The sequence below is a fragment of the Paraconexibacter sp. genome, from assembly GCF_059438195.1.
The window spans coordinates 1-56071 of record NZ_JBLKKY010000013.1 but is presented as its reverse complement, the minus strand read 5'-3'; the positions used below and the strand labels follow the sequence as shown (position 1 = coordinate 56071).

General features: G+C 73.9%; 53 protein-coding genes and 1 pseudogene (1 of these 54 cut by a window edge). 42 read left to right on the top strand and 12 right to left on the bottom strand.

Going from position 1 to position 56071, the window contains the following annotated elements; all coding sequences use genetic code 11:
• The 15 genes from thrS to dnaE all read left to right on the top strand — a co-directional run.
• Nucleotides 1–799: the 3' end of a threonine--tRNA ligase gene (gene thrS / locus ACME2J_RS06875; RefSeq protein ID WP_495544146.1), read on the top strand. It extends 1124 nt beyond the left edge of the window; 799 of the gene's 1923 nt are visible here — the last part of the coding sequence; its start codon lies beyond the left edge, outside the window; the stop codon is at nt 797–799.
• Between the two features lie 184 nt (nt 800–983).
• Entirely contained in the window at nt 984–1556 is a 573-nt protein-coding gene (gene infC / locus ACME2J_RS06870) for a translation initiation factor IF-3 (protein WP_495544145.1), read from the top strand.
• A gap of 73 nt (nt 1557–1629) precedes the next feature.
• Nucleotides 1630–1833, top strand: coding sequence for a 50S ribosomal protein L35 (gene rpmI, locus ACME2J_RS06865; protein WP_495544144.1), 204 nt, complete (start codon nt 1630–1632; stop codon nt 1831–1833).
• The gene (gene rplT / locus ACME2J_RS06860) at nt 1830–2192 is read left to right on the top strand and encodes a 50S ribosomal protein L20 (RefSeq protein ID WP_495544143.1); all 363 of its coding nucleotides are present in this window, start codon (nt 1830–1832) and stop codon (nt 2190–2192) included. The genes rpmI and rplT overlap by 4 nt, the downstream gene beginning before the upstream one ends.
• A 75-nt stretch (nt 2193–2267) precedes the next feature.
• A complete protein-coding gene (locus tag ACME2J_RS06855; protein WP_495544142.1) occupies nt 2268–3023 on the top strand; it encodes a TrmH family RNA methyltransferase in 756 nt (251 codons plus the stop codon).
• Between the two features lie 5 nt (nt 3024–3028).
• Complete coding sequence (gene pheS / locus ACME2J_RS06850; RefSeq protein ID WP_495544168.1) at nt 3029–4126, top strand: phenylalanine--tRNA ligase subunit alpha; 1098 nt, start codon at nt 3029–3031, stop codon at nt 4124–4126.
• The gene (pheT, locus tag ACME2J_RS06845; RefSeq protein ID WP_495544141.1) at nt 4126–6627 is read left to right on the top strand and encodes a phenylalanine--tRNA ligase subunit beta; all 2502 of its coding nucleotides are present in this window, start codon (nt 4126–4128) and stop codon (nt 6625–6627) included. Before pheS ends, pheT begins: the two co-directional genes overlap by 1 nt.
• Nucleotides 6620–7630: an N-acetyl-gamma-glutamyl-phosphate reductase gene (argC, locus tag ACME2J_RS06840; RefSeq protein ID WP_495544140.1), complete on the top strand. Its 1011-nt coding sequence runs from the start codon at nt 6620–6622 to the stop codon at nt 7628–7630. Before pheT ends, argC begins: the two co-directional genes overlap by 8 nt.
• Nucleotides 7627–8865: a bifunctional glutamate N-acetyltransferase/amino-acid acetyltransferase ArgJ gene (gene argJ, locus ACME2J_RS06835; RefSeq protein ID WP_495544139.1), complete on the top strand. Its 1239-nt coding sequence runs from the start codon at nt 7627–7629 to the stop codon at nt 8863–8865. The genes argC and argJ overlap by 4 nt, the downstream gene beginning before the upstream one ends.
• Nucleotides 8862–9740, top strand: coding sequence for an acetylglutamate kinase (argB, locus tag ACME2J_RS06830; RefSeq protein WP_495544138.1), 879 nt, complete (start codon nt 8862–8864; stop codon nt 9738–9740). Before argJ ends, argB begins: the two co-directional genes overlap by 4 nt.
• Nucleotides 9737–10891: an acetylornithine transaminase gene (locus tag ACME2J_RS06825; RefSeq protein ID WP_495544137.1), complete on the top strand. Its 1155-nt coding sequence runs from the start codon at nt 9737–9739 to the stop codon at nt 10889–10891. Before argB ends, ACME2J_RS06825 begins: the two co-directional genes overlap by 4 nt.
• Nucleotides 10892–10914: 23 nt before the next feature.
• Nucleotides 10915–12183, top strand: a complete 1269-nt coding sequence (locus tag ACME2J_RS06820) for an argininosuccinate synthase (protein ID WP_495544136.1) — start codon at nt 10915–10917, stop codon at nt 12181–12183.
• A gap of 103 nt (nt 12184–12286) precedes the next feature.
• Nucleotides 12287–12457, top strand: a complete 171-nt coding sequence (locus tag ACME2J_RS06815) for a hypothetical protein (protein ID WP_495544135.1) — start codon at nt 12287–12289, stop codon at nt 12455–12457.
• An 81-nt stretch (nt 12458–12538) separates the two neighbouring features.
• Complete coding sequence (locus ACME2J_RS06810) at nt 12539–14755, top strand: coiled-coil domain-containing protein (protein WP_495544134.1); 2217 nt, start codon at nt 12539–12541, stop codon at nt 14753–14755.
• A 52-nt stretch (nt 14756–14807) separates the two neighbouring features.
• Nucleotides 14808–18332: a DNA polymerase III subunit alpha gene (dnaE, locus tag ACME2J_RS06805; RefSeq protein WP_495544133.1), complete on the top strand. Its 3525-nt coding sequence runs from the start codon at nt 14808–14810 to the stop codon at nt 18330–18332.
• Between the two features lie 20 nt (nt 18333–18352).
• Here dnaE and ACME2J_RS06800 read toward each other — a convergent pair whose 3' ends face one another.
• From ACME2J_RS06800 to ACME2J_RS06790, 3 genes and pseudogenes are all read right to left on the bottom strand, one after another.
• On the bottom strand, nt 18353–18838 hold the full coding sequence (locus ACME2J_RS06800) for a hypothetical protein (protein ID WP_495544132.1): 486 nt from the start codon (nt 18836–18838) through the stop codon (nt 18353–18355).
• A 43-nt stretch (nt 18839–18881) separates the two neighbouring features.
• Nucleotides 18882–20444: pseudogene (locus ACME2J_RS06795) on the bottom strand (GMC oxidoreductase); the annotation flags it as partial.
• Nucleotides 20445–20669: 225 nt separating this feature from the next.
• Nucleotides 20670–21530, bottom strand: coding sequence for a deoxyribonuclease IV (locus ACME2J_RS06790; protein ID WP_495544131.1), 861 nt, complete (start codon nt 21528–21530; stop codon nt 20670–20672).
• Between the two features lie 15 nt (nt 21531–21545).
• On the opposite strand from ACME2J_RS06790, the gene gltX reads away from it, so the two are divergent.
• Together gltX and ACME2J_RS06780 are read left to right on the top strand one after the other, a co-directional pair.
• Nucleotides 21546–22883, top strand: a complete 1338-nt coding sequence (gltX, locus tag ACME2J_RS06785) for a glutamate--tRNA ligase (RefSeq protein ID WP_495544130.1) — start codon at nt 21546–21548, stop codon at nt 22881–22883.
• 95 nt (nt 22884–22978) lie between these two features.
• Nucleotides 22979–24058 (top strand): HDOD domain-containing protein, encoded by a 1080-nt coding sequence (locus tag ACME2J_RS06780; protein ID WP_495544129.1) that lies wholly within the window; start codon nt 22979–22981, stop codon nt 24056–24058.
• On the opposite strand, the gene ACME2J_RS06775 is transcribed toward ACME2J_RS06780, so the two are convergent.
• Nucleotides 24055–24414 carry a VanZ family protein gene (locus tag ACME2J_RS06775; RefSeq protein ID WP_495544128.1) on the bottom strand — a complete coding sequence of 120 codons (360 nt, stop codon included), beginning with the start codon at nt 24412–24414 and terminating at the stop codon, nt 24055–24057. The genes ACME2J_RS06780 and ACME2J_RS06775 overlap by 4 nt on opposite strands.
• A 39-nt stretch (nt 24415–24453) precedes the next feature.
• On the opposite strand from ACME2J_RS06775, the gene ACME2J_RS06770 reads away from it, so the two are divergent.
• Nucleotides 24454–24846, top strand: a complete 393-nt coding sequence (locus tag ACME2J_RS06770; RefSeq protein WP_495544127.1) for an RrF2 family transcriptional regulator — start codon at nt 24454–24456, stop codon at nt 24844–24846.
• A gap of 7 nt (nt 24847–24853) precedes the next feature.
• On the opposite strand, the gene ACME2J_RS06765 is transcribed toward ACME2J_RS06770, so the two are convergent.
• The 3 genes from ACME2J_RS06765 to ACME2J_RS06755 form a co-directional block, all read right to left on the bottom strand.
• Nucleotides 24854–26386 carry a TrkH family potassium uptake protein gene (locus ACME2J_RS06765; protein WP_495544126.1) on the bottom strand — a complete coding sequence of 511 codons (1533 nt, stop codon included), beginning with the start codon at nt 26384–26386 and terminating at the stop codon, nt 24854–24856.
• A 78-nt stretch (nt 26387–26464) separates the two neighbouring features.
• Nucleotides 26465–27151, bottom strand: coding sequence for a response regulator transcription factor (locus ACME2J_RS06760; RefSeq protein ID WP_495544125.1), 687 nt, complete (start codon nt 27149–27151; stop codon nt 26465–26467).
• Nucleotides 27148–28320 carry a sensor histidine kinase gene (locus tag ACME2J_RS06755; protein ID WP_495544124.1) on the bottom strand — a complete coding sequence of 391 codons (1173 nt, stop codon included), beginning with the start codon at nt 28318–28320 and terminating at the stop codon, nt 27148–27150. Before ACME2J_RS06755 ends, ACME2J_RS06760 begins: the two co-directional genes overlap by 4 nt.
• A gap of 115 nt (nt 28321–28435) precedes the next feature.
• On the opposite strand from ACME2J_RS06755, the gene ACME2J_RS06750 reads away from it, so the two are divergent.
• The 5 genes from ACME2J_RS06750 to ACME2J_RS06730 all read left to right on the top strand — a co-directional run bounded on the left by ACME2J_RS06750 (nt 28436) and on the right by ACME2J_RS06730 (nt 33165).
• Nucleotides 28436–28798: a hypothetical protein gene (locus ACME2J_RS06750; RefSeq protein ID WP_495544123.1), complete on the top strand. Its 363-nt coding sequence runs from the start codon at nt 28436–28438 to the stop codon at nt 28796–28798.
• A 322-nt stretch (nt 28799–29120) separates the two neighbouring features.
• Nucleotides 29121–30059, top strand: a complete 939-nt coding sequence (gene cysK, locus ACME2J_RS06745; RefSeq protein WP_495544122.1) for a cysteine synthase A — start codon at nt 29121–29123, stop codon at nt 30057–30059.
• A 98-nt stretch (nt 30060–30157) separates the two neighbouring features.
• Nucleotides 30158–30901 (top strand): serine O-acetyltransferase, encoded by a 744-nt coding sequence (gene cysE / locus ACME2J_RS06740; protein ID WP_495544121.1) that lies wholly within the window; start codon nt 30158–30160, stop codon nt 30899–30901.
• A 56-nt stretch (nt 30902–30957) separates the two neighbouring features.
• A complete protein-coding gene (locus ACME2J_RS06735; RefSeq protein ID WP_495544120.1) occupies nt 30958–32082 on the top strand; it encodes a site-2 protease family protein in 1125 nt (374 codons plus the stop codon).
• 15 nt (nt 32083–32097) lie between these two features.
• Nucleotides 32098–33165, top strand: a complete 1068-nt coding sequence (locus tag ACME2J_RS06730) for a TerC/Alx family metal homeostasis membrane protein (RefSeq protein WP_495544119.1) — start codon at nt 32098–32100, stop codon at nt 33163–33165.
• On the opposite strand, the gene ACME2J_RS06725 is transcribed toward ACME2J_RS06730, so the two are convergent.
• Nucleotides 33159–34058 (bottom strand): queuosine salvage family protein, encoded by a 900-nt coding sequence (locus ACME2J_RS06725; RefSeq protein WP_495544118.1) that lies wholly within the window; start codon nt 34056–34058, stop codon nt 33159–33161. The two genes, ACME2J_RS06730 and ACME2J_RS06725, sit on opposite strands and share 7 nt — an antisense overlap.
• 50 nt (nt 34059–34108) lie before the next feature.
• Here ACME2J_RS06725 and ACME2J_RS06720 point away from each other — a divergent pair, with 50 nt between their 5' ends.
• The 14 genes from ACME2J_RS06720 (at nt 34109) to ACME2J_RS06655 (ending at nt 46676) form a co-directional block, all read left to right on the top strand.
• Nucleotides 34109–36331 (top strand): ATP-dependent helicase, encoded by a 2223-nt coding sequence (locus ACME2J_RS06720; RefSeq protein ID WP_495544117.1) that lies wholly within the window; start codon nt 34109–34111, stop codon nt 36329–36331.
• Between the two features lie 29 nt (nt 36332–36360).
• On the top strand, nt 36361–37230 hold the full coding sequence (folD, locus tag ACME2J_RS06715; protein WP_495544116.1) for a bifunctional methylenetetrahydrofolate dehydrogenase/methenyltetrahydrofolate cyclohydrolase FolD: 870 nt from the start codon (nt 36361–36363) through the stop codon (nt 37228–37230).
• Between the two features lie 10 nt (nt 37231–37240).
• Nucleotides 37241–37765: a hypothetical protein gene (locus ACME2J_RS06710; RefSeq protein ID WP_495544115.1), complete on the top strand. Its 525-nt coding sequence runs from the start codon at nt 37241–37243 to the stop codon at nt 37763–37765.
• 47 nt (nt 37766–37812) lie between these two features.
• On the top strand, nt 37813–38106 hold the full coding sequence (gatC, locus tag ACME2J_RS06705; protein ID WP_495544114.1) for an Asp-tRNA(Asn)/Glu-tRNA(Gln) amidotransferase subunit GatC: 294 nt from the start codon (nt 37813–37815) through the stop codon (nt 38104–38106).
• Nucleotides 38103–39530, top strand: coding sequence for an Asp-tRNA(Asn)/Glu-tRNA(Gln) amidotransferase subunit GatA (gene gatA, locus ACME2J_RS06700; protein WP_495544113.1), 1428 nt, complete (start codon nt 38103–38105; stop codon nt 39528–39530). The genes gatC and gatA overlap by 4 nt, the downstream gene beginning before the upstream one ends.
• Nucleotides 39527–40972 carry an Asp-tRNA(Asn)/Glu-tRNA(Gln) amidotransferase subunit GatB gene (gene gatB, locus ACME2J_RS06695; protein ID WP_495544112.1) on the top strand — a complete coding sequence of 482 codons (1446 nt, stop codon included), beginning with the start codon at nt 39527–39529 and terminating at the stop codon, nt 40970–40972. Before gatA ends, gatB begins: the two co-directional genes overlap by 4 nt.
• Before the next feature lie 104 nt (nt 40973–41076).
• Nucleotides 41077–41301, top strand: coding sequence for a hypothetical protein (locus tag ACME2J_RS06690; RefSeq protein WP_495544111.1), 225 nt, complete (start codon nt 41077–41079; stop codon nt 41299–41301).
• 18 nt (nt 41302–41319) lie between these two features.
• The gene (locus ACME2J_RS06685; protein ID WP_495544110.1) at nt 41320–41982 is read left to right on the top strand and encodes a hypothetical protein; all 663 of its coding nucleotides are present in this window, start codon (nt 41320–41322) and stop codon (nt 41980–41982) included.
• A gap of 85 nt (nt 41983–42067) precedes the next feature.
• Complete coding sequence (locus ACME2J_RS06680) at nt 42068–42223, top strand: hypothetical protein (RefSeq protein ID WP_495544109.1); 156 nt, start codon at nt 42068–42070, stop codon at nt 42221–42223.
• 36 nt (nt 42224–42259) lie between these two features.
• The gene (locus ACME2J_RS06675) at nt 42260–42436 is read left to right on the top strand and encodes a hypothetical protein (protein WP_495544108.1); all 177 of its coding nucleotides are present in this window, start codon (nt 42260–42262) and stop codon (nt 42434–42436) included.
• Nucleotides 42437–42451: 15 nt separating this feature from the next.
• On the top strand, nt 42452–42757 hold the full coding sequence (locus tag ACME2J_RS06670; protein WP_495544107.1) for a hypothetical protein: 306 nt from the start codon (nt 42452–42454) through the stop codon (nt 42755–42757).
• A gap of 112 nt (nt 42758–42869) precedes the next feature.
• A complete protein-coding gene (ilvB, locus tag ACME2J_RS06665) occupies nt 42870–44546 on the top strand; it encodes a biosynthetic-type acetolactate synthase large subunit (protein WP_495544106.1) in 1677 nt (558 codons plus the stop codon).
• A gap of 5 nt (nt 44547–44551) precedes the next feature.
• A complete protein-coding gene (gene ilvN, locus ACME2J_RS06660) occupies nt 44552–45109 on the top strand; it encodes an acetolactate synthase small subunit (protein WP_495544105.1) in 558 nt (185 codons plus the stop codon).
• A 118-nt stretch (nt 45110–45227) separates the two neighbouring features.
• Complete coding sequence (locus ACME2J_RS06655) at nt 45228–46676, top strand: isochorismate synthase (RefSeq protein WP_495544104.1); 1449 nt, start codon at nt 45228–45230, stop codon at nt 46674–46676.
• Between the two features lie 108 nt (nt 46677–46784).
• Here ACME2J_RS06655 and menD read toward each other — a convergent pair whose 3' ends face one another.
• The gene (gene menD / locus ACME2J_RS06650; protein WP_495544103.1) at nt 46785–48560 is read right to left on the bottom strand and encodes a 2-succinyl-5-enolpyruvyl-6-hydroxy-3-cyclohexene-1-carboxylic-acid synthase; all 1776 of its coding nucleotides are present in this window, start codon (nt 48558–48560) and stop codon (nt 46785–46787) included.
• Nucleotides 48561–48571: 11 nt separating this feature from the next.
• On the opposite strand from menD, the gene ACME2J_RS06645 reads away from it, so the two are divergent.
• Nucleotides 48572–49291 carry an alpha/beta fold hydrolase gene (locus ACME2J_RS06645; RefSeq protein ID WP_495544102.1) on the top strand — a complete coding sequence of 240 codons (720 nt, stop codon included), beginning with the start codon at nt 48572–48574 and terminating at the stop codon, nt 49289–49291.
• A gap of 10 nt (nt 49292–49301) precedes the next feature.
• On the opposite strand, the gene ACME2J_RS06640 is transcribed toward ACME2J_RS06645, so the two are convergent.
• The 3 genes from ACME2J_RS06640 to menB all read right to left on the bottom strand — a co-directional run bounded on the left by ACME2J_RS06640 (nt 49302) and on the right by menB (nt 52138).
• Nucleotides 49302–50336, bottom strand: a complete 1035-nt coding sequence (locus ACME2J_RS06640) for a mandelate racemase/muconate lactonizing enzyme family protein (RefSeq protein ID WP_495544101.1) — start codon at nt 50334–50336, stop codon at nt 49302–49304.
• A gap of 65 nt (nt 50337–50401) precedes the next feature.
• Nucleotides 50402–51286: a 1,4-dihydroxy-2-naphthoate polyprenyltransferase gene (locus ACME2J_RS06635; RefSeq protein ID WP_495544100.1), complete on the bottom strand. Its 885-nt coding sequence runs from the start codon at nt 51284–51286 to the stop codon at nt 50402–50404.
• Between the two features lie 9 nt (nt 51287–51295).
• Nucleotides 51296–52138 carry a 1,4-dihydroxy-2-naphthoyl-CoA synthase gene (gene menB / locus ACME2J_RS06630; RefSeq protein WP_495544099.1) on the bottom strand — a complete coding sequence of 281 codons (843 nt, stop codon included), beginning with the start codon at nt 52136–52138 and terminating at the stop codon, nt 51296–51298.
• A 66-nt stretch (nt 52139–52204) separates the two neighbouring features.
• On the opposite strand from menB, the gene ACME2J_RS06625 reads away from it, so the two are divergent.
• From ACME2J_RS06625 to ilvC, 4 genes are all read left to right on the top strand, one after another.
• Nucleotides 52205–53506 (top strand): class I adenylate-forming enzyme family protein, encoded by a 1302-nt coding sequence (locus tag ACME2J_RS06625; RefSeq protein WP_495544098.1) that lies wholly within the window; start codon nt 52205–52207, stop codon nt 53504–53506.
• A 242-nt stretch (nt 53507–53748) separates the two neighbouring features.
• Complete coding sequence (locus ACME2J_RS06620) at nt 53749–54603, top strand: class I SAM-dependent methyltransferase (RefSeq protein WP_495544097.1); 855 nt, start codon at nt 53749–53751, stop codon at nt 54601–54603.
• A 1-nt stretch (nt 54604) separates the two neighbouring features.
• A complete protein-coding gene (locus ACME2J_RS06615) occupies nt 54605–55123 on the top strand; it encodes an alpha-amylase family glycosyl hydrolase (RefSeq protein ID WP_495544096.1) in 519 nt (172 codons plus the stop codon).
• A gap of 64 nt (nt 55124–55187) precedes the next feature.
• A partial coding sequence (ilvC, locus tag ACME2J_RS06610; protein ID WP_495544095.1) for a ketol-acid reductoisomerase occupies nt 55188–56071 on the top strand: 884 nt, incomplete at its 3' end.

Here is a 56071-nt window from a genome sequence, read left to right as displayed (position 1 = left end):
CGGCCTTCTCCGCGTCCGGCACTTCGTCCAGGACGACGCCCACGTCTTCTGCACCCCCGAGCAGGCGCTGGACGAGGTGCAGGCGTGCCTCGACATGGCCTTCGAGACCTACGCGGTCTTCGGGATCGAGCCGACGCTCGAGCTCTCGACCCGGCCGGAGGTGCGCATCGGCGACGACGAGCTGTGGGACGCCGCCGAGGCGCTCCTCGAGAAGGCGCTCGACGAGAAGGACCTCGCGTACACGGTGAACGAGGGCGACGGCGCGTTCTACGGGCCGAAGATCGATCTCCACTTCAAGGACTCGCTCGGCCGCTCGTGGCAGCTCGGCACGGTCCAGCTCGACTACAACCTCCCCGAGCGGTTCGACCTCACCTACACGGGCGCCGACAACGCCGACCACCGGGTGGTCATGATCCACCGGGCGCTCTTCGGCAGCTACGAGCGCTTCATCGGCATCCTCGTCGAGGACACCGCCGGCGAGCTGCCGGTGTGGCTCGCGCCGACCCAGGCGATCGTCCTGCCGATCGCCGACCGGCACGCCGAGATCGCCGGCCGCGTCCGCGACGAGCTGCGTGCCGCCGGGGTGCGGGCGGAGGTCGACGAGCGCACCGAGTCGGTCGGCAGGAAGATCCGCGAGGCCGAGCTGCGCAAGGTCCCGTACATGCTCGTCGTGGGGGACAAGGAGGCCGAGGACGGCACGGTCTCGGTCCGGCGTCACCGCGAGGGCGACCGGGGGAGCCTCCCCGTCGCGGACGTCGCGACGGAGATCTCGGGGTTGACCGCGTCGCGGGCCGGCTGAGCCCGGCGGCCGAGAAATCGACAGCGAACGGGCCGCGTCGGCTATGCTGCGCCCCGTTGACTGATATCCACACGCTCGCCGCGCCTCGAATTCCGCGCGGCCACCACAGCTAGTGCCGGTCCCGAGAAGGTTCGACCGGCGCCCGCCCGAGCGGGACACCACCCGGATCAACGAGCGCATTCGCGTGCCGGAGGTCCGTCTCATCGACGAGACCGGCAGCCAGGTCGGCGTCATGAAGACCGACGAGGCGCTCCGCTACGCGCAGGACCGCGATCTCGACCTCGTCGAGGTCGCCCCGGACGCCCGTCCGCCCGTCTGCCGGGTGCTCGACTACTCGAAGTACAAGTACGAGCAGGCCCAGAAGCAGAAGGCCGCCCGCAAGCACCAGCAGCAGATCACGGTGCGCGAGATCAAGTTCCGCCCGAAGATCGCCGAGCACGACTACTCGACGAAGAAGGGCCACGTCGAGCGCTTCCTCCGCCACAAGGACAAGGTGAAGATCACCATCATGTTCCGCGGGCGCGAGGTGAGCCACCCCGAGCGCGGCGTCATGATCCTCGACCGGCTCGCCGACGAGCTCTCGGAGCTCGCCGTCGTCGAGCAGCGGCCGATCCAGGACGGGCGGAACATGACGATGCTCCTCGGTCCGAGCAAGGCCGTGCTCAACGACACGCTCGAGGAAGGCGGCGACGACGCCTCCTCGGACGGCGAAGAGCCCGCCGCCGACGGCGGCGACTCCGCCGGCGACGAGAGCTGACGCACCCGTCGGGCCGGTCGCACGGACCGGCCCGCGCCCGTCGCGTCGCGTCTGCCATACTCACGCGTCCGCCATGCCGAAGATGAAGACCCACAGCGGCGCGAAGAAGCGCTTCAAGGTGACGGCGAAGGGCAAGGTCAAGGCCCGCCACTCGCACTCGAGCCACATCCTCGAGAAGAAGTCGCCGAAGCGCAAGCGCTCGTTCTCGACCCCGGTGATCCTCACCGACCACGACGCTCCGCGCGTCAAGAAGCTCCTGGGGGCGAAGACCAAGTGACCCGCGTCAAGCGCAGCGTCAACGCGAAGAAGAAGCGTCGCGCGACCCTCGAGCGCGCGAAGGGCTTCCGCGGCGAGGCGAACAGCAACTACAAGCGCGCCAAGGAAGCGGTGATGAAGGCGGACGCGTACGCGTACCGCGATCGCCGCAACCGCAAGCGCGACTTCCGCCGGCTGTGGATCGCCCGCATCAACGCGGCCGCCCGCCAGGAGGGCATGACCTACGGCGAGTTCATCCACGGCGCGAAGCTCGCCGGCATCGAGCTCGACCGCAAGGTGCTCGCCGACATCGCCGTCCGCGACCCCGAGACGTTCAAGCGATTCGTCGCCGCCGCCCGCGAGGCGTCGGCCGCTGCGTAGCGCGCACCAGCCAACGCACCAGCCTCACGGGCGCCGGTTCCTCATCAGGGACGGCGCCCTTTTCTTTTCCCGGACATGGTCATCACGAGCCCCCACAACGAGACGCTGAAGCAGGTCCGCAAGCTCGCGGCCCGGCGGGAGCGCGCCCGCACGGGGCTCTTCGTCGCCGAGGGGGAGGACCTCGTCGCGGCGGCCTCGGCCGCCGGCTGGGAGCCCGAGTCGACCCTGTGCGCCGCCGGGAGCGGGCTTCCCGGGACCGAGGTCGAGCCGGCTCTCCTGGCCGGCGCCTCGCAGCTCGGCTCGGGGACGCGCACGCTCGCGATCCTGCGCCAGCGGTGGGTCGACGCGCCGGCGGCGGGGCGCGTCGTCCATCTCCACGGCGTCGGCGACCCCGGCAACGTCGGGACGGTCCTGCGCTCGGCGCTCGCGTTCGGCGCGAGCGCGGTGACGCTCGGGCCCGGCGCCGCCGACCCGTACTCGCCGAAGGCGGTGCGCGCGAGCATGGGCGCGCTGTTCGCGGTCCCTCTCGCTCGCGCCGGCGGGCCGGGTGACCTGCCCGGGCGGACCGTCGCGCTCGTCGCGCGCGCCGGGTCGCCGCTCCACGCGCTCGACCTCGCGAGCGACGACGTCACCTTCCTCGTCGGCGCCGAGCGCGACGGTCTTCCCGACGACGTCGTCGCCGCCTGCGACGACGTCGCGCACGTGCCGATCGCCGCCGGATCGGAGTCGCTCAACGCGGCGATGGCGGCGACGGTCGCCCTGTACGAGCTCGCGCGCCGCGAGGCGGCCGCTGGGCCCACGCCGACCGGAGATATCGTGGCCGACCGATGAGTGACGTGATGGACCGGATCGAGGCGCTGCGCGCCGAGGGGATCGACGCCGTCGAGGCGGCGTCGACGAGCGCCGAGCTCGAGGAGCTGCGGATCCGCCACCTCGGCCGCAAGGCCGAGCTGCCGAACATCCTGCGCGGCATCGCCGACCTGCCGCCCGAGGAGCGCGGGCCCGTGGGCAAGGCGGCGAACGAGGCGCGCAAGCACCTCGAGGCGCTCATCGAGCAGCGGCTCGACGGGCTCGCGGCGACCGAGCTCGACGTGAAGCTCGCCGCCGACGCCGTCGACCTCACGCTGCCCGGCACGCCCGTGCGTCCCGTCGGGCGCCTCCACCTCCTCACGCAGACGCGGCGCGAGATCGAGGACGTCTTCCTCGGTCTCGGGTTCTCGGTGATGGAGGGCCCCGAGGTCGAGTGGGTCCACTACAACTTCGACGCCCTCAACCACGTCCCGGCGCATCCCGCGCGGGCGCGCAGCGACACGTTCTACGTAGAGACCGCGACGCCGGCTGCCGCCGCCGGCGACGAGGTCGTCCTGCGCACGCACACCTCGCCGATGCAGATCCGCGCGATGGAGGCCCAGCCGCCGCCGATCGCGATCATCGTCCCCGGCCGGGTCTACCGCCGCGACTCCGACGCGACGCACACGCCGCAGTTCCACCAGATCGAGGGCCTGTGGGTCGACGAGGACATCACGCTCGCCGACCTCAAGGGCGTCCTGCTCGCGTTCGCCCGCGCGATCTTCGGCGAGGAGCGCGAGGTGCGCCTGCGCCCGCACTTCTTCCCGTTCACCGAGCCGAGCGTCGAGGTCGACGTGAGCTGCTTCCAGTGCGCCGGGACCGGAACCCTCCGCCGTGGCGGAGCCGGCTCCGACTCCCAGCGCTGCAATCTCTGCAAGGGGACGGGGTGGCTCGAGATCCTCGGCTCCGGCATGGTCGACCCCAACGTCTTCGCCTACGTCGAAGAGCACGGATACGACCCCGCGAAAACGCAGGGCTTCGCGTTCGGGATGGGCATCGAGCGGATCGCGATGCTCAAGCACGGCGTGCCCGACCTGCGCCTCTACTACGACAACGACCTTCGCTTCCTGGAGCAGTTCGGCTGATGCGCGTCCCCCTCTCCTGGCTCCACGACCACGTCGTCCCGGACCTCCCGGTCCGCGAGCTCGCGACGCGCCTCGCCATGACCGGCACCGAGGTCGACCGCATCCACCACCACGGCGTCGACGCGCTCGAGCACTTCGTCGTCGGCAAGGTCCTCACGTGCGAGAAGCACCCGGACGCCGACAAGCTCAGCGTCTGCACGGTCGACGTCGGCGACGGCGATCCGGCCCACATCGTCTGCGGCGCGCCGAACGTCGCCGCGGGGCAGACGGTCGCGGTCGGCCGGCCGGGCTCGATCATGCCCGATGGCACGAAGCTGAAGACCGCGAAGCTCCGCGGGCAGCGCAGCGAGGGCATGATCCTCGCCGAGGACGAGGTCGCGATCGGCGTCGACCACGCGGGCACGATGGTCCTCGACGACGCGCTCGCCGCCGGGACGCCGCTCGCCGAGGTCCTCCCGATCAGCGACACGGTCCTCGAGCTGGAGATCACGCCGAACCGGCCGGACTGCCTCGGCGTCTACGGCGTCGCGCGGGAGGCCGCCGCCGCGACGGGCGCGCCGCTCGGTCCGCCGCCCTGGGAGGCCGACGAGGCCCGCGCCGCCTACGAGGAGCTCGAGACCGTCCCGAGGGGAACCCCACCCACCCCCGGCCGCGCCGGCGACGTCACGATCGAGAACCGCGCCCCCGACCTCTGCGCCCGGATGACGTGGCGCCTCTACGAGGACGTCCGGCTCGGGCCGTCGCCGCGCTGGCTCAAGGCCCGGCTCATGGCCGCCGGCCAGCGCCCGATCAACAACGTCGTCGACATCACGAACTACGTGATGCTCCTCACGGGCCAGCCGCTCCACGCCTTCGACGCCGACCGCATCGCCGGCGGCACCCTCGTCCTGCGCCGCGCCGGCGACGGCGAGACGGTGACGACGCTCGACGACGTCGAGCGGACCCTCGACTCGGAGATGCTCGTCTTCGAGGACGGCGAGGGCCCCACGTCGATCGCGGGCGTCATGGGCGGACAGCGCAGCGAGATCTACGACGACACGGTGCGCGTGCTGATCGAGGTCGCGACCTGGGACGGCCCGAACATCAACCGCACGATGTCGCGGCTCGGGCTGCGCTCGGAGGCCGGCTCGCGGTTCGAGAAGGGCCTCGCCCCGGAGCAGGCGATGGAGGCGCAGGCCGTCGCCCATCGCCTCATGGTCGAGCTGTGCGGCGCCCGCCCCGTCGGCGGCACGCTCGACATCGGCGGGGACGGCCCCGAGCCGCAGGTCATCCGCCTGCGCGACGCGGCCGTCGAGGGGCTCCTCGGCGCCCCGGTCGACCGCGACCGCAGCGCCGCGGTGCTGCGCACGCTCGGGTTCGGCGTCGCCGACGCCGAGGACGGGCTCGACGTCACGGTCCCGCCGTTCCGCCGCATCGACGTCACGCGCGAGGCCGACCTCGTCGAGGAGGTCGCGCGGCTCGAGGCGCTCGACGCGCTCCCGGCGACCCTCCCGCACAACCGCACCGGCCACGCCGCGCGGCTCACCCACGCCCAGCAGGTGCGCCGGCGCGCCGAGGACGCACTCGTCGGCGCGGGCCTCCACGAGGTGTGCGGCTGGTCGTTCGCCGACCCGGCGCTCCTCGACCGCCTGCGGATCGCCGAGGACCACGCCCTGCGCGACGTCGTCGTCCTCGAGAACCCGATGAGCGAGGCGCAGTCGATCCTGCGCCCGACGATCGTCGGCTCGCTCCTCGAGGTGGCCGCGTACAACCGCAGCCACGGGCACGCCGACATCGCGATCTTCGAGTCGGGCAGCGTGTACCGCGCGCACCCCGCCGCGGCCGGGCTCTGGTCGGGGGACCGGCCCGCGCCCGCCGACGAGCACCACGCGCTCGCCGTCCTCCTCACGGGCGCGACGGCGCCCCGGAGCTGGCGGGACGGGGACGCCCCGCGTGCCGACGTCTTCGCGGCGAAGGGCGTCCTCGAGACGGTCCTCGGGGCGCTGCGCGTCGAGTGGTCGGTCGCCGAGGCCCCCGAGGGCGCCTGGCCGTTCCTCCACCCGGGCCGCAGCGCCGCCGTCGAGGCGGGCGGGGAGCGCATCGGCCTCCTCGGCGAGATCCACCCGCTCGTCGCCGCGGAGTGGGACCTCGGCGACGAGCCGGTCGCCGTCTTCGCCCTCGACCTCGGGAAGGTCGTGGGGCACGCGCCCGAGTCGACGACCTACCGCGACCTCGTGAGCTTCCCGTCGGTGCGCGAGGACCTCGCCGTCGTCGTCGGCGACGACGTCGCGGCCGCGCGGGTCCTCGAGGTCATCCGCGGGGCGGCGGGCAAGCGCCTCGCCGACGCGCGGGTCTTCGACGTCTACCGCGGCGAGCAGCTCGGCGAGGGCCGGGTCTCGCTCGCCATCCACTGCGAGTTCCGCGCGCCGGACCGCACGCTCACCGACGAGGACGTCGCGCCGCTGCGCGAGAAGATCGTCGCGGCGCTCGCCGAGCAGGTCGGAGGTGAGCTGCGTGGCTGAGCACGCGAAGGTCCTCGTCGCGGGCGCCGCCGGGTTCGCCGGCGCGATCGCGGCCCGCCTCGTCCACCACCACCCGCACCTCGCGCTGAGCGCGGCGACGGCGCGCAGCGACGTGGGCGTCCGCCTCGACAGCGTCTACCCGCACCACCGCGTGCCGGTCGTCCTCGAGGAGCTCGACGTCGACCGTCACGCCGAGGCGGCCGATGCGGCGATCGTCGCCTACCCGCACGGGGCGAGCGCGCCCGTCGTCGCGGCGCTCCGGGAGCGGGGCGTGGTCGTCGTCGACCTCAGCGCCGACTTCCGGCTGCGCGACCTCGCGACCTACGAGCAGTGGTACGTCCCGCACGAGGCCCCGGGTCTCCTCGACGAGGCCGTCTACGGCCTGCCGGAGCTGCACCGTGACGCGCTGCGCGGCGCGACGCTCGTCGCGAACCCCGGCTGCTTTCCGACGGCGGCGCTCATCGCGCTCGCGCCGTTCGCCGAGGCGGGCCTCGTCGCCGACGCCGTCCTCGACGCGAAGACGGGCGTCTCCGGCGCCGGCCGCGGGGCGACGGCGACGACGCACTTCGTCTCCGTCTCGGAGAACGCGAAGCCCTACGGGGTCGCGGGTCACCGCCACATGCCCGAGATCGACGAGCAGGTCGCCGCGCTCGGCGGCGCGACCCCGGTGACGTTCGTCCCGCACCTCCTGCCGCTCGACCAGGGCGAGCTCATCTCCGGCTACGTGACGACGACGCGCGCCGTGAGCCAGGACGAGGTCGACGTGCTCCTGCGCGACCGCTACGGCGACGAGCCGTTCGTCGAGCTCGCCGACCGCCCGCCCGGCGTCCGCGACGTCCGCGAGACGAACCTCGCGCGCGTCCACGCGCTCAGCGACGAGCGGACCGGCAAGGTCTTCGTCTTCTGCGCGATCGACAACCTCTGGAAGGGCGCCGCCTCGCAGGCGGTGCAGAACCTCAACCTCGCGCTCGGGCTCGAGGAGACCTCAGGACTCGTGCCATGACCTTCTTCGACTCGCGCTGGGTGCCGCAGCCCGAGGGCGTCGAGGTCCTCGACGGCGCCGGGCTGCCGCTCGGGTTCCGCGCCGCCGGCGTCGCCTGCGGCCTCAAGGAGTCCGGCAACGCCGACCTCGGGCTGCTCGTCAGCGACGCCGAGGAGACGACGAGCGCGGCGCGGTTCACCCGCTCGGGCGTCCTCGCGGCGCCCGTCGTCGTCTGCAAGCAGCGCGTGCGGCTCGACGCGATCCGCGTGATCGCCGCCAACAGCGGCAACGCGAACGCCGCGACCGGCGGCCGCGGGATGGACGAGGCGGCCAAGATGCAGGGCGCCGCCGCGATGACCGCGGGCGTCGCCGAGAACCAGGTCGCGATCGCCTCGACCGGCGTCATCGGCGTCCAGCTCGACGGGCAGAAGATCGTCCGCGGCCTCACGTCGGCGCGCAGCGAGCTGCGCGCCGACGGCGACGAGGCCTTCGGCGACGCGATCCGGACGACCGACGCCTTCCCGAAGCGCGTGCGCCTGCGGGTGTCGCTCTCGGGCGGGGACGTCGTCATCACCGCCCAGGCGAAGGGCGCCGGGATGATCCAGCCGAGCTTCGCGACGATGCTCTGCTTCGTCCAGACCGACGCCGTGCTCGCGGAGGAGACCGCCGACCTCCTCCTCGGCGTCTGCGTCAAGCGCAGCTTCGACCGCATCTCGGTCGACGGTCAGCTCTCGACGAACGACACGGCGATCCTCATGGCCTCCGGCGCGAGCGGCGTCCGCGTCGAGCCCGAGACCGCGGACGAGAGGCGCTTCGGCCAGGCCCTCGACGCGCTGCTGCGTCAGCTCGCCCTCCTCATCGTCCGCGACGGCGAGGGGTCGCGGCGCGTCGGGCGCGTCGTCGTCACCGGCGGCGATCCGGTCGCGGCCGAACGCGTGGCGCGGGCGATCGCGAACTCCCCGCTCGTCAAGGCGGCGCTCCACGGCGGCGATCCCAACTGGGGCCGCATCGCCCAGGCGACGGGGATGGCCCTCGCCGGCGGCGAGCCCGTGCCGGTCGACATCGCGATCGAGGGCACGCCGGTGTGCGCCCGCGGCGCCGCGGTGCCGTTCGACGAGCCCGCCCTCGCCGAGGCCGTCTCCGGCCCGGAGGTCGACTACGCGGTCGGGCTCCCCGGGGAGGGCGCCGAGACCGAGGTCTTCTTCAGCGACCTCTCCCACGAGTACGTGACGATCAACGCGGAGTACACGACATGACGCAGGACGAGCGGCGGCGCCAGGGTGAGCAGGGCGTCGGGACCCTCCTCGAGGCTCTCCCGTACATCCGCGAGTTCCACGGCAGGACGGTCGTCGTGAAGTACGGCGGGGCGGCGATGACGGACCCGGAGCTGAAGGAGGACTTCGCGCGGGACATCGTGCTCCTCAAGTACGTCGGGCTCAACCCGATCGTCGTCCACGGCGGCGGCCCCGACATCACGGGCTACATGGAGCGCCTCGGGATGGACGTGAAGTTCGTCGGGGGCCTGCGGGTCTCGGACGCCGCGACGGTCGAGATCGCGAAGATGGTCCTCGTCGGCAAGGTGAACAAGGACATCGTCCTGCGCATCGGCCGGCACGGCCAGTCCGCGGTCGGCCTCTGCGGCGACGACGGCCGGCTCTTCCGCGTCGAGAAGCACCGGGCCGACGGCGGGGAGGACCTCGGCTTCGTCGGGACGATCGACCGCGTCGACGTCGACGTCCTCCAGCACATCGCGCAGGACTACATCCCGGTCATCGCGTCCGTGGGCGCCGACCGGGCCGGCGACTCGTACAACATCAACGCCGACGAGGCGGCCGGCGCGGTCGCGCGCGCGATGGGGGCGTACAAGGTGATGTTCCTCACCGACGTGGAGGGCTGGATGCGCGACCCCTCGGACCCGTCGAGCATCATCTCCGAGGCGCGGGCCGACGAGGTCGAGCGGATGCTGCCCGAGGTCGCCGGAGGCATGCGGCCGAAGCTCCAGGCGTGCCTCGACGCGATCCACGGCGGCGTCACCTACGCGCACATCGTCGACGGGCGCGTGCCGCACTCGCTCCTCCTCGAGCTCTTCACCGACGCCGGCATCGGCACGAAGATCCGGGCGGCGGCGTGAGCGGCGATCCGCGCGACGCCGCGCTCACGGCGAACTACGCGCGTCAGCCGGTCACGTTCGTCCGCGGCGAGGGCGCGCGGCTCTGGGACGCCGACGGGCACGAGTACCTCGATCTCCAGACCGGCCTCGCCGTCAACTCGGTCGGCCACTGCCATCCCGCGGTCGTCGAGGCGGTCCGCCGTCAGGCCGGGGAGCTCATCCACGTCGGCAACCTCTTCTACACCGAGCCGATGGTCGAGCTCAGCCGCCGGCTCGCGGAGCTCTCCGGGCTCGGCGGCGGGACGCGCGTCTTCTTCACGAACTCGGGCGCCGAGGCGGTCGAGGCCGCGCTGAAGTGCGCGCGCAAGCGTCGGCAGGGAGGGAGCGTCGTCTCCGTGCGCCGCGGGTTCCACGGCCGCACGTACGGCGCGCTGAGCGCGACGCCGCAGGAGTCGAAGCAGGCGCCGTTCGCGCCGCTCGTCCCCGGCTTCGTCGCCGTCGAGCCGACGGCCGACGCGATCCGCGAGGCCGTCGACGAGCGCACCGCCGCGGTCATCCTCGAGCCGGTCCAGGGGGAGAGCGGCGTCTACCCGCTCGACGCGGACACTCTGCGCGCCGCGCGCGAGGCCTGCGACGCCCACGGCGCCGCGCTCATCTTCGACGAGGTGCAGTGCGGGCTCGGCCGCACGGGCGACCTCTGGGCCTGGCAGGAGTCGGGGGTCGTCCCGGACGCGATGACCGTCGCGAAGGCGATCGCCGGCGGGCTGCCGATGGGCGTGCTCGTCGCCGGGGCGGCGATGGCCGACGTCTACGCGCCCGGGGACCACGGCTCGACCTTCGCGGGAGGGCCGGTGCAGTGCGCCGCGGCCCTCGCGGTCCTCGACGTCGTGAGCGACCCCGAGCTGCTCGCCGAGGTCCGCACCCGCGGCGAGCTCCTCGCCGAGCGCCTCCGCGACCTCCCCGGCGCGGTCGAGGTGCGCGGCCGCGGCTACATGCAGGCCGTCGAGCTGCAGGGCGTCGACGCCATGGATCTCGTCGGCCGGGCGCTCGTCGAGCAGCGCCTCGTCCTCAACGCGACGAGCCCGTCGACGCTGCGTCTGCTCCCGCCGCTCGTCATCTCGGGCGGGGACCTCGGGGAGGCGCTCGGGCGTCTCGACGCGCTCTTGTCCTGATCGCCCGTACTCTTCGCCGCCAGATGAGCACCGAGCAGCCCCGCACCCGCACCGCCAGCTACCTCGCCGAGCCCGACGAGGTCAACCGCGTCCTCCTCCTCTACTCCGGCGGCCTCGACACGAGCGTCATGCTGAAGTGGATCCAGGACGAGTACGACGCGGAGGTCGTCGCGCTCACGATCAACCTCGGCCAGCCGGGCGAGGACTACGACGTCGTCAAGGGCAAGGCGCTCCAGATCGGCGCCGTCGCCGCCGAGGTCGTCGACGCGCGCGAGGAGTTCGCGCAGGACTTCATCGTCCCGGCGATCAAGGCGAACGCGATCTACGGGCTCCACTACCCGCTCTTCACGGCGCTCGGCCGGCCGCTGATCGCGAAGATCGCGGTCGAGTACGCGCGCCGTCACGGCTGCGACACGATCGCGCACGGCTGCACGGGCAAGGGCAACGACCAGGTCCGCATCGAGGCGACGGTCGCGACGCTCGCCCCCGAGCTGAAGGTCATCGCCCCGGTCCGCGGCTGGCAGATGGGCCGCGAGGAGGAGATCGCCTACGCACGCGAGCACGGCATCCCGGTGAAGGGCGGCGTCGAGCAGACGCCGTACTCGATCGACGACAACCTCTGGGGCCGGTCGTCGGAGGGCAAGTGGATCGAGGAGCTCGACCACGCGCCCGAGGACGACGTCTTCCAGCTCGTCACGCGGCCCGAGGAGGCCCCGGACGAGCCCGAGATCGTCACGGTGACCTTCGAGGAGGGCGTCCCGGTCGCGTTCAACGGGGCGCGGATGGAGCTCGTCCCTCTCCTCGAGGCCGTCGCCGAGGCCGGGATCAAGCACGGCGTCGGGATCGTCGACCACATCGAGGACCGCATCGTCGGCCTCAAGGTCCGCGACATCTACGAGGTCCCGGCGGCGGAGATCCTCCTCACCGCTCACGCGGAGCTGGAGCGGCTCGTCTGCACGATCCACCAGAACCAGTTCAAGAGCGACCTCGACCGGCAGTGGGCCTACCTCGTCTACGCCGGCCTGTGGTGGGAGCCGCTGCGCGAGGATCTCGACGCCTACATGGAGTCGGTGAACCGCCAGGTGACCGGGACGATCGGGCTCAAGCTCTACAAGGGCTCCTGCCGCGCGGTGACGCGCGAGTCCCCGAACGCGGTCTACGACGCGGCGCTCGCGACGTTCGAGACCTCGGGCGGGCTCTTCAGCCAGCAGGCCTCGCCGGGCTTCATCGAGCTGTGGTCCCTGCAGTCGCGGATGGCGCACCGCCTGCGCCGCCGCAACGAGGGCGCCTGACCGACCTCCCGGCCCATCCGACCTGACGTTCCTCACGCCATGTGAAGCGAACGTCAGGCGGGCGGGACGTTTCGCGCGAACGCGGCCCGGGAAGAACCGGCCGATGTCTCGCAGCGGCTACCAGATCCTCGGCTTCCTCGTGTGGCACGGCACCCGCTGGTACCTCCGGCGCAGGTACGGCCGGTTCGTCCCGTCACGCCGCGTCGCGGCGGCGGGGCTCGTCGGCGCCGCGGTCGCGGCGATCGCGGTCTCCCAGGCGCGCGACGGCTCGTAGGTCCCGCCAGGGCGCGAAACCCCGCACGTTGCGGCGTCGTCCGCTGGCCCGCGTCCGCGATCCGGCCTAGGCTTCACGGCGGTGAGCACCGCCGATCCCCCGCACGACGACGATCACGACCCGCACGAGGAAGGGCAGGTCGTCGACCCGGAGGTGCTCGCCGAGCGCCGGGCGCGCCGCGCGGAGCTCGCCGAGGAGACGCTCCAGACGCGCGCGAACCGCGCCGAGCAGGACCGGGTGCTCCTCGCGACGCGGCTCGCCGAGGCGGAGCGGGCCCTCGACGAGTCCGAGCGCGAGCGCGAGGCGCTCGCCGCCGAGCTGTCGCGTCGCGAGCGCGATCTGCGTGCCGCCGAGCAGCGCGAGTTCGCCGAGCAGCAGCGCCGCGTCGAGCTGGAGGACGAGGCCGTCGTCGCGCGGCGCGAGGCGCGGGACGAGCTCGATGGCCTCCGCCGCCGCCTGCGCGCCGCCGAGCAGCGGGAGGACGAGCTCACCCGCGAGCTCGACGGGATGCGGCGCTCCGTCGAGGCCCGACCCGCGCCCGCGCCGGGCGGGGGGGACGAGGAGCGTGAGCGCATCGCCGCGGAGCGGATGCTGCTCCAGCACGAGCTCGACCGTCGCGTCTCGGAGCAGGAGGCGCTCGCCGCACGGGTCGCCGAGCTGGAGGCCGAGCGCGCGCGGATCCGCGACGAGCTCGGCGGGGCGCGCGCGGCGCTCGTCGACGCGCGGGACGCGCTCGCCGGCGCCCGCGAGCTCGCCTCCGGGCCGCACGTCGACGCCGCCGCGCTCGAGCAGGCGCTCCGCGACGCCGACGACGCCCGCCGGCTCGCCGACGAGGCGACGGCCGCCCGGGACGCCCTCGCCGAGGAGCTGCGCCGCCGCGGCGGGCTCGAGGAGATCGTCCGCACGGGGATCGAGGACCTGCGCGAGCGGCTCGAGCGCGCCGTCCGCGGGGAGGAGGAGCGCTCGGCCCGCGACGCGGCGGTCGTCGCGCTCGCAGCGGAGCTCGCGGCCGTCGCCGCCGATCTCCGCGCCGGCGTGGAGCGCGCGGTCGCCGACGCCGCCGAGGGCGCCCGCGCCGAGGAGCGCGCGCGTGTCGCGACGGACCTCGCGACGGTCGAGGAGCGCGTCGCCGAGCTGCGAGAGCACCTGCGCACGTCGGTCGAGCGGCTCGAGGAGCAGCTGCGCGTCGAGCGCGCCGCCCGCGAGGATGCGGAGTCCGCGCTGGCGCGCGCCCGGGAGGCGCGTCGTGACGCCGAGTCGCGGGCGGACGCGCTCCGCCGCGACCTCGACCGGCAGCGGGTCGAGGAGGGCGCCCCCTCGGGCCCGGTGCCGCCCCGTCCCTCTCCGCCGGAGATCCCGGAGCACCTCCTCGGGGGCGAGAGCGCGACCGGGGGCGAGACGAGCTCGCTCATCGCCGACCTCGAGCGCGCCGCCGACCGGCTCCGCGCCCAGGTCGAGGGGACGGACGAGCCGTCGCCGCGTGAGGAGCCGCAGCAGGCGCCAGCCCGCACGCGCCGGGCGCAAGCGGAGCCCGCCTCGGCCGAGGGCGTCGCGCTTGCGCCGCGCACGGCGGAGCGCAGCGACCCGACCTGGCTCGGCTCCGCTCTCGCCGCGCGCGCGCAGGCCGACGCCCGCGACGCCGCGGAGGTCATCGCCGCGTTCGCGCCGGCCGCCGCCGCGAGGACGCGGCGACGCATCGCCTACGACCTCTTCCCGGCGGAGGGCGGCGCCTGGAGGGTGACGCTCGCCGACGGTCGCGGCGACGCCCGTCCGCGCACCGCCGCGGACCCCGCGGCGGACTTCTCGATCGAGGGGCCCGCGGCCGCGCTCGTCCCGCTCGGCGCCGGCGGCGCTCCGCGCCACCTCACCGGCGTCCGGGTCGCGGGGCGCCGCCGGCGCCTGCGCCGCCTCCTGCGCGCGCTGCGCGCCCCGGTGACGCTCGCGGAGCTCCGCGCCGCCGAGGCGACGGCGGATCCCGGCGCGCTGCTCCGGGTCCTCGCCGGGGCGCTGCCCGCCGGGACGACGGTCGGCCACGACGTCGCCGTGACCTACGAGGTCGCGGGCGACCGCGGGGGCGTGTGGCACGTCCGGGCCGAGGACGGCGCCCTGCGCGTCGGAGCCGGCGAGGCCCCCGGGAGGCCGGCGCTCCACGCCCGCGTGCGCTGCGCGGACGCGGCCCTGCCCGCGCTCCTCGCCGGTCTCGAGCCGCCGCGCGGAGACGCTCCCACGGCCGACGGCGCCCTCGAGGCGGTCGCTCTCGTCCACGGCTGGTTCGACGCGGTCCAGGGCCGCGCGTGAGCGCGGTCGGCGCCGAGGCGGGCCGTCCGGCCCGACGCCTAAGGTGGGCCCCGTGACGTCGCCGTCGTTCGCCCATCTCCACGTCCACTCCGAGTACTCGCTGCTGGACGGCGCGTGCAAGCTCGACGCGCTCGCGGAGCGCGCCGCCGCGTTCGGCCAGCCGGCGCTCGGCCTCACCGACCACGGCGTCATGAACGGCGCGATCGAGCACTACAAGGCGTGCAAGAAGCACGGGATCAAGCCGATCCTCGGCTGCGAGATCTACTTCGTCGACGATCACTCGCACCGAGGCCGGTGCGAGCGCAACCACCTCACGCTCATCGCCTCCTCGGACGAGGGCTACCGCAACCTCGTGCGGCTGTCCTCGTCGGGCTTCACCGACGGCCTCAACCAGGGGAAGCCGGGCGTCGACGTCTCCCAGCTCGAGCGGCACGGCTCCGGGATCATCGCGCTGACGGGCTGCCTCGCCTCGCGCGCGAACCAGCGCCTCGTCTCCGGCGCCTACGACGAGGCGCGGGCGCACGTCGACGACCTCCTGCAGGCCTTCGGCCCCGACAACGTCTACTTCGAGATCCAGCAGAACGGGATCGGCGATCAGGCGATCGCCAACGAGGGCATGATCCGCCTCGCGCGGGAGGTGGGCCGGCCGCTCGTCGCGACGGGCGACGTCCACTACCTGCGCCGGGAGGACTACCACCATCACGCGGCGCTGCTGTGCGTGAACACGAAGTCGACGCTCGCCGAGCCGAAGATGTCGTTCGACACGAACGAGTTCTTCCTCAAGAGCAGCGACGAGATGGCGCAGGACTTCTCGGAGACCCCGGAGGCCCTGCGGACGTCGGTGGAGATCGCGGAGCGCTGCGAGGTCGAGATCGCGCTCGGCGGCCAGCTCATCCCGCGGTTCCTCCCGGAGGGGGAGGACGAGAAGGCGTACCTGCGCGAGCTCGTCATGCAGGGCCTCCACGAGCGCTACGGCTCGCCTCCTCCGGCCGAGGCGATCGAGCGCGCGGAGATGGAGCTCGGCGTCATCGACCGCATGGGCTTCAACGCCTACTTCCTCATCGTGTGGGACTTCGTGAAGTACGCGAAGGACTCGGGGATCTCGGTGGGGCCGGGCCGCGGCTCGGCGGCCGGCTCGCTCGTCGCGTACTGCCTGCAGATCACCGATCTCGACCCGCTCCGGTACGACCTCCTCTTCGAGCGCTTCCTCAACCCGGAGCGGGTGTCGATGCCGGATATCGACATCGACTTCTCGGTCCGCGGCCGGGAGAAGGTCATGCAGTACGTCGTCGAGAAGTACGGCCGCGAGTCCGTCGCCCAGATCATCACCTTCGGCAAGATGTTCCCGCGGGCGGCGACGAAGGACGCAGCGCGTGTCCTCGGGCACCCGTACAACGTCGGCGACGACCTCTCGAAGCTCATCCCCGACCCCGAGCAGGGCCGGCCGCCGAGCTTCGAGAGGTGCCTGGCGGAGGGGGAGGAGCTCCGCAAGGCCTACGACTCCGACCCGACCGCGAAGCAGGTCGTCGACCTCGCGCGCGGGCTCGAGGGCATCGTGCGCAACAGCTCGATCCACGCGGCGGCGGTCGTCATCGCGGGGATGCCGCTCACCGACGTCGTCCCGGTGCAGCTCGCCGAGGACAAGACCGGGCCGTCGCTCCCGGGCGGGGAGCGCAACTACAAGCTCGTCACGCAGTTCTCGATGAAGCCGGTCGAGGAGCTCGGCCTGCTGAAGATGGACTTCCTCGGGCTGCGCAACCTCGACGTCATCGAGGACGCCCTCGACATCATCGAGCGCTCGACCGGGGACCGCCCGTCGATGCGGGACCTGCCGCTCGACGATGCGAAGACCTACGACATGCTCGCGCGGGGCGACTCGATCGGGGTGTTCCAGTTCGAGTCCGAGGGCATGCGCGAGGCGCTGAAGAAGGTCCGCCCGACGGAGTTCGACGATCTCGTCGCGCTCGTGGCGCTCTACCGGCCGGGAGCGATGGATCAGATCCCGACCTATGCGCGCGGCAAGCGCGATCCCGAGTCGGTGCGGGTGGCGGACGAGCGCCTGGAGCCGATCGTCGGCCCGACGTACGGGGTCATCCTGTACCAGGAGCAGGCGATGCAGATCTCGAAGGCGCTCGCCGGGTTCACCGGCGCGCAGGCCGACGATCTGCGCAAGGCGATCGGCAAGAAGAACCGCGAGGCGATGGCGAAGCTCAAGCCCGTCTTCTACGAGGGCTGCCTCGCCTCGGGCACGCGCAAGGACGTCGTCGACCAGCTGTGGGCGACGAACGAGAAGTCCGCGGACTACTCGTTCAACAAGTCGCACGCCGCCTGCTACGCGCTCATCAGCTACCGCACGGCCTGGCTGAAGGCGAACTACCCGGCCGAGTACATGGCCGCCCTCATCAGCTCGGTGATGGACACGAAGGACAAGGTCCCGTTCTTCGTCGCGCGATGCGACGAGATGGGGCTCGAGGTCCTCCCGCCGTGCGTCAACGTCTCCGACCACGAGTTCGTCGTCGTCGACGGGAGCATCCGGTTCGGCCTCGACGCCGTGAAGGGCGTCGGCCACGGCGCGGTCGAGGCGATCAAGACGGCGCGCGAGGAGGGCGGTCCCTTCACGTCGATCTGGGACTTCTGCGAGCGCGTCGACCACCGCGCCGCGAACAGGAAGACGATCGAGGCCCTCGTGAAGTCGGGCGCGCTCGACGCGACCGGCCACTCGCGCAAGGGCATGCTCGACGTGCTCGAGGCCGCGCAGGCGGCCGGGCAGAAGGTCCAGCAGGACGCCCAGATCGGCCAGGGCTCCATCTTCGACCTCGGTCCCGCCGACGGCGGCACGCAGGGTGGCTCGGCCGCGGCGTTCGCCGCCCCGGCCCATCCGGCGATCCCCGCGGAGGAGTTCGAGCAGCGTGAGCTCCTCGCGCTGGAGAAGGAGGCCATCGGCGTCTTCGTCTCGGCGCACCCGCTCAAGGACGTGCGCGACGCGCTCCGCGTGAAGGCGGACGTCTCGCTCGGCGACCTCTCGGAGGTCGGCGACGGCGACTGGGTGACGGCCGGCGGCATCATCGTCGCGGTCCGGCAGATCCGCACCCGCAACGGCGCCCCGATGATGTTCGTCACGCTCGACGATCTCGAGGGGACCGTCGAGATGATCGCCTTCGAGAAGACGATCACCGAGTACTCGGACCTCCTCGTCCCCGACACCGTCGTCCTCGTCCGCGGGAAGGTCGAGCACGGCGACCGGGGGACGTCGATCATGCTCTCGACCGTCGAGCGCTTCGACCCGACGCCCGGCGAGGTCGAGGCCGCGACGAAGAAGCTCGCGGAGGAGCAGCGGGGCCCGGAGCCGGTGAACGTGCGCCTCGACGCCGCCTTGCTCCCCGCCTCGATCATCGACGACCTCAAGCACGTGCTCGGGAACTTCCCGGGGGAGAGCGAGGTCGTCCTCCACGTCGCGACCTCCGGCGGCCCGCGAATGCTCAAGCTCGGGCCGGAGTACCGCGTCTCCCCGACGCCGAGCCTCAAGGCCGAGCTCGCCCACCTCCTCGGGCCGGCTGCGGCGGCGCCCGCCGCCTGATCCCGAGCCGCGGCGGTGCGTCAGCCGGTCGGTGCCGGGACGCGGCGCAGCAGGAACGGGAGCGCGAGCAGCGCGCCTCCGAGCCCGTCGGCGTAGCTCACGCAGAGGAGGCGGTCGGCGTCGAGCACGCGGAGCTCGTCGCGGACCCGACGCCAGGGCAGCGGGGCGTCGGCCGAGTACCGCACGACGAGGGCCGGGCGGCCGTCGGTCGCCGAGGCCTCGACGCAGGCCCGCATCGCGTGACGCGGGCCCCGACGGGTGAGGTTGGTGCCCGAGAGGACGTCGCCGTCGAGGCTCTCCCACCGCTTGCCCCGCCAGCCCGGGAGGCCGGCGAGGCCGACGCCCGCGGGTGCGGCGGCACGCAGCCACGCCGGCCCCACGAACTCGGCGCTCCACTCGCCGAGGAGGCTCTGCGGCCGCGGGGCGGGGAGGAGGCCGTAGAGACGCCGCAGGGCGACGAGCGAGGAGGGGAGCCCCGGTGGACTCAGGGACGGCAGGCGCCTCATCACGCGGCGGCCAGGCGGCGGCGAAGCGCTCGGCCATCGCGGTGATCGTGAGCGACGGGTTGACGCCGACGTTGGCGGGGATCGCCGACGCGTCGGCGACGTACAGGCCCGGGTGGCCGTGGACCTCGTGGTCGAGGCCCACGACGCCGGTCGCGGCGTCGGCGCCGATGACCGCGCCGCCGAGGATGTGCGCCGTCACCGAGACGCCTCCGACGCTCTCCGGGAGGAGGTTGAGCGGCGTGCCGCCCGCGGCCCGCGCGTACGCGCGGGTGACGTCGTTCGCCACCGGGAGGAAGCTCGGCGGGCGACTGCCCCCCGCGAGCCGGGAGCGGAGGGCGCCCCGCCCCGGGCGCGTGAGCCGGTGCGACCAGGCGAGACGCAGAGCGCTGTCGTGGTCCTGCATGACGGTGAGCGCCGTGTAGCGCTCGTCGAACCGGCGGGCGAGGACGGCACGCAGATGCGCTCGCGGCCGGCGTGCGATCGCTGCGACCGTCCGCAGGCGCCGCCGGCCCGGCGAGGGGTCGTCGACGAGCGGGCCGACCTGCGGTCGCAGCACCCTCGCGCCGCCGCGGAAGCGGTTCTGGGTGACGTGCGTCCGGGCGTCGGGGTGGAACGAGGAGCTGGTCGAGGGTCCGTCGAGCAGGTCGGCGCTCGGGTCGTCGGCGAGGATGCCGGTGACCGCCTCGGAGTTCGTGCGGACCCGGTCGCCGAGCCGCGGCGACACGCGGGGGAGGGTCTGCAGGTCGTCGCGGCAGGTGTAGAGGAGGTCGAGCGTGCCCAGCACGCCGGCGGCGAGGACGACGCGACCCGCGTGGACGACCGGGCGGCGGGCGCGGCGACCTCGCGCCAGCGGGTCGCGGGCATGCAGCGCGTAGCCGCCGCCCGGCCGCGGGACGACCGCGTCGACGTGGTGCCGCGGCAGGATCCGTGCGCCGCGTCGCTCGGCGAGGTGCAGGTAGTTGAGGTCGAGCGTGTTCTTCGCCCCGTACGGACAGCCGACGAGGCAGCCGCCGCAGAGCCGGCATCCCGTGCGCGGCGGGCCCTCCCCGTCGAAGAACGGGTCCGCCGTCGTCACGCCCGGCCCGTCCCCGAAGTGGATCGCCAGCGGGACCGGGGCCCAGGTCGCCTCCGCCCCGACGGCGGCCGCCGCGGCGCGCAGGTGCGCGTCCTGCGCCGAGAGGTGACGGTTCGCCACGCGGCCGAGCATGCGCGCCGCCGTCGCATAGGGCGCGGCGAGCTCGGCCCGCCAGTCGGCGAGCCCGGCCCACGCCTCGTCGTCGTAGAAGGCGGACTTCGGCTCGAGGAGGACGGCGCCCCAGACGATCGAGCCGCCGCCCACGCCCGTGGCGCCGATGATCCCGACGTGCGCGAAGGCCCGCTGCCAGAAGAAGCCGCGCAGTCCGAGCCGTGGCTCCCAGAGGTAGTCGCGCAGCGAGCGTCGCGCCCTGTCGAGGTCGTCACGGCCGAGGCGGCGGCCCGCCTCCAGCACGACGACGTCGTAGCCCTTCTCGGCGAGCCGCAGCGCGCTCACCGCCCCGCCGAACCCGCTCCCGACGATCGCGACGTCGCACTCGACGACGGGTCGACCGGCCTCGTGGGCGCTCATGCTCGCCGCCGCCGGGCGCTCGACCACCGTGACGGCGGCCGCGAGCGGAGGGCACCCGCGAACGCCGCAAAGGCGCGACGATTGTCGCAGACCGTGCCGGTCTCGAGGGGGTCGCACGCCCGCACGGTCCGGTTCTCGGAGTGGTATTTTCGCGCGGCGGCCTCTCGCTCTTCCGCTGGACCGGGGGCGGGAGGCCGCACTTCATCTGCCCGGAGCACGGGGGCCCTAACCCCGGGCGGAGAGGCCCTCGTCGCGCAGCTCGCGCGCGATGGCGATGTCACGCGCGACGACGCCCTTCCCCTCGACGCCCGGACCCTCGAAGATCATCGGGAGGCCGTCGAAGCGCGGCTCGCTGAGGAACGCGGCGATGCCCTCGCGGCCGATCTCGCCCTCGCCGAGCGGCGCGTGACGATCGCGGTTGGAGCCGACCCCGGTCTGCGAGTCGTTGACGTGGAGGCAGCGCAGCCGGTCGAGGCCGACGGCGCGATCGCACTCGTCCAGCACCGCTCCGAGGTCCTCGGCGGTCCGGACGTCGTAGCCGGAGGCGAGGAGGTGGCACGAGTCGAGGCAGAGCCCGAGGCGCCCGTCCCCGCCCGAGGCGTCGAGGAGGTCGTGGAGCTCCTCGAAGGACCGCCCGAGCGTGCCGCCCGCACCGGCGGTGTCCTCGAGCAGGAGAGCGCAGCCCTCGGTGCGGTCGAGGGCCTCGCGAAGCGTCTCCCCGCAGCGGGCGATGGCCTCCCCGACGTCCCCGCCCTTGGCGGAGCCGGGGTGGAGGACGACGCCGTCCGCGCCGATGCCCGCGCCGATCGTGAGCGCCTGCACGAGCGAGGTGAGGGACTTCTCCCGCAGCTCCGGGTCGTCCGTCGCGCAGTTGATGAGGTAGACGGCGTGGACGACGACCGACTCGACCCGCGAGGAGGCGAGGGCGTCGCGGAACGCGGCGAAGTCGTCCTCGCCGTAGGAGGTCGGCCGCCACATGCGCGGTGACTGGTTGAAGATCTGGATCGCGTCGCAGTCGCGCTCGACGCCGCGGGCGACCGCCTTGTCGAGCCCGCCGGCCGTCGAGACGTGGCAGCCGATCAGCACGTAGTGTCCTGCCTCATGAGGGTCCGATTCGCTCCTTCTCCCACGGGCGCGCTGCACATCGGCGGCGCGCGCACCGCGCTCTACAACTGGCTCCTCGCGCGCGGCTCCGGGCCCGAGGGGACGCTCGTCCTGCGCATCGAAGATACCGACCGGGAGCGTTCGACCCCCGAGAACGTCGAGCAGATCCTCGACGCTCTGCGCTGGCTCGAGCTCGACTGGGACGAGGGCCCGATCAGCCAGGCCGAGCGCGCGCCGCGCCACGGGGAGGTCCTCGCGCGGCTCCTCGACGAGGGTCTCGCCTACCGGTCGAGCGCGACCGCGGACGACGTGCGCGCCTACAAGGACCGCCACGGTGCCGACCGGGGCTTCCGCGGCGAGGAGGAGAAGGAGGGCGCGGTCCGCCTCCGCGTCCCGGACGACGACGAGCTCGTCGTCCACGACCTCATCCGCGGCGACACGACCTTCCGCACGGTCCACCTCGACGATCCGGTCATCGCCCGGGCGGACGGCACCCCGCTCTACAACTTCGCGGTCGCGGTCGACGACCACGACGCCGCCATCACGCACGTCGTCCGCGGCGAGGACCACCTCTCGAACACGCCGAAGCAGCTCCTCGTCTACCGGGCGCTCGGCGCCGACCCGCCGGCGTTCGCGCACCTCCCGCTCCTCCACGGGCCGGACGGGAAGAAGCTCTCCAAGCGCCACGGCGCGGCGTCCGTCCAGGAGCTGCGCGACGCCGGCTTCCTCCCCGCGGCGGTGCGCAACTACCTCGCGCTCCTGGGCTGGGGGGACGTCGACGACGAGACGATCATCCCGACCGAGGAGCTCGTGCGCCGGTTCGACATCACCCGCGTCTCGAAGAACCCCGCCCGCTTCGACGAGCAGAAGCTGCGCTGGATGAACGGCCGCTACGTCCGCGAGCTCTCGCTCGACGGGCTCACCGCCGCGCTCGAGGAGCACACCGGGCGCTCCGGGCTGCGGCCGTACGTCGAGATCTCCTCGGAGAAGATCCAGACGCTCGCCGACTTCTGGCCGCTCGCCGGGTTCTTCCTCGACGGCCCGGCCGACGATCCGAAGGCCCGCGAGAAGTGGCTGGGCGAGGAGGGGCGGGCCGCCCTCGCCGATGCGCGGGCGGCGCTCGCCGCGCTCGACGACGAGGCGTTCACGACCGAGCACGTCGACGCCGCCCTCCGCGGCGTCGTCGAGGCGCGCGAGGCGAAGCCGAAGGACGTCTTCCAGCCGGTCCGCGTCGCGCTCGCCGGCACGACGGTCTCGCCGGGCATCTTCGAGTCGGTCGCGGCGCTCGGCCGCGAGGAGGCTCTGCGCCGCATCGACGCGGCGCTTTCGGGCTGATCTCGCACGGAGTGGACGAAAGGGCTCAATCATCCGTCCATCCGTGCCGATAACAGGGTCGTCACCCCGCCTTCCGCACGGAGACGCACGACCACATGAGCACCAGCCCACTGCCCTCGCCGAGTCAGGTCACGACCGCTGACGCCCAGCGCCGTCACAACGAGGGCCACGGCCGTCGACTCACCGCCGCCTTCGAGGCGCTCGAGGCCTTCCCGGCCCTCGCCGAGTCCCGCAACCGCCTCCTCTCGCTCGTCCAGCAGGAGCGCGTGAGCACGGGCGACGTCGTCAACGCCGTCGAGTCCGACGTCGCCCTCGTCATCGCCGTCCTGCGGCTCGCCAACCAGGTCGAGGGCCGCACGCGCGGCAAGGTCGAGAGCGTCGTCCAGGCGGTCGAGATCCTCTCGCCGGAGTCCGTCCAGGCGCTCGCGTCGCGCGCCTCGACGTTCGACTTCTTCGAGCGCTCCGCCGTCTGGGACGCGGCCCCCGAGCGCTTCCGCCTCCACGGAGTCGCCACGCAGCGCGCCGCCGATCGGCTCGCCACCGCCGTCGGCTACGAGCACCGCGACCGCCTCATGGTGACCGCGCTCCTCCACGACATCGGCAAGCTCGTGCTGATGCACGCCTACCCCGGGTACCCGACGAAGGTCCACGAGGGTGCGCGCAGTCCCGAGGACCGCATCCACCGCGAGCGCCGCGAGCTCGGCGTCGACCACGCGCTCGTCGGCGGTGTCCTCGCCCGCCGCTGGGGTCTGCCGAAGAGCGTCGCGTCGGCGATCGAGCGCCACCACGCCGAGGACGCCTCGGGTGAGGCCGCGTTCGTGCGGCTCGCCGACATGCTCGCCCACTACGGCCGGGGCGGCAGCGTCTCGCCGACGGAGCTCCTGCGCACGGCCCGCATCATCGGGCTCGGCCCGACCGATCTCCGCGCGGTGATGTACGACCTCCCGTACCCGCAGGTCGCCCGCACGCGGCAGATCGATCCGTGCCCGCTGAGCACCCGCGAGCTCGAGGTGCTCAAGCGCCTCGCCGAGGGCAAGGTCTACAAGCAGATCGCGCACGAGCTCTCGCTCTCGACGAGCACGGTGCGCACGCACCTCCACAACATCTACGGCAAGCTCGGCGCCGTCGACCGCGCGCAGGCGGTTCTCATGGCGACCGAGCGCGGCTGGCTCTAGGTCCCGCGACGCCGTGGCGCCGGTCGCAGCCGGCGCCAGGCGAGCCACGCGAGCGCGACGCCGGTCGCGTCGACGAGGACGTCGACCGGTGAGCCGTTCCGTCCCTCGACGAAGCTCTGGTGCCACTCGTCGCTGACGGCGTACGCGACGGCGATGAGCGCCGCGGCCGCGGGCCGGCGCCAGCCGAGCGCCCGCAGCCACAGCAGCCACAGCAGGCCGTACTCGACCATGTGCGCCGCCTTGCGCAGGTAGAGGTCGGCGGTCCCGAGGCCGGACGAGAGGTCCGGCTGGTCGGAGAGCAGGTAGATGAGCGCCATGAGCGCGAGCGGAGGGGCGAAGCGACGGACCGGTGCCATACGATCGGAGTCGCGCACCGTACCCGCGCCGCCCTTCCGATGCTCTCCATCACCTCGAAGAGCCCCTACGCGCTCAAGGCCCTGGCCGAGCTCGCCCGCAGCGGCGACGAGGCGCCGGTGCCGCTCGGCGAGCTCGCGCGCCGCCGCGACATCCCCGCCCAGTTCCTCGAGCAGCTCTTCGCGGTGCTGCGCCGCGCCGGGGTCCTGCGCTCCCAGCGCGGCGTCAAGGGCGGCTACTCGTTCGCGCGCGATCCCGCCGAGGTGACCGTCCTCGAGGTCGTCGAGCTGCTCGACGGCCCGCTCGGCCGCGACGCCGAGGGCGTCTTCGCCGACGCGGCGACCGCGGCCCGCGCCGTCCTCTCGCAGGTGACGATCGCCGACGTCGTCGAGCGCGAGTCGCGCGAGGCGGGCGCGGCGATGTACTACATCTGACCTCGCCTCACCCCACGCCCCGCCGCCAGAACGCCGGCGTGAGGAGCGCGAGCACCGTGAACAGCTCGAGGCGTCCCGTGAGCATGAGGAACGTGAGCACGCCGCGCCCGGCCTCGGGGACGGCGCCGTAGTTCTCCGACGCGCCGACGTCGCCGAGACCCGGCCCGACGAGCGTGAGCGTCGCGGCGACCGCCGCCGTCGAGGTCTCGAGGTCGACGCCGGTGACGAGCAGCGCGAACGTCCCCGCCACTCCGACGAGGATGAAGATGAGGAGGAATCCGAGCACGGAGCGCCGGATGTCCTCGCTGTAGACGTGCCGGCGCGTCCGCAGCACCTGCACCACGTTCGGGCGCAGCTGCCGGGTGACCTCCTGCGCCGTCGACTTGCCGAGGAGCAGGACCCTGATGACCTTCATGCCGCCGGCGGTCGAGCCCGCACAGCCCCCGATCGCCATGAGCACGAGGAGGACGGTCCGGGCGGTGTCGTTCCACTGGTCGAAGTCCGCGGTCGTGTAGCCGGTCGTCGAGATGACGCTCGTCACGGTGAAGGCGGCGTCCCGCAGGCTCTGCGTCGCGCCGCCGGGGTGACCGGCGCGGACGAGGCTCACCGTGACGACGGCGACGGCGCCGACGAGGATGAGCGCGAACGCCCGCACCTCGGCGGCCTGCGGCCAGAGCGAGCGACCTCTCAGCACGCGCCAGTAGAACGCGTAGTTGATCGAGGTGAGCGTCATGAGGACGATCGCGACGAGCTCGACCGGCGCCGAGTCGAACGCCGCGAGCGACGACGTGTGGGTCGAGAAGCCGCCGGAGGCGACGCTCGTGAACGCGTGGTTGACGGCGTCGAAGGCCCCCATCCCGACGAGGAGGTAGCCGGCGACGCCGGCGACGGTGAAGACGAGGTAGATCGACCAGATGATCTTCGCCGTCTGGGCGATCCGGGGGGTGAGGCGGTCGGGGGAGATGCCCGACGTCTCGGCCTGGAACACGCGCTGCATCGCGAGTCCCGCCGCGGGCGCGATCGCGACGACGAGCACGACGATCCCCACGCCTCCGAGCCACTGGCTGAGGCTGCGCCACAGGAGGATGCCTCCGGGCTGGGCGTCGACGTCGTCGATGAGCGTCGCCCCCGTCGTCGTGAAGCCGCTCATGCTCTCGAAGAGCGCGTCGCCGAAGCGGGGGAGCGTGCCCTCGAGCATGAAGGGCAGCCCGCCCGCCACGGCGACGCCGAGCCACGCGAGCGTGACGGCGAGGAACCCGTCGCGTGCCCGCAGCGGGACCTGGCGCATCCGGCGCGAGGCGGCGATCGCGGCGGCGCACAGCGGGAGGAGGATCGCGCCCGGGACGAGCAGCGACGCGGCGGACCCGTCGCCGGCGATCGCCGCGTAGACGCCGCACGCGATGAGACCCACCGCGGTCGCGCCGACCGCGCCGGCGACCACGGGGACGACGAGGCGCCAGTGGAGCTGCGGACCGTGACGCCGGCCGTTCACCCGCGAGCCATCCGCGAGGACGGGCGGGGCGAGGGTGACGGACGGCATGCATCGATCGTCCGCCCGTCGGCGTCAAGGCCCCGTGCAGATCGGGGTGCGCCGCATCAAGATCGTGTGAAGACGGCCTCAGGAGCCGAAGCGGTACCCGACGCCGGGGTCGGTCCGGACGTAGCGGAAGCCCCCGCCGTCGCGCGGCTCGATCTTGCGGCGGAGGTTCGCGACGTGCGTGCGCAGGCGCTGCGTGTCGTCGACGTGCCCGGGGCCCCAGACCTCCTCCTCGAGCTGTCGATGGGTGAGGAGCCGTCCACGATGCCGCGCGAGCGTCGCGAGGATCTCGTACTCCGTCGGCGTGAGGTGCACCTCCTCTCCGCCGATCCGCACCCGTCGGCCGGCGAAGTCGATCTCGAGCTCTCCGAGGGTGAGGCGCGGCTCGTCGTCGACCACGGCGTTCGCCCGGCGCAGCGCCGCCTGCAGGCGGGCGACGAGCTCGCGCGGGCCGAACGGCTTCACGACGTAGTCGTCGGCGCCGGCCTCGAGCGCGCGGACCTTCTCCTCCTCGTCCCCGACGGCGCTGAGGAGGATGATCGGCATCTGCGACCACTCGCGCAGGGCCGCGCAGACCGCGATGCCGTCCCCGTCGGGGAGCACGAGGTCGATGATCGCCGCGTGCGGAGGGTGCAGGGCCGCCGTGTCGAGCGCCTCCTGCGCGGTGGCGACGGCGACGGGCTCGAAGCCCGCGTCGCGCAGGACGACCTTGAGCGCCCTGAGGATCTGGAGCTCGTCGTCGCAGACGAGCACCCGCGGCCCGCTCACCCGGCGGCCCCCTCGAGCGCCGGCCCGGCGACCGCGGCCGGGAACTCGAGCACGAAGGTCGTCCCCTGGCCCGGATACGACTCGATCGAGATCGTGCCTCCGTTGGCCTCGACGAACCCGCGGACGATCGCGAGCCCGAGACCGCTGCCGGCGTGCCCGTCGCCGCCCCCGCCGCGCCGGAAGGGCTCGAACACGTGCGCGCGCTCGGCGTTCGGGATGCCGGGGCCGTGGTCGACGACACGCAGGACGACCTTGTCGCCGACGGCGCGGGAGCGGAGCTGGACGCGGTGCGGCTCGCTGTGCCGGGCGGCGTTCTCGAGGAGGTTCGCGATCGCCCGCTCGAGCTGCGCGGCGTCGACGCGCAGGAGCGGGAGGTCGTCCGCGGCGTACACGGTGAAGCGCGAGGGATCCGGCTGCTCGCGGATCGCCGCGTCGATGACCTCGTCGAGCGAGCACCAGTCGGGGCGCGGCGGGGCGGCCCCGGCCTCGAGGCGCGAGAGGTCGAGCAGCTTGTCGACGAGCCGCGCGAGGCGCTCCGCCTCGACGCGGACCGTCTCCGCGAGGGCGGCGCGGTCCTCGTCGTCGAGCGTCGGCGACCCGAGCGCCTCCCCGGCGGCGAGGATGCCGGTGAGCGGCGTGCGGAGGTCGTGGGAGACCGCGCGGAGGATCGCGGTCTTCACCTCGTCGCTGTGGCGCAGCGACCGCGCCTCGACCGCCTCGCGCATGAGCTCCTCGCGCTCGGCCGCGGCCCGCTCGAGCGCGGCGACGGCGCGGTCGGCCTCCTCGCGCCGACGGCCGGCCTCCGCCGCTCGGGAGCGCGCGGCGTCCGCCAGCGTCGACACCACGACCGCCGCGACGACGAAGACGCCGAGCGCCACCCAGTTCTCGCCGTCGGCGACCGTGAACCGCCCGGTCGGCGGGATGTGGAACCAGTTGAACGTCGCGGCGCAGACGAGGACGGTCGCGAGGCCGAGCCCGATCCCCCAGCCGGTGGAGGCGAGGAGCACGGCGACGAGGTAGAGCACGCCGATGCTCACCGTCGGCGCGACCTCGCCGAGGGGGTAGAGCGCCGCGGTGATGAGGACGACGGCGCAGAGCGCGACGGCGAGACCCGTCGCGCGCGACGGCGGAGGGTCGGGGAGGAGCCACGTCGCGAGCCGCGCGCGCATGCCTCTCAGCCTACGCTCGTGCGCGCCCGTCCCCCTGCGCGGGGCGCGGCTGTCGCGATCCGGAAGCTCGCGGTTTGCGCCTGCCCTCTCCGCGGTACCTATGAGGCGTCACGCCATGCGCGTCCTCCTCGACACGATCTGCGGCGGGCCCCGGGAGTCACGGGCCGACGACGCTCGGGTCGGCCTGTGGCTCACGGGTCTCGCCGCCGTGTCCGCCGGCGTCGTCGCGATCGCGCTCCACCTGGCGATCGCCGTCCCGCCCGGTCAGGCGATCGCCGTGTGCGGCCTCGTCGGCCTCGTCGGGTTCATCGGTGCGCTCCTCCTCGAGTGGAGGCGCGAGCGTGGCGACGGGGACGACGACGACGGCCGGGGACCCGGTCCGGACGAGCCGTCGCCGGAGGACGACCCCGTCGACTGGGAGCCCTTCGAGCGCCTCCTGCGCGACGCCGCCGAGCCGCGCGAGCCGACCCCGGCGTAGCCGTTCACCCGCGCCGCCCGCGCGAGCGCCGCCGCGGGCGAGGCCCGGGGGCCGTGCGATCGCGAGCCTCTCGCGCGGCCGAGGTGGCGCCGAGGCCGCCCTCCGCGAAGGCGCGCAGGACCTCCTCGGCCGACGGCGCCGGAGGCGGACCGTCCGCGGTCGGCGCGTGTCCGCGCCGGACGATGCGCGAGATGAGCCACACGGGCCCATCGTCGCCGCGGGTGGCGGCCGCGTGGTCTCGCGCCTGTCTCACGTCGGTCGCACCGTCGCGTCGGAGGAGGCGCGGGAGCGGCCGCTGCCACGGGTAGAGTCGTCGGACGCCATGGCGCAGGTCCCCCGCAACATCGCCGAGCACGTCGGCCGCACGCCGATGGTCGAGCTCACCCGCCTCGTGCCGCCCGACAGCACGGCGCGGATCTTCGGCAAGCTCGAGCAGTTCAACCCCGGGGGCTCCGTGAAGGACCGGATCGGCATCGCGATGATCGAGGCGGCCGAGGCCGAGGGGCGCATCGAGCCGGGCCGCACGACGATCGTCGAGGCGACGTCCGGCAACACGGGCATCGCGCTCGCCTTCGTCTGCGCCGCGAAGGGCTACGACCTCGTCATCACCCTCCCGCAGGGGATGAGCCGGGAGCGCGAGTCGCTCCTGCGCCTCTACGGGGCCCGCGTCGAGATCGTCGAGTCGATGGGCGGGATGAACGAGGCCGTCGAGGCGGCGCGCGCCCTCGCGGGCACCGGCGATGCGTGGCTGCCGGACCAGTTCGCGAACCCCGCGAACCCCGAGGCTCATCGCCGGACGACGGGTCCCGAGATCTGGGACGCCCTCGACGGCGACGTCGACGTCCTCGTCTGCGGCGTCGGCACCGGGGGCACGATCACGGGCACCGCGGCGTTCCTGAGGGAGAAGAACCCGAAGCTCCGCGTCGTCGCCGTCGAGCCTGCGAGCTCGCCGGTCCTGTCGGGCGGCCGCCCGGGCCCGCACCGCATCCAGGGCATCGGCGCCGGGTTCGTCCCGCCTGTCCTCGATCGCGATCTCCTCGACGAGGTGCTCGCGTGCGGCGACGAGGAGGCGATCGGCACCGCGTGGGAGCTCGCGCGCCGCGAGGGCGTCCTCGCCGGGATGTCGTGCGGCGCGGCGGTCTGGGGCGCGCTGCAGGTCGCGAGCCGGCCCGAGACCGCAGGGGCGCGCATCGCGTGCGTGCTGCCGGACTCCGGGGAGCGCTACGTGTCCGCCCCGTTCTTCCAGCCGCCGCCCGCCTGAGAGGCGACGGCGAGGCGCCGGCCGGCGCCTCCGGCCCGCTCGTCACGGCGCGGCTCCGAGCCGCCGGGCCCGCCACGGCGGAGCGCTACGCTCTCGACATGCTCGGCCTGGGCACCGCCGCACGCGTCCTCGGTGAGATCCGCCGGGACGTCGACGCCGTCCACGCGCGCGACCCTGCGGCTCGCGGCGTGACCTCCGCCGAGATCCTCGCGACGTGGCCCGGCGTCCACGCGCTCCTCTCGCACCGCGTCGCCCACGCGCTCCACGGGTTCGGGGTGCCGATCGTCCCGCGCGTGCTCGCGAACGTGACGCGGACGGTCACCGGGATCGAGATCCACCCGGCGGCGCGCATCGGCCGCGGTCTCTTCATCGACCACGGCATGGGCGTCGTCATCGGCGAGACCGCGGAGGTCGGCGAGGACGTCACGCTCTACCAGGGCGTGACGCTCGGCGGGACGGGCTTCGCGACCGGCAAGCGCCACCCCACCGTCGAGTCCAACGTGACGATCGGGTCGGGCGCGAAGCTCCTCGGGCCGATCACCGTCGGCCACGGCGCGAAGATCGGCGCGAACACCGTCGTCATCCACGACGTGCCGCCGAACTCGACCGTCGTCGGGAACCCCGGCCATCCCGTCCGGGTCGACGGCCGCAAGCCCGAGGGGCCCGACGCGGACTGGATCCACCTGCCCGATCCCGTCGCCGACGCGATGAAGGGCCTCTCGCAGCGCCTCGGCGCGCTCGAGCGCGCCGTCGCGGAGCTCCACGGCGAGGAGGGCGGCGCATCGGTCGCCGACGTTCGGCCGCTGCGCCCGAAGCGCGGCCCGAACCCCGCCGGCGGCTGACGCGGCGCCTCGGCACGCGGCGCGTGCGCGCTGTGGCGACCGGGTAGCCGGGGACCATGAACTCGAGCTTCCGTCTCGCGCGCATCCGCGGGATCGAGATCGGCGCGAACTGGAGCTGGCTCCTCGTCGTCGTCCTCATCTTCTGGTCGCTCGCCGTCGGGATCTTCCCGGAGGAGAACCCCGGGCTCGACGACGTGACCTACGCGGCGATGGCGGTCGTCGCGGCGGTCCTCTTCTTCTCCTGCCTGCTCGCGCACGAGCTCGGGCACGCCATCCAGGCCCAGCGCGACGGCGTCGACATCGACGGCATCACGCTCTGGGTCCTCGGAGGGGTCGCGCGCTTCAAGAGCGAGCCGCCGTCGGCCGGCGCCGAGTTCCGCATCGCGGCCGCCGGGCCCGCGGTCTCGCTCGTGCTCGGTCTGGCGTTCCTCGCGCTCTCCGCCGTGAGCGGCCTCCCGTCGTCGGTCGACGGCGTCGTCTCGTGGCTCGGCTACATCAACCTCGTCCTGCTCGGGTTCAACCTCCTGCCGGCGTTCCCGCTCGACGGCGGGCGGATCCTGCGCTCCGTCCTCTGGCAGCGCGGCGGCGACCTCGGCGAGGCGACGCGGCGCGCCGCCGCCGCGGGACGGGCCTTCGGGGCGGGCATCGCGGCGCTCGGAGCGCTCCTCGTCCTCGGAGGCGGCCTGTTCGGCGGCGTGTGGCTGGCCTTCATCGGCTTCTTCATCATGGCCGCGGGCGCCGCCGAGGAGCAGGCCGTCGCCTCGCGCTCGGCGCTCGCCGGCATCCGCGTCGCCGACGTCATGGTCGGGCGGCCGATCGCCGTCCCGGCGACCATGCCCGCCGGCCGCTTCCTCGAGGACGTCTTCCTCGTCCACCGCCACACGGCCTACCCGGTCGTCGCCGACGACGGCGACGTCGTCGGGCTCGTCACGTTCCGCGACGCGCTCGGGGCCGACCCGGCCGCGCGGGCGACGCTCACCGTCGCCGACGTCATGGTGCCCCGCGGGAACGCCCTCGTCGTCGACGCGGACGCCGAGCTCGCCGACGTCCTCGGCGACCTCGGGGCCGACGCCCGTCGCCGCGCCCTCGTGCGCGTCGACGGTCGGGTCGCCGGCCTCCTCTCCGTCACCGACGCGCTGCGCGTCCTCGAGGCACGCGGCCTCGGCGGCGCGCGCCGCTGAGGGCGGCCCGGGCCGATGGTCGAGACGTGGACCTGGTTCGTCTTCGGCGGGGCGGTCGTCGGGCTCCTCGTGCTCGACCTCGTCGTCGTGTCACGGCAGCTCGACGTCACGAGGATCCGTCAGGCGACCCTCTACAGCATCGGCTGGGTCGTGCTCGGCGTCGCGTTCGGCGGGATCGTCGCGCTCTGGCTCGGCGCCGAGCGCGCCGGGGAGTACTACGCCGGCTACCTCATCGAGAAGTCGCTGTCGGTCGACAACGTCTTCGTCTTCGCGGTCATCTTCGGGTTCTTCGGAGTGCCCGATCGCTTCCAGCACCGCGTCCTCTTCTGGGGCATCTTCGGCGCGCTCGTCTTCCGGGCGATCTTCATCTTCGCCGGCGCCGCCTTCCTGGAGCAGGTCGAGTGGGCGGTCTACGCCTTCGGCGTCCTGCTCCTCGCCACCGCCGCCCGCCTCGTCGTGAAGGGGGAGGGCGAGCCGGACCCCGGGAGGAACCCGGTGCTCCGCACGCTCCGGCGCGTCCTCCCGATCGGCGAGAAGCTGCACGGCCATCGGTTCGTCGTCCGCGCCAGGGACGTCGACGCCGAGGAGCGCGAGGCGGCGGGCAGGCCGCTGCTCGGGTTCATCTTCACGCCGCTCGTCGCGGTCCTCGTCGTCATCGAGACGACCGACGTCCTCTTCGCGCTCGACTCGATCCCGGCGATCCTCGGGATCACGCGCAACGAGTTCATCGTCTTCAGCTCGAACGCGTTCGCGCTCCTCGGGCTCCGAGCGCTCTACTTCGTCGTCGCCGGCGGCCTGCGGCAGCTCGAGTACCTGCACTACGGCCTCGCCGGGGTCCTCGCGTTCGTCGGCGTCAAGTTCATCCTCGAGGGCGTGGGCGTCCACATCGGCATCGCCTTCTCGCTCGCGGTCATCGTCGTCGTCCTCGGCCTCGCGGTCCTCGGCTCCGTCCTCCACGACGACGGCGAGGACGAGCACGAGCAGGAGGCGGAGGGCTCCGGCGAGCTCGAGGACGCCTGCGACGACGGGGACGACGACGCCGAGCCCGCCTCGCAGGCCACGGCGCGGGAGGCCGGTCAGTAGAAGACGCAGCGGTGACGGTGGCGGGGCCGGGACTTCATCTCCGGTGCCTGACCCCGCTGCCAGAGCCACGTGTCGAGCGTGCGCGGCGCGATCCCCGTGTGGGCGGAGAGCCGCTCGACCGCCTCGACGGCGCAGCCGCGGATCTCCCGCTCCCACGCCCCGGGGGGCAGGAGGCGCTCCGCGTCGATCCATGACGCGAGCTCGTCGGAGTACCGCAGGACGCCGGAGCAGCGAAGGACGTGCGGGACGAGGTTGTCGGCGAAGAGCGTGAGACGGTCGAGGTCGTGGAACGTCGCGAGCCCGGCGAGGGCGAGGTCGTTCGGCACGATCTGCGCCCGCTTGAAGAAGCCCCGGTCCGCGAAGGCGGTCATCCCGCCGGCGAGCGCCGTCGCGAGGCGCTCGGCCGACCCGCCCGCCGCGGCGACGAGACCGAGGACGTCGCGGTCGCCGAGGAAGCGGCCGAGGTCGCGGAGCGCCTGCGCGTAGAGCGACATGAGCTCGTGGTCCGCCCGCTGGCCGAGAACCGCGGCGATCTCGCCCGTGGACAGGACGCGCAGCTCGGCGTTCGACCACGGTCCCTCCGCGCGGAAGCGGTCGGCGAGGCTCCACGCGACGGTGAAGTAGCCCGAGACGGGCCTGCCCGCGCGGTCGCGACGCTTGCGCAGCGTCGGGAACCATCCCGAGCCGAAGTTGATCGCGTCGAGCGTGAGGAGGTAGCGCGCGACGGCCTCCCCGTCGCCGTCCAAGAAGTGGCGTTCGGGGTCGAGCTGCGGCGGCTCCATCGCGTGGGCCTCGGCGGCGAGCCGGCGCAGCGCGGCGTCGTCGATCTGCACCGCCCCGGCCTCCCTCGCGACGCGGGCGGCGTGAGAGCGGACGTCGTCGCAGAGCCCCATCGCGGCCGCAGCGTACGCGACCCTCCGGCGCGCCGCCTATCCTCGGTGTGATGGCCGAGCATGCCGCCACCCCGACCGCCGACGATCTCCTCGAGGGCCTCAACCCGCCGCAGCGGGCCGCGGTCGAGCATCCGGAGGGGCCTCTGCTCGTCCTCGCGGGCGCGGGCTCCGGCAAGACGCGCGTCCTCACCCACCGCGTCGCCCACCTCGTCCGCACCGGCGCGGCCCGCCCCGGCGAGATCCTCGCGATCACGTTCACGAACAAGGCGGCGCAGGAGATGCGCGAGCGCGTCGAGATGCTCCTCGGGCGCTCGACCCGCGCCATGTGGATCCTCACGTTCCACTCGGCGTGCGTGCGGATGCTCCGCTCGGAGGCGCCGCGGCTCGGCTACACGCGCGGGTTCACGATCTACGACCAGTCCGACGCCCGGCGGCTCGTGAAGCAGTGCATCGACGAGGTCGGAGCCGACCCGAAGCGCTTCCCGCCGGCCGCCGTCCACCACCAGATCTCCGACGCGAAGAACAAGCTCCGCGACGCCGAGGCCTACGGCGAGATGGTCGGCTCCTTCTTCGAGCAGACGGTCGCCGAGGTCTACCGGGAGTACGAGCGGCGCACCCACGCGATGAACGCGCTCGACTTCGACGACATCCTCGTCCGCGCCGTCAACGTGCTCGAGCTCTTCCCCGAGGTGCGAGCGCGCTACGCGTCGGCGTTCCGGCACGTCCTCGTCGACGAGTACCAGGACACGAACCACGCGCAGTACCGCTGGCTCCAGCTCCTCGCCGGCGGGGAGGAGGGGCACCGCAACCTCATGGTCGTCGGCGACGACGCCCAGTCCGTCTACGGGTTCCGCGGCGCCGACATCCGCAACATCCTCGACTTCCAGGACGACTTCCCGGACGCGACGGTCGTCAAGCTCGAGCAGAACTACCGCTCGACGCAGACGATCCTCGACGCCGCGAACGGCCTCATCGCCCACAACCGCGGCCAGATGCACAAGACGCTCTTCTCGGACGCCGGAGCGGGCGAGCCCGTCCGCGTGAAGGAGCTCGAGGACGAGCACGCGGAGGCGCGCTACGTCGTCGGCGAGATCGAGCGGCTCGTGGACGAGCGGCACTCGCGCGCCGAGGTCGCGGTCTTCTACCGGACGAACGCGATGTCGCGGGTCCTCGAGGACACGCTCGTGCGCCGCGAGATCGGCTACCAGGTCATCGGCGGCACGAAGTTCTACGAGCGCGCGGAGATCAAGGACGCGATCGCGTACCTCCAGCTCCTCGCGAACCCGCAGGACCAGGTGTGCTTCTCGCGGATCGTGAACTCGCCGAAGCGCGGGATCGGCCAGACGTCCCTCTCCCGGATCGTCGCCCATGCCGACACGACCGGCGTGAGCATCTGGGAGGCGGCATCCGACCCGGCTGCGGTCCCGGGGCTCGGCACCGCGGCCGTGAAGTCCGTCGGCCGCTTCATGGACACGATGACCGCGCTGCGCGAGCGGGCCGAGGCCGACGGGCCGGTCGCCGAGCTCATCGAGGCGGTCCTCCACGAGACGGGGTACATCGAGGCGCTCGAGGCCGAGCGGACGATCGAGGCCCAGGGCCGGCTCGAGAACCTCGAGCAGCTCGTCGAGGTCGGCCGCGAGTTCGACGCGAGCGACGCCGAGGACGACCGCGGCGGGCTCGACGCCTTCCTCCAGGACGTCGCGCTCGTCGCCGACGCCGACTCCCGCAGCGACGACGAGCACCTCGTCACGCTCATGACCCTCCACAACGCGAAGGGACTCGAGTACCCGATCGTCTTCATCGTCGGGTGCGAGGAGGGGGTCTTCCCGCACTCGCGGTCGATCGACGAGGGGTCGCTCGAGGAGGAGCGTCGCCTCGCGTACGTCGGCGTGACGCGGGCGATGCGCGAGCTCACGCTCACCTGGGCCCGGCGCCGGGCGGTCTTCGGGTCGACGACCTACGGCCTCCCGAGCCGCTTCCTGTCCGAGATCCCGTCCGAGGCGATCGAGGAGGACGGTCCGAGCATCCGCCGGGGCGGTCTCGGGCTCGGGGGCGGCTCGGCGCCGCGCGGCCGCGCGCTCTCCTGGGGCGGCGGCGAGGACGCCGCATCGGAGCCCGCGAGGTTCACCACCGGCGATGACGTCGTCCACGCGAGCTTCGGCGAGGGCGTCGTCACCGGGGTCCAGCCCGGCGGCGTCGTCACCGTGCACTTCGGCTCGGGGGTCGGCGAGAAGTCGCTGGTCGCCGAGCTCGCCGGCCTCGAGAAGCGGTGACGGTTCCGGTCGCATAGCCTGCCGGGGCCATGGCCGCGAGGATCATCGACGGGAAGGCGGTCGCCGCGCGCGTCCGCGAGGAGGTCGCCGCGGACGTCGCGGCGTTCACCGAGGAGCACGGGTCTCCGCCCGGCCTCGCGACCGTGCTCGTCGGCGAGGACCCCGCCTCCGCCGTCTACGTCGGCGCGAAGCAGAAGGCCTGCGCCGAGGTCGGCATCCGCGGCTTCGACCATCGCCTCGAGGCCGACACGCCGCGCGACGAGGTCATCGCGCTCCTCGAGCGCCTCAACCGCGACGACGAGGTGAGCGGGGTGCTCCTCCAGCTCCCGGTGCCGGCGCCTCTCGACGGGACCGAGCTCACGAACGTGATCGTCCCCGAGAAGGACGTCGACGGCCTCACCATCGCGTCCGCCGGGCGGCTCGCCCTCGGGATGGACGGCCTGCGGCCCTGCACGCCGTCCGGCGTGATGGTCCTCCTCGAGGAGGCGGGCGCCGCGCTCGAGGGCGCCGAGTGCGTCGTCATCGGACGCTCGAACCTCTTCGGCAAGCCGATGGCCCAGCTGCTCCTCCAGGCGAACGCGACCGTGACGACGTGCCACTCGCGGACCCGCGACCTCCCGTCGGTCGCCCGGCGCGCCGACGTGCTCATCGCGGCGGTCGGCGTCGCCGAGATGGTGAAGGCGGACTGGGTGAAGCCGGGCGCGGTCGTCATCGACGTCGGGATGAACCGCCTCACGGGGGAGACGCCGTCGCTCACCGGGGACGTCGCCGCCGGCGAGGTCTCCGAGGTCGCCTCGGCCCTCACGCCCGTCCCGGGCGGAGTGGGCCCCATGACGATCGCGTGCCTCCTGCGCAACACGGTCCTCGCCGCCCGCGCGGTCGCCGCGACGCGCGGATAGCATCGGCGCGATGCAGCTCGACAGGGTTCGCAGGGGAGAGGCGCTCGCGGCCGCCGGCGCGCTCCTCATCGTCGTCTCGCTGTTCCTGCCGTGGATCGAGCCGGCGACCATCGAGGTCGACGGACTCGGCAGCGGCTACGTCGCCTTCGCCGTGACGGAGAGCGAGTCCGGCTTCTCGGGAGCGGGCCTCGCGTTCGTCGTGCTGCTCCTCCTCGTCGCGCTCATCGCGGCGACGCTCGTCGCGCTCACCGTCTCGGTCGAGCCGGTCGGCCTCACGGTCGCGGCGGCCGTCGTGCTCGGCTTCGTCGGGCTCCTCGCGACGATCGCCGTCGCGGTCCGCGTCGTGCTCGCGCAGCCGGACTTCGGCGTCGGGCTGCCGAACGCCGCCGTCGACATGGAGATCGGCGCCTACCTCTCGCTCCTCGGCGTCGCCGCCGCGACGGCGGGCGGCTGGCTCACGCTCCGCGACGAGCGCATGGACGCGCCCTACAGCGCGCCGCCCGAGGTCGAGACCCGCCGCGCGCCGCCCCGCTGACCGCCGGCGGCGCGGCTCCCGCTTCCTTCGCTAGCCTCAGCGCTCGCATGATCGACCGCGAGCAGGTCCTCCACGTCGCGCGTCTCGCGCGTCTCGAGCTCTCCGACGAGGAGGTCGAGCGGATGAGCGGCGAGCTCTCCGCGATCCTCGACCACGTCGAGGCGATCGGCGGGCTCGACCTCGAGGGTGTCGCCCCCACGGCGCACGTCGTCGACGTGACGAACGCGCTGCGCGACGACGTCCCGCACGAGTCCCTCCCGCGCGAGATCGCCCTCGCGTCGGCGCCCGACGTCGCCGACGACGGCTTCCGCGTCCCGAGCCCGCAGGCGCCGTCGGCATGAGCGACGTCCTCGACCTCACGGCGAGCGAGCTCGCCGCCGCGATCGCCGCCGGCGACCTCGAGCCCGCGGACGCCTTCGAGGCCTACCGCTCCCGCGCCGCGGCCGACGAGACCGGCACGTACACCTGGGTCGCCGACGAGCCGCCCGCCACGGTCGCCGACGGGCCGCTGCGCGGCGTCCCCCTCGCGGTGAAGGACCTCTTCTGCACGGAGGGCGTGCCGTCGCAGTCCGGGTCGCGGATCCTCGAGGACTACCGGCCGCCCTACACGGCGACCGCCGTCGCGAAGCTCCTCGACGCGGGCAGCACGCTCCTCGGCAAGACGAACCAGGACGAGTTCGCGATGGGCTCGTCGAACGAGAACTCGGCCTTCGGGCCCGTCCTCAACCCGTGGGACCCGACGCGCGTCCCCGGTGGCAGCTCCGGGGGCAGCGCCGCCGCCGTCGCCGCCGGGCTCGCGCCGTGGGCGCTCGGCACCGACACCGGCGGCTCGATCCGCCAGCCCGCCGCCTTCTGCGGGATCGTCGGCCTCAAGCCCACGTACGGGACGGTGTCGCGCTTCGGGATGATCGCGTTCGCCTCCTCCCTCGACCAGGCGGGTCCCATGGGCCGCACGGTCGCCGACTGCGCGCTCCTCTACCGGCACATGGTGGGGCGCGACGCGCGCGACGCGACCTCCGTCGCCCATCCCGAGGAGATCGGAGCGCCGTCGCGGACGGACCTCTCGGGCCTGCGCATCGGCGTCCCGCGTGAGCTCACGGGCGACGGCATCGCCGCCGGCGTCCAGGAGGCCTTCGAGGCGGCGCTCGCCCGCGCCCGCGACCTCGGCGCGACCGTCGAGGAGTGCGGGCTCCCTCACGCCGGCCACGCCCTCAACGCGTACTACCTCATCGCCCCGGCGGAGTGCTCGTCGAACCTCGCGCGCTTCGACGGCGTGCGCTACGGCCGCCGCACCGAGGCGCCCGACCTCACGACGATGTACACGAAGACCCGCCACGACGGGTTCGGCGACGAGGTGAAGCGCCGCATCCTCATCGGCACGTACGCGCTCTCGAGCGGGTTCTACGACGCCTACTACCGCCGCGCGCAGCAGGTCCGCACGAAGATCGTCGAGGACTTCACCGCGGCGTTCTCGTCGTACGACCTCGTCGCGACGCCGACCGCGCCGACCGTCGCGTTCCCGCTCGGCTCGAAGACCGCCGACCCGCTCGAGATGTACCGGCAGGACGTCTGCACGATCCCGATGTCGCTCGCGGGCGTCCCCGCGATCTCGATCCCGTGCGGTCTCAGCGACGGGCTCCCCGTCGGCCTCCAGCTCGCGGGGCCGGCGTTCAGCGAGAACCGCATCCTCGACGCCGCGCACGCGCTCGAGGCCGCGCTCGCGTTCGACGCGAGCCCCGCGCGCCGCGAGGGGAGGGCAGCATGAGCACCGCCGTCGCCTACGAGCCGGTCATCGGGCTCGAGATCCACGTCCAGCTGAGGACGCGCACGAAGATGTTCTGCTCGTGCGCGCTGGGCTTCGGCGAGCCGCCGAACACCCGCACCTGCCCGGTGTGCCTCGGGCTCCCGGGCGCGCTCCCCGTCGTCAACGCCGAGGCCATCCACTACGGGCTCATGATCGGGCTCGCGCTCGGCTGCGACCTCGCGCCCCGGTCGATCTTCCACCGCAAGAACTACTTCTATCCGGACCTGCCCAAGGGCTACCAGATCAGCCAGTTCGACGAGCCCCTGTGCAGCGGCGGCGAGCTCGGCGGCGTCCGCATCCACCGCGTCCATCTCGAGGAGGACGCGGCGAAGACGATCCACGCCGGCACGTCGGGGCGCATCCACGAGTCGTCCTCGAGCGTCGTCGACTTCAACCGCGGCGGGACGCCGCTCGCCGAGATCGTCACCGAGCCGGACGTCCGCTCGGCCGAGCAGGCCGGCGAGTTCCTGCGCCTCCTCCGCACGACCCTGCGGGCGCTCGGGGTGAGCGACGTCGACATGTCGCAGGGCTCGCTGCGCTGCGACGCGAACATCTCGATCCGTCCAGCGGGCGACGAGACGCTGGGGACGAAGACCGAGCTGAAGAACATGAACTCGTTCCGGTTCATCGAGCAGGGGATCCGCGCCGAGGTCGCCCGGCAGGAGGCGCTGCTGCGGGCCGGCCGTCCCGTCGTCCAGGAGACGCTCCACTTCGACCCGCGCACCGAGCAGCTCACGTCGATGCGCTCGAAGGAGGAGGCGCACGACTACCGCTACTTCCCCGAGCCCGACCTCACGCCGGTCGCGATCACCGACGAGATGCTCGAGCGCGCCCGCGCCGCGCTCCCCGAGCTCCCCGCCGCGCGGGCGGAGCGCTTCGAGGGCATGGGGCTCCATCCCGACACCGCGCGCCTCCTCGCGTGGCGCAGCGAGCTCGGCGACTACTTCGAGTCGACGCTCACCTCCGCCGACGGCACGGAGGGCGTCGACGCGCCGCTCGTCGCCAACTGGGTGGCCAACGAGCTCCTCCAGCGCCTCGAGACCGACGTCGACCCCGCCGCGTCGCAGGTGACGCCGGACGCGCTCGCGTCGCTCATCGGCCTCCTCGCGGCCAAGACGGTGACCGCCGCCGGCGCCCGCCAGGTGCTCGACAAGCTCGTCGCCGAGGGAGGCGACCCCGCGGCGATCGTCGAGGCGGAGGGCCTGTCCGCGGTCGGCGGGGAGGACGAGCTGAAGCCGCACGTCGACGCCGCGCTCGAGGCGAACCCGGACATCGCCGCGCGCCTCCGTAGCGGGGACATGAAGCCGATCGGGGTCATCATCGGCCACGTCATGAAGGAGACGAAGGGCCGGGCGGACGGCAAGGAGGTCACCCGCCTCGTCCGCGAGACCCTCGGGTTGTAGGCCCGGCGCTCCGGGCAGCGCGTTCGCGCCACCAGCATCCGCCGCTCGACGGGCGGCGTAGCATGGGGGAGGAGCTCGTCAGCGACCGCGCAAGGAGGACCCCGATGTCCCGACTCGTGAGGATGGACAAGACCGGCCACACGACGCTCGCCGAGTGGACCGCCGACGACCGTGCGGCCCGCGAGGCCGCCGTCGAGGCGTTCCGCGCGGAGCTCGACCGCGGCTACTTCGCGACCGTCTCTACCGGTGAGGGCCACGCGGAGCAGGTCCGCGATCTCCCGATCGACGCCGACCTCGTCATCCTCCGCCTGCCGATCTCGGGCGGCTGAGCCGAGGGCCGCGGGACCGTGGCCGACGCCGCGCACGTCGAGCCCGCGCGCGGATGCGTGCTGCCCGAGCTCGCGGCCGTCCACTGGCGGCCGCGGGTCGACGAGCGCCGGCTGCGCCGGGCGGGCAGGTCGTGGACGGCGTCGACCGTCGCTCACGTCGTCCCGTTCCTCATCACCGGGGTCGTCCTCTTCCTCGTCGAGCCGCTCGCTCTCCCCGTCTCGCTCGCGGCGTTCGCCCACGCCTGGGTCATCCCCGAGCTCTACGCGGCGCGTGGCGCGAACGTCGTGCGTCCCCAGCGGCGGCAGGCCGACGGTCCGGAGGGCGTCGCGCTCGGGTTCCTCGGCGACCTCGTCTCCCACGAGGCGCGGGACCTCCACGCGCGGACGGGACTCGTCATCGAGCGCGGCCGTCTCGGCGTGTGGCTCGTCGGCGAGGCGGGAGCGCTCCTCGTCCGGCCGGGCGGTCGGCGGGTCCTCTGCTACTGCGTGCGCGTCCAGGACCCCGATCTGCCGTCCTCCGACCGGATCGCGCACCTGCTCCTCGCGCTGCGCGAGGACGAGGTGGGCTTCGCGACCGTCGCCAACATGGCCTTCAGCGGGGCCCGCTGGCGCATCCGCCGGCGCGTGCCGGAGCCGATGCGCCCTGCGCTCGACGCCGCCGGGGCCGCGGCGCGCGCCTGACCTCGACCGTCTGGCGATCCCCGGGCCCGGCGGGTCCGACCGCGCGGCCGAAGACGGCGCCGCGCGCGGCGGGCACGATGAGCCCATGCAGACGACGCCCACTGCCCGCACCTCCACGACGAGCCGCGTCGCGCTCCTTCCCGTCCGCGACGTGCCGGGGCCGGGCGACGCGACCGGAGCGGTGCGCCCGCGGGTGCGCCGCTACCGGCTCGTCCGGCAGCGGGCGCGCGCACGCCGATGACGCCCGCGCGCCCGGACCGCCCGGTACTCTCGGTGCATGCCCGAGACCGAGACGAAGACCCCGCTCCTCCAGCGCGTCCTCGCGATCGTCATCCTCGCCGTCGCGGCGTGGGTGCTCCTCAAGATCGTCATCGGCATCATCGCCGGCGTCGCGACGGCGATCGTCGCCATCGCAGCGGTCGTCGCCGTCGTGTGGGCCCTGTCGAAGCTGTAGCGCCGCGCCCCCGCCATGAGCGGCTTCATCTACGTCCTGTTCGCCGTCTCGTTCGGCCTCGCCGGCGGGGCCGTCGGGCGTGCGAAGGGCAGCTCGTTCACGCTCTGGTTCCTCGTCTCGGCGATCGTGCCGGTCATCGGCCTCGTCGCCGCGCTGCTCTACCGGGTCGACCACGAGGAGGCCCGGCGCGCCTGCCCGACCTGCGGGCGGGAGTGCATGCTCCACGACGCGCTCTGCGTCCGCTGCGGGACCGAGCTCGACTACACCGAGGACGTCGTCGTCCCCGGTGCCGAGGGTCGCCCGGCGACCCCGGCGGGTTGACGGTCGCCGAGCCGCAAGAGGCGGGAAAACCGCTGCTACACTCGGCCGAGAGCCGCCGACGGGCGGCTCATCATGTCCTGTCACCGACTCCTTGGAAGGGGGGTTCGAGAGTATGCGCGCGGTCGATGCCGTGATCCAGTGCTTGAAGGCGGAGGGCGTCGACGTCGTATTCGGACTCCCCGGCGGAGCGAACATCCCGACGTACGACGCCCTGTACGACGGCGGGATCCGTCACATCCTCGTCCGTCACGAGGCGGGTGGCGGCCACGCCGCCGAGGGCTACGCGAAGGCGACCGGCAAGGTCGGCGTCGCGTTCGGCACGTCCGGTCCCGGCGCGACGAACCTCGTCACGCCCATCGTCGACGCGATGATGGACTCGGTCCCGGTCGTCTTCATCACGGGACAGGTGCGGACCGATCTCCTCGGGACGGACGGCTTCCAGGAGGCCGACGTCATGGGGATCACGATGCCGGCGGTGAAGCACAGCTTCATGATCCAGCACCCGACGGAGATCCCGCGGGCGCTCCACGAGGCGTTCTACCTCGCCCGCACCGGCCGCCCGGGCCCGGTCGTCGTCGACATCCCGACCGACCTCTCGCGGGCCGACATCCCGTACGAGCCGGTGACCGACGTCCGCCTCCCCGGCTACCAGCCGACGACGGACGGCAACGCCAAGCAGATCCGCCAGGCGGCGAAGGCCCTCGCGGCGGCGCGGCGCCCGGTCATCTACGCGGGCGGCGGCGTCGTCGCGGCCGAGGCGAGCGAGGAGCTGCGCGCTCTCGTGCGCGCCGACCGCTTCCCCTGCACCTGCACGCTCATGGGACTCGGCGCCTACCCGGCGCCCGACCCGCAGTGGCTCGGGATGCTGGGGATGCACGGCACGCGCGCGGCGAACTACGCCATGGACGAGGCGGACCTCATCTGCTGCGTCGGCGCGCGGTTCGACGACCGGATCACCGGCAAGCTCTCCGAGTTCGCGCCGCGGGCGAAGTTCATCCACATCGACGTCGACCCGGCGGAGATCTCGAAGAACGTCCCCGCGCACATCCCGATCGTCGGCGACGCCAAGGGCGTCCTCGTGAAGCTCGTCGAGGAGTACCGGGCGCTCGACGCCGACACCTCGCGCCTCGACGAGTGGGTCTCGCGCATCGAGGACTGGAAGACGCGTCACCCGCTCCGCTACGACGAGGGCGAGGGGACCGAGATCAAGCCGCAGCGCCTCATCGAGGCGGTCTACGAGGCGACCGGCGGCGACGCGATCGTCACGAGCGACGTCGGCCAGCACCAGATGTGGACGGCGCAGTACTACCACTTCGACCGTCCGCGCCGATGGATCAACTCCGGCGGGCTCGGGACGATGGGCTTCGGCCTCCCGGCCGCGATGGGCGCGCAGATCGGCTGCCCGGACGACCTCGTCGTGTGCATCACCGGCGACGGGTCGATCCAGATGAACATGCAGGAGCTCGCGACCTGCGCGCAGGAGAACATCCCGGTGAAGACCGTCATCTCGAACAACGGGTACCTCGGGATGGTCCGCCAGTGGCAGGAGCTCTTCTGGGAGCGTCGCTACTCGGCGGTCGACCTCGGGCAGTTCCCGGATTTCGTGAAGCTCGCGGAGGCCTACGGCGCGACCGGCGTGCGGCTCACCGACCGCACGACCCTCGTCGACGACCTCAAGGAGGCGTTCGCGACGCCGGGGCCGGTCATGATCGACGCCCGCGTCACCGCCGAGGAGAACGTGTACCCGATGATCGCCCCGGGCGCCGCGTCCCGGGACATGGTGGGGTGAGCGTGATGGGCGAGCCAGGGACGAAGGACGTCCTCAGCCTCGAGGAGCTCGAGGCGAGCGGCGGGCTCATGACGGGGCGCAAGCACGTCCTGTCGATCCTCGTCGAGAACAAGCCGGGTGTCCTCACCCGCATCGCCGGGCTCTTCGCACGGCGCGGGTTCAACATCGACACGCTCACCGTCGGCCCGACGGACGACGACGGGGTGTCGCGGATCACCCTCACCGTCGACGGTGCCCTGCACCCGATCGACCAGGTCACGAAGCAGCTCCACAAGCTCATCAACGTCCTGAAGATCCGCGACCTCGAGCCCGACGACACCGTCGCGCGCGAGCTCGCGCTCTTCAAGGTCGCCGTCGACGGCGCCGCCCGCTCGGAGGTCCTCCAGATCTGCGAGATCTTCCGCGGCAAGGTCGTCGACGTCGGGCGGCGCTCGATCATCCTCGAGGTGACGGGCACGACCGACAAGATCGAGGCGTTCGAGCGGATGGTCCGCCCGTTCGGCCTCATCGAGATGATGCGCACGGGCGAGATCGCGATCGCCCGCGGCCGCGGCGAGACCTGAGCCGCCCGCCCCAGCGGTGACGCCGAACCGGATTCCTGGTGCGCCATGGCGCACCAGGAATCCGGTTCGGCCCGGCGGGGCGGGGCCCCACGGCGGCGGCTCGTAGACTTCACCGGTGGTGCCCGCCTTCACGCGCTCGCTCCCCGACGGTCCGTTCGCGCCGCCCCGCGCCGCGCGCGACCGGTTCCGGCGGCACGTCGAGCGGGCGCTCCGGCGGGCCCGGTCGAGCCGGCCGGACGGCGTCCTCGCGGCGGTGACCTGGCCGCTGCCCTCGGGCCTCGACCCCGTCGCGATCGCCGTCGGCTCACGCCGGCCCGGCGAGCACTGGTTCACGCTCGAGCAGCCGGAGCGGGAGAGCGCCGCGCTCGCCGCGCTCGGCGTCGTCGTGTCCATCGACGCGGAGGGCCCGGGGCGCTTCGCGGACGTCGCTCGTCGCTGGCGGGCGCTCGCGGTGGACGCGATCGTCGACCAGCCCGACGGCCCACGCGGCGCCGGGTGCGTCGCCGTCGGCGGCTTCGCCTTCGCGCCGGACGGGGGCGCCGCCCCGCACTGGTCCGGATACCCGCCGGCGTCGATGGTCGTCCCGGAGATCGCGCTCGCCCGTCGCGGCGAGGACGTGCGCCTCACGGCGTCCGCCCTCGTGCGCCCCGACGACACCGCCGACGACGTGCTCGCCCGGCTCGACGTCCGGCTCGCCGCGCTCCGGGACGCGCCGCTGCCGCTCCTCGATCCGAGCCCCGTGCGGCGCGTCCGCGTCGCGGGGACGATGCCGCCCGAGCACTACGAGGGCGCGGTCGCGCGGGCGGTCGAGCGCATCCGCGCGGGGGAGATCGAGAAGGTCGTCCTCGCGCGGGAGGTCGAGGCGCACGCCCCGGTCGATCACGACCCGGGCGCCGTCCTCGGCGTCCTGAGGGAGGCGTTCCCCTCGTGCTTCGTCTTCTGCGCCGGCCGGGGCGAGAGCGCGTTCCTCGCCGCGAGCCCCGAGCTCCTCATCCGCCGCGACGGGATGCGCGCGGGCACGCTCGCGCTCGCCGGTTCGACGCGGCGCAGCGCCGATCCGGCGGTCGACGACCACCTCGGCGAGCGGCTCCTGCGATCGACGAAGGACCGCGAGGAGCAGGCGATCGTCACGCGCCGCATCGCGTCGACGCTCCGGCCCCGCAGCGTGTGGGTGACCGCGGCCGAGGAGCCGGTCGTCGTCCGGATGGCGAACATCCAGCACCTCGCGACGCCGATCCGCGCGCAGCTCGCGGAGCCCGTCCCCGTCGTCGAGCTCGCGGGGCTCCTCCATCCCACGCCCGCGGTCGGGGGCGAGCCGTTCCCGGCTGCGGCTCCGCTCATCCCCCAGCTCGAGGGCCTCGATCGCGGGTGGTACGCGGGTCCGGTCGGCTGGACGGACACCGCGGAGGACGGCGAGTTCTGCGTCGCCCTGCGCTGCGCCCTCCTCTCCGGCCGGGTCGCCCGGTGCTACGCGGGCGTCGGCGTCGTCCGCGACTCGGACCCGGCGTCCGAGCTCGCCGAGACCGAGACGAAGCTCCAGGCGCTGCTGCCGGTCCTCGCGGCCTGAGCCCACCGCGCGAGGCGCGCATCGAACGTCGATCGTCACCCCTCGCGGGTCGAACGTCGATCGCCACCCCCGTGGAGGGGTGCAGATCGACGTTCGACCCGCCGCGGGTCAGGATCGACGTTCGAGCGCCGCCGCGACCGCCGCCCAGCAGCGCCGGTGCAGCGCGACGTTCTCCTGCCGGTCGGTCCGGACGTGGAGGAGCGCCGTGCCGCCGTACTGGAGCGCGGCGTCGAGCGACACGCGCAGCCCCGCGAGGTCCGGCACGGGCTGGTAGGCGAGCCCGAAGAGGTCGCAGACCTTCTCGGGGTCGAGCCCCGTCGGCGTGAGGACGTGCGCCTCGTACGCGTCGCGCTCGCCGCTCACCGGCAGGAAGTCGAAGATCCCCCCGCCGTCGTTGTCGACGAGGACGATCGTGAGCGGGATCCCGGCCCGCGAGGCGGTGAGGAGCGAGCCGATGTCGTGGGCGAGCGTGACGTCGCCGACGAGGAGCGCCGTCGGCCCCTCCGACAGGGCCGCGATCCCGTACGCGGTCGCGATCGTCCCGTCGATCCCGTTCGCGCCGCGGTTCGCGAGGATGCGCGGCGGCGCGTCGCGGCCGGCCGCGAACGTCTCGACGTCGCGGATCGGCATCGAGGCGGCGACGACGAGCGTCGCCTCCGGCGGCAGCCGCGCGACGAGCTCCGCGGCGACGCGCGGCTCGCCGAGGCCGTCCCCGAGCGTCGCGGTGAGCGCCTCGGCCGCGACGCCGTCCGCCTCGAGCCAGCGGTCGGTCCAGCCGTCGGCCGGGCCGGCGGGACCGCCCTCGGGAAGGTGCTCCGCGAGGGCCATGAGCACCCGGGCGGGATCGTGGGGGAGGGCGAGGTCGCTCACCTGCGCCGGGTCCTGCCAGGCGCCGTGCGGGTCGAGCCGCAGCTGCACGGCGTCGAGAGCCGCGAGCCACGTGCGGAGGGGCTTCGAGGTCGGGAGGTCGCCCGCCCGCACGACGACGTCCGGCCGCATCGCCTCGGCGAACGCGTCGCAGCGCAGGAGCGCGTCGTAGTGGTCGACGCTCGTCGGGCCGGTCCGGGCCCCCGAGAGGGGATCGGCGAGCACCGGCCAGCCGCGCGCCGAGGCGAACGCGAGCGCCGCGGACGCCAGCGGTCCCGGCCTCCCGCCTCCCGGTCCCGGCCGCTCGTCGCGGCCGAGCACGAGGACACCGCGCTGCGCCGCGTCGGCGAGCTGGGCCGCCGCGGCGGTCGCCTGCCCCGGGTCCGCCGTCGGGGGGACCGCGGTGATCCACGGGCGTCCGTCGGGACGCCCGCCGCCTCCCGGCTCGTCCTCGGGCAGCGGGCCGTCGAGGACGAGGGGCTCGCGCAGGGGCCAGTTGAGATGCACCGGTCCCGGCCCGCCGCCCGCGGCTCCGCGGGCGATGGCGACGGCGCGGCACGCGAGCGCGCGCATCCATCGCAGCCGCTCGGGTGTCGCGTCGTGGACGCCGACCTCGGAGAACCACCGCGTCGCCGACCCGTACAGCTTGATCTGGTCGATCGTCTGCCCGGCGCCCGTCGCGCGCAGCTCCGGCGGCCGGTCGGCCGTGAGGACGACGAGGGGGACGCGCGCCTCGTGCGCCTCGACGACCGCCGGGAGGTAGTTCGCGGCCGCCGTCCCCGACGTGCAGGCGAGGATCGCCGGCCGGCCCGTCGCCTTCGCCATCCCCAGCGCGAGGAAGCCCCCCGAGCGCTCGTCGACCTGGGAGATGCACGGCAGTCGCCCGTCACGGACGAGCGACAGCACGAGCGGCGTCGAGCGCGAGCCCGGTGACGTCACCGCGCCGCACGCCCCGGCCCGGACGAGCTCGTCGACGAACGCGCGGAGGAGGAGGTAGGCGTCGACGGTCGCGGTCATGATGGTGGGGGATGTCGGAGCCGGTGGTGCTGCTGCACGGATTCGGGGGGAGCGCGCGCTCGTGGGACGCGGCGCGCGCGGTGCGTGGCGGCGAACCCTATCCGGCGCTCGCCGTCGATCTCCGCGGCCACGGCGCCAGGTCCGCAGAGAGACCGGTGACGATCGACGCCTGCGTCGAGGACGTCCTCGACCTCGCTCCTCCGCGCTTCGCCCTCGCCGGGTACTCGCTCGGGGGCCGCGTCGCGCTCCGCGTCGCGCTCGCCTCGCCCGGGCGCGTCAGCCGGCTCGTCCTCGTCGCGACGACGGCCGGGCTCGAGGACCCTGCCGCCCGCGAGGCGCGGGCGCGCGCCGACGACGCGCTCGCCGACGCGCTCCTCGCCGACGGCCTCGACGCGTTCGCCGCCCGCTGGTCCGCACAGCCGCTGTTCGCCGCGGACCCCCCGCCGGTCCGCGAGGCGCAGGACCGCGAGCTGCGCTCCGGTGACCCCGAGGGCCTCGCGGCGGCGCTGCGCGGCTGCTCGCCCGGCCGCGTCGCGCCCGTGTGGGAGCGGCTCGGCGAGCTCACGATGCCCGCGACGGTCCTCGCCGGCGAGCGGGACGCCCGCTACGTCGAGACGGGCCGGCGTCTCGCCGGTGAGCTGCCCGACGCGCGCCTCGTCGTCGTCGCCGGTGCGGGGCACGGGCTCCTGCGCGAGGCGCCCCATGCCGTCGCCGAGGCCGTGTGGGGCTGACGACGCGGGCTCACGGGAGCTCGACGCCGAGGCCGGGCCCCGGAGGCACGCGGATCTCGCCGTCATGCGGGACCAGGGTCGCGGGCACCTCGAGATCGAGAGCGGCCAGCGTCGCGAGCCCGCAGGGCGTGGTCACCCGCAGCGCGGCGGCGGCGTGGACGGCGGCGGCGATGCCGAGAGGGCCGTCGAAGGTCGAGGCCACGTAGGGATCGCCCCCCGCCGCCCGGACGAGGGCGGCCTGGACGAGGAGCGCCGAGATCCCCCCGCATCGCGAGACCTTGAGGCACACGGCGTCGGCGGCGCCCGCGCCGACGGCTCCGATCTCGTCGGCCGTCTCGTCCATCGCGATGCGGGTCGTGACGCGCTCCCGGACCGACCGCAGGGCGGCGACTCCGTGGACCGGCTCCTCGACGAGCTCGAGCCCGACGGAGTGCAGCCGCTCGATCGCCACGACCGCGCCCTCGGCGTCCCAGGCCCCGTTCGCGTCGAGCCGGATCGCCATCTCCGCGCCGACCGCCTCCCGGACCGCACGCACACGCGCCGCATCGGAGTCGAGCCCCGTTCCCACCTTCACCTTCACGCACGAGAACCCCTCCTCGGCGGCGCGCCGGGCCAGGCGGCCCGCGACCTCCGGGGTCTCCGCGCCGATCGTCGCGTTCACCGGCACGGCGCCGGCGGGCGCGTCCGTGAGCATCTCGGCGACCGGCACGCCTGCGCGTCGTCCGGCGCGGTCCCACAGCGCGAGGTCGATCGCCGCGAGCGCCTGGGGGAGGTCGGCCACGGCCCGGCACTCCTCGAGGACGACGGTGCCGGGCGCGTCGTCCTCGAGCCCGTCGAGGACCTCCGCGTACGCGTGGAGGGCGGCGGAGACCGCCCGCGCGGGGACGCCGTCGTAGGGCTCGAGCGGCGCCGACTCCCCGGCGCCGGTGACGCCGTCGGTCCCGGTGATCGTCACGACGAACAGCGGACGCTCACGCAGCGTGCCCCACGCGGTCACGACGGGCGCGCGCAGCGGGACCTTGAGGCTCTCGACGGTGATGTCCACGGGACGCCGAACCTAACCGAGAGGGCCGACCGGCACCCGATCTCGCGGGTCGATCTTCCGGAGCGTCAGCTGGCGAGGACGCCTGCGGAGAGCAGGACGCAGAAGACGAGCTGGACGGCCCCGGTCTGCGCGAGGGCCGCGTTCAGCGTCGGGCCGTCGGTGTGCGAGCGGACGGTGCCGACGAGTCGCGCCGCGAGCGGGAGCGCGAGGAGCACGAGGAGCAGCGGCGCGCCGAGCGACCCGCCGATCCACGGGACGAGGGCGGCCGGGAACGCGAGGAAGACCATCGCGGCGTAGAGGTCGCGGGTGCGGTCGCGCCCGAGGCGCACGGCGAGCGTCCGCTTGCCGACACGGCGGTCCGTGTCGATGTCGCGGACGTTGTTGACGACCATGATGGCGCTCGCGAGCAGCCCCACCGGGACCGCGAGTGCGAACGCCTCCCACGGCCACGACTCGCTCTGCGCGAACGTCGAGCCGGCGACCGCGACGACGCCGAAGAAGAGGAAGACGAAGAGCTCGCCGAGGCCTTCGTAGCCGTACGGGCGCGGGCCGCCGGTGTAGAGGATCCCCGCGAGGATGGACACGAGCCCCACGACGAGGAGCTCCCAGCCGGCGACGGCGACGAGGTAGGCGCCGACGAGCACCGCCGCGCCGAACGTCGCGTAGGTCGCGACGAGGACCTGCCGCGGCGGGACGAGTCCGCCGGCGGTGACCCGGACGGGCCCGAGGCGGTCGTCGGTGTCCGCTCCGCGACGGGCGTCGGAGTAGTCGTTGGAGAGGTTCGTCCCGACCTGGATGAGGATCGCGCCGAGGAGCGCCGCGATGAACGGGCCGACGCGCAGGTCCTCGGACTTCTCGACGGCGAGCGCGGTCCCGACGAGCACCGGCGCGACCGCGGCGGGCAGCGTCCGCACGCGCGCGGCCATCAGCCAGATGCGCACCAGCCCCATGACGGCGTCCTACGGGCGCTTCGGGAAGCGGCCGAAGTCCGGGCGGCGCTTCTCCTTGTAGGCGTCGCGGCCCTCCTGCGCCTCGTCCGACGCGTAGAAGAGGAGGTTGGCGTCGTGCGCGAGCTGCTGGATCCCCGAGAGCCCGTCCTCGTCGGCGTTGAAGCTCGCCTTGAGGAGCCGCAGCGCGAACGGCGACAGCGCGAGCATCTCCTTGCACCACTGCACGGTCTCCTCCTCGAGGCGCTCGAGCGGCACGACCGTGTTGACGAGCCCCATCTCGACCGCCTCCTGCGCCGTGTACTGCCGGCAGAGGAACCAGATCTCCTTCGCCTTCTTCGGCCCCACGAGGCGCGAGAGGACCGACGCGCCGAAGCCGCCGTCGAACGAGCCGACCTTGGGACCGGTCTGACCGAAGCGGGCGTTGTCGGCCGCGATCGAGAGGTCGCAGCAGAGGTGCAGGACGTGCCCGCCGCCGATCGCGTAGCCGGCGATCATCGCGACGACCGGCTTCGGCAGCCGGCGCATCTGGATGTGCAGGTCGGTGACGTGGAAGCGCCCGACGCGGTTCTGGCTCGACGGGTCGGTGAGGTATCCGGAGTCGCCGCGGACGTTCTGGTCGCCGCCCGAGCAGAAGGCGTGCGGGCCCTCTCCGGTGAGCACGATGACGCCGACCGAGGTGTCCTCGCGCGCGCGCTCGAGGGCGTCGGAGATCTCGATGATCGTCTGCGGCCGGAAGGCGTTGCGGACCTCGGGCCTGTCGATCGTGATCTTCGCGATCCCCGGGACGGGGTCGCTCGAGAGCTCGTAGCGGATGTCCTCGTAGTCGGCGGCGCTGCTCCAGGTCACGGACATGGGCGGGCAGGCTATCTGCCCGACGGCGCGGACCTCCGCCCGCCTCTCGCGCGTAGTCTGGCCGCCATGCGGACCGCTTGCTGGGTCGCGCGGGCGGCGAGGGCGAGGCCCGATGTGCCCGCCCTCGACGGCATCACCTACGCCGAGCTCGACGCGCGCGCGGACGCGGGCGCGGCGGCGCTCGCGCGGCGCGGCGTGCGGCCCGGGGACCGGGTCGGGATCGTCCTCGCGCCCGGGGAGGACTTCGCCGCCGCCTTCTGGTCGACGCTGCGGGCGGGGGCGACGGCCGTGCCGGTGTCGCCGCGTCTCGCGGAGCTGGAGATCGCCCACCAGACCGCGACCTGCGCGCTCGTCGTGGACGAGCCGCTCCCGGTGGAGGGGTCGGCGGCCGGGTCGTCGGAGCGGGACCTCGCGGAGGTCGCGGTCCTCCTGCACACCTCGGGGACGACCAGCGCGCCGAAGCCCGTCGAGCTCACCTTCGGGAACCTCCTGTGGGCGGCGATCGGCAGCGCCGCGGCGATCGGGCACCCGCACGACGAGCGATGGCTCTCGGCGCTCCCGCTCAACCACGTCGGCGGGCTGTCGATCCTCACGCGCTCGGCGATCGCCGGCACGACCGCCGAGGTCCACCCGTCGTTCGACGCCGAGCGGGTCGCCGCGCGACTCATGGCGCATGACGGCGCGACGGTCATCAGCGTCGTCGCGACGACGCTCGCCCGCCTCCTCGACGCCGGGCTGCGTCATCCGCCGCGGCTGCGCTGCGCGCTCGCGGGCGGCGGACCCGTGGCGCCGGTGCTCCTCGAGCGCGCGGCGGAGGCCGGGGTCCCGGTCGCCCAGACCTACGGGCTGAGCGAGGCGAGCGCGATGGTCACCTGCCAGCGCCCCGGCGACCCGGCCGGCGACGCGGGGCCGCCGCTCTTCTGCACGCGCGTGCGCATCGCCGGCGACGGCGAGATCGTCGTGGCGGGGCCGACGGTCTCGCCGGGAGCGACGGATCCCGACGGCGTCCTGCGCACGGGCGACCTCGGTCGCCTCGACGCGGAGGGCCGGCTCACGGTCACGGGCCGCAAGGCCGACACGATCGTGAGCGGGGGCGAGAACGTCGCGCCCGCGGAGGTCGAGGCGGTCCTCGAACGGCACCCCGACGTCCTCGAGGCCGCCGTCCTCGGCCGCCCCGACCCGGAGTGGGGCGAGGCGGTCGTCGCGATCGTCGTCCCGCGTGCGGGGGGGACGCCGCCGGCGCCCGACGTGCTCCGCGAGCACTGCGCCGGGGCGCTCGCGCGGTTCAAGGTCCCCAAGCGCGTCGAGCTCCGCGCGGAGCCGCTGCCCCGCACGCCGTCGGGCAAGCTCCTGCGCCGCGAGCTCTGAGCGGCGATCCCCGCCCGCCACCCGTGCGGGCATTGGGGGTACGCGCTCAACACGCGGCGACGGGGGGTACGAAATCAACGCGCGTTCGATTGACCCCCTATATGGGGGCGAATTCAACGCGCGTTCGATTCGCCCCCGTCCCCGCGTCCCCGCCCCCCGCCCGCCGCGTCCCCGGCTCGAGGACAGCACCCGGCGAGCGGGCTCGACCGCCACCGCGGACGGTGCCTGTACCCTCGGGCCTCGTGCCGATTCCTCCCGAGCAGGCCGAGACCTTCCGCGCCGAGAGTCGCGAGCGCTGGGAGAACGCGGCGCCCGGATGGGCCGCGGCCCGCGAGGCGTTCCAGCGCGACGCCGCGCCGGTCTCCCACCGGATGATCGACGCGATCGCGCCCCAGCCGGGCCACGTCGTCCTCGAGCTCGCCGCCGGTCCGGGCGACACGGGCTTCCTCGCCGCGGAGCTCATCCATCCGGGCGGGCTCCTCATCTGCACCGACACGGCCGAGGCGATGGTCGACGTCGCGCGCGCCCGCGCGCGGGAGCTCGGCATCGAGAACGTCGAGTTCGTGCCGATGGACGCCGAGTGGATCGACCGCCCGGCGGCCTCGACCGACGCGATCCTGTGCCGGTGGGGCCTCATGCTCCTCGCCGATCCCGAGGCGGCGCTGCGCGAGGGCCGCCGGGTGCTGAGGCCCGGTGGGCGATTCGCCGCGGCGACGTGGGCGGACGCGGAGGCGAACCCGTGGTCCATGGGCAGGCTCCTCGTGCGGCTGGGTGCGGTCGAGGAGGCGCCGCCCGGCGCCCCCGGTCCGTTCGCGCTCCCCGACCCGGGCGAGCTCCGCGAGCTGTTCCTCGACGCCGGCTTCGACGACGTCGAGGTCGAGCCGGTCGACTTCGCGTTCACCGCGCCGTCGGCCGAGGTGTGGTGGGAGCAGCAGCTCCACTGCTCGCCGACCCTGCGCTCGACGACCGCGGACCTGACGCCGGCCGAGCACTACCGCCTCCGCGACGCGGTCGACGCCGAGCTGGCGACCTACGCGGACGCCTCGGGCGCGCTGCGCATCCCGGCGCGCGCCCTCGTCGCGAGCGGCACCGCCTGACGTGGCGCCGCGCCGGGGCCGCCGCGCGCGCTGGGACGACGCCGTCGTCCACCGCGTCCATCCGCGGTCCTTCCAGGCCTCCGAGGTGCACGGGGCGGGCGTCCTCGCGGGGCTCGCCTCGCGCCTCGACCACGTGGCGTCGCTCGGCGCGGACGCGATCTGGCTCTCGCCCGTCTCCGCCTCGCCGATGGCCGACGTCGCCGATCACGCCGGGGTCGACCACCGCTTCGGGACGCTCCACGACGTCGACGCGCTCGTCGAGGCAGCGCACGCCCGGGGCATCGACCTCATCCGTCTGCGCCGCGAGCCGGGCGCCGGCATCGACTCCTCGATCCCCACCCCGAGATCCTCGCCTCCACGCCCGGAGACGGCCACGTCGTCGCGTTCGACCTCGGCACGCGGGCGCGGCCGGCGCCCGCGTCGCGAGGTGCTCTGCGCGACCCGCGCCGGCCTCGAGGCCGACGGCGGGCGGCCGCCTCTGCCGGCGCCGGGGGACGGCGCCGTCCTCGCGCGCGCCTGACCCGCCGAGCGACAGCGCCGGGCGGGCAGTCCCGATGGCCGCTCGACGGCTACCCTCCCGGCCCATGTACTACGACGACGACGCAGACCTCGGCCTCCTCGACGGCAAGACCGTCGCGATCATCGGCTTCGGGTCGCAGGGGCACGCCCACTCGCAGAACCTCAAGGACTCGGGCGTCGACGTCGTCGTCGGGCTGCGCGAGGGCTCCTCGAGCGTGCAGAAGGCGAAGGACGCGGGCCTCGAGGTCCTCCCGATCGCCGACGCCGCGTCGCGCGGCGACGTCGTGATGATGCTCGTCCCGGACGAGCTGCACCGCCAGGTCTGGGAGTCCGAGGTCCGCGACGGCATCAGCGAGGGCAAGCTCCTCCTCTTCGGCCACGGCTTCAGCGTCCTCTACGGCGAGATCGAGCCGCCCGCGGGCGTCGACGTCGCGCTCGCCGCCCCGAAGGGCCCGGGCCACCTCGTCCGCCGCCAGTACCTCGAGGGCTCGGGCGTCCCCGGCCTCATCGCGATCCACCAGGACGCGACCGGCAAGGCGAAGGAGCTCACCCTCGCCTACGCGAAGGGCATCGGCTGCACGCGCGGGGGCGTCTTCGAGACGACCTTCAAGGACGAGACCGAGACGGACCTCTTCGGTGAGCAGGCCGTCCTCTGCGGCGGGGCGAGCGAGCTCGTGCAGGCCGGCTTCGAGACCCTCGTCGACGCGGGGTACCCGCCGGAGATGGCGTACTTCGAGTGCCTCCACGAGCTGAAGCTCATCGTCGACCTCATGTACGAGAAGGGCCTCGCCGGGATGCGGTACTCGATCTCGAACACGGCCGAGTACGGCGACTACACGCGCGGCAAGCGCGTCATCACCGACGAGACGCGCGCCGAGATGAAGCGCATCCTCGGCGAGATCCAGTCGGGCGAGTTCGCCCGCGAGTGGATCGCCGAGAACCGCGCCGG

Bases quoted from the DNA above. Each gene is read 5' to 3' on its own strand.
- rpmI (WP_495544144.1), top strand. From the start codon at position 1,630: ATGCCGAAGATGAAGACCCACAGCGGCGCGAAGAAGCGCTTCAAGGTG.
- ACME2J_RS06855 (WP_495544142.1), top strand. From the start codon at position 2,268: ATGGTCATCACGAGCCCCCACAACGAGACGCTGAAGCAGGTCCGCAAG.
- pheT (WP_495544141.1), top strand. From the start codon at position 4,126: ATGCGCGTCCCCCTCTCCTGGCTCCACGACCACGTCGTCCCGGACCTC.
- argJ (WP_495544139.1), top strand. From the start codon at position 7,627: ATGACCTTCTTCGACTCGCGCTGGGTGCCGCAGCCCGAGGGCGTCGAG.
- argB (WP_495544138.1), top strand. From the start codon at position 8,862: ATGACGCAGGACGAGCGGCGGCGCCAGGGTGAGCAGGGCGTCGGGACC.
- ACME2J_RS06820 (WP_495544136.1), top strand. From the start codon at position 10,915: ATGAGCACCGAGCAGCCCCGCACCCGCACCGCCAGCTACCTCGCCGAG.
- ACME2J_RS06815 (WP_495544135.1), top strand. From the start codon at position 12,287: ATGTCTCGCAGCGGCTACCAGATCCTCGGCTTCCTCGTGTGGCACGGC.
- ACME2J_RS06800 (WP_495544132.1), bottom strand. From the start codon at position 18,838: ATGAGGCGCCTGCCGTCCCTGAGTCCACCGGGGCTCCCCTCCTCGCTC.
- gltX (WP_495544130.1), top strand. From the start codon at position 21,546: ATGAGGGTCCGATTCGCTCCTTCTCCCACGGGCGCGCTGCACATCGGC.
- ACME2J_RS06780 (WP_495544129.1), top strand. From the start codon at position 22,979: ATGAGCACCAGCCCACTGCCCTCGCCGAGTCAGGTCACGACCGCTGAC.
- ACME2J_RS06775 (WP_495544128.1), bottom strand. From the start codon at position 24,414: ATGGCACCGGTCCGTCGCTTCGCCCCTCCGCTCGCGCTCATGGCGCTC.
- ACME2J_RS06770 (WP_495544127.1), top strand. From the start codon at position 24,454: ATGCTCTCCATCACCTCGAAGAGCCCCTACGCGCTCAAGGCCCTGGCC.
- ACME2J_RS06765 (WP_495544126.1), bottom strand. From the start codon at position 26,386: ATGCCGTCCGTCACCCTCGCCCCGCCCGTCCTCGCGGATGGCTCGCGG.
- ACME2J_RS06755 (WP_495544124.1), bottom strand. From the start codon at position 28,320: ATGCGCGCGCGGCTCGCGACGTGGCTCCTCCCCGACCCTCCGCCGTCG.
- ACME2J_RS06750 (WP_495544123.1), top strand. From the start codon at position 28,436: ATGCGCGTCCTCCTCGACACGATCTGCGGCGGGCCCCGGGAGTCACGG.
- cysK (WP_495544122.1), top strand. From the start codon at position 29,121: ATGGCGCAGGTCCCCCGCAACATCGCCGAGCACGTCGGCCGCACGCCG.
- cysE (WP_495544121.1), top strand. From the start codon at position 30,158: ATGCTCGGCCTGGGCACCGCCGCACGCGTCCTCGGTGAGATCCGCCGG.
- ACME2J_RS06735 (WP_495544120.1), top strand. From the start codon at position 30,958: ATGAACTCGAGCTTCCGTCTCGCGCGCATCCGCGGGATCGAGATCGGC.
- ACME2J_RS06730 (WP_495544119.1), top strand. From the start codon at position 32,098: ATGGTCGAGACGTGGACCTGGTTCGTCTTCGGCGGGGCGGTCGTCGGG.
- ACME2J_RS06725 (WP_495544118.1), bottom strand. From the start codon at position 34,058: ATGGGGCTCTGCGACGACGTCCGCTCTCACGCCGCCCGCGTCGCGAGG.
- ACME2J_RS06720 (WP_495544117.1), top strand. From the start codon at position 34,109: ATGGCCGAGCATGCCGCCACCCCGACCGCCGACGATCTCCTCGAGGGC.
- folD (WP_495544116.1), top strand. From the start codon at position 36,361: ATGGCCGCGAGGATCATCGACGGGAAGGCGGTCGCCGCGCGCGTCCGC.
- ACME2J_RS06710 (WP_495544115.1), top strand. From the start codon at position 37,241: ATGCAGCTCGACAGGGTTCGCAGGGGAGAGGCGCTCGCGGCCGCCGGC.
- gatC (WP_495544114.1), top strand. From the start codon at position 37,813: ATGATCGACCGCGAGCAGGTCCTCCACGTCGCGCGTCTCGCGCGTCTC.
- gatA (WP_495544113.1), top strand. From the start codon at position 38,103: ATGAGCGACGTCCTCGACCTCACGGCGAGCGAGCTCGCCGCCGCGATC.
- gatB (WP_495544112.1), top strand. From the start codon at position 39,527: ATGAGCACCGCCGTCGCCTACGAGCCGGTCATCGGGCTCGAGATCCAC.
- ACME2J_RS06690 (WP_495544111.1), top strand. From the start codon at position 41,077: ATGTCCCGACTCGTGAGGATGGACAAGACCGGCCACACGACGCTCGCC.
- ACME2J_RS06680 (WP_495544109.1), top strand. From the start codon at position 42,068: ATGCAGACGACGCCCACTGCCCGCACCTCCACGACGAGCCGCGTCGCG.
- ACME2J_RS06675 (WP_495544108.1), top strand. From the start codon at position 42,260: ATGCCCGAGACCGAGACGAAGACCCCGCTCCTCCAGCGCGTCCTCGCG.
- ACME2J_RS06670 (WP_495544107.1), top strand. From the start codon at position 42,452: ATGAGCGGCTTCATCTACGTCCTGTTCGCCGTCTCGTTCGGCCTCGCC.
- ilvB (WP_495544106.1), top strand. From the start codon at position 42,870: ATGCGCGCGGTCGATGCCGTGATCCAGTGCTTGAAGGCGGAGGGCGTC.
- ilvN (WP_495544105.1), top strand. From the start codon at position 44,552: ATGGGCGAGCCAGGGACGAAGGACGTCCTCAGCCTCGAGGAGCTCGAG.
- menD (WP_495544103.1), bottom strand. From the start codon at position 48,560: ATGACCGCGACCGTCGACGCCTACCTCCTCCTCCGCGCGTTCGTCGAC.
- ACME2J_RS06645 (WP_495544102.1), top strand. From the start codon at position 48,572: ATGTCGGAGCCGGTGGTGCTGCTGCACGGATTCGGGGGGAGCGCGCGC.
- ACME2J_RS06635 (WP_495544100.1), bottom strand. From the start codon at position 51,286: ATGGGGCTGGTGCGCATCTGGCTGATGGCCGCGCGCGTGCGGACGCTG.
- menB (WP_495544099.1), bottom strand. From the start codon at position 52,138: ATGTCCGTGACCTGGAGCAGCGCCGCCGACTACGAGGACATCCGCTAC.
- ACME2J_RS06625 (WP_495544098.1), top strand. From the start codon at position 52,205: ATGCGGACCGCTTGCTGGGTCGCGCGGGCGGCGAGGGCGAGGCCCGAT.